This window comes from Citrobacter sp. Cf072 (assembly GCF_030334485.1).
In the GTDB taxonomy this organism is placed as follows: domain Bacteria; phylum Pseudomonadota; class Gammaproteobacteria; order Enterobacterales; family Enterobacteriaceae; genus Citrobacter; species Citrobacter freundii.
This window is the reverse complement of sequence record NZ_JAOWDX010000043.1, coordinates 1-57,671: the sequence shown is the minus strand read 5'-3', so window position 1 is coordinate 57,671 and position 57,671 is coordinate 1. Positions and strand designations below refer to the sequence as shown.

Annotated in this window: 54 protein-coding genes, 4 tRNA genes and 3 pseudogenes (1 of these 61 running past the window's edge); 26 read left to right on the top strand and 35 right to left on the bottom strand. The window is 51.8% G+C overall.

What is annotated here, in order from left to right; genetic code table 11:
- Positions 1–577: the 3' portion of an L-ascorbate 6-phosphate lactonase gene (ulaG, locus tag OGX66_RS08300; RefSeq protein WP_003025649.1), read on the top strand. It extends 488 nt beyond the left edge of the window; 577 of the gene's 1,065 nt are visible here — the last part of the coding sequence; its start codon lies off the left edge, out of view; it ends in the stop codon at positions 575–577.
- A gap of 107 nt (positions 578–684) precedes the next feature.
- A complete protein-coding gene (gene ulaR / locus OGX66_RS08295; protein ID WP_003839504.1) occupies positions 685–1,440 on the top strand; it encodes an HTH-type transcriptional regulator UlaR in 756 nt (251 codons plus the stop codon).
- Here the strand turns inward: ulaR and yjfP are convergent.
- A complete protein-coding gene (gene yjfP, locus OGX66_RS08290) occupies positions 1,437–2,186 on the bottom strand; it encodes an esterase (RefSeq protein WP_094544815.1) in 750 nt (249 codons plus the stop codon). The genes ulaR and yjfP overlap by 4 nt on opposite strands.
- A 182-nt stretch (positions 2,187–2,368) precedes the next feature.
- Here yjfP and bsmA point away from each other — a divergent pair, with 182 nt between their 5' ends.
- Both bsmA and yjfN read left to right on the top strand, forming a co-directional pair.
- Positions 2,369–2,698: a biofilm peroxide resistance protein BsmA gene (bsmA, locus tag OGX66_RS08285; RefSeq protein ID WP_003025640.1), complete on the top strand. Its 330-nt coding sequence runs from the start codon at positions 2,369–2,371 to the stop codon at positions 2,696–2,698.
- Between the two features lie 147 nt (positions 2,699–2,845).
- Positions 2,846–3,121, top strand: a complete 276-nt coding sequence (gene yjfN / locus OGX66_RS08280) for a DUF1471 family protease activator YjfN (protein ID WP_080953289.1) — start codon at positions 2,846–2,848, stop codon at positions 3,119–3,121.
- An 85-nt stretch (positions 3,122–3,206) separates the two neighbouring features.
- Here yjfN and OGX66_RS08275 read toward each other — a convergent pair whose 3' ends face one another.
- The 15 genes from OGX66_RS08275 to nnr all read right to left on the bottom strand — a co-directional run bounded on the left by OGX66_RS08275 (position 3,207) and on the right by nnr (position 21,040).
- Complete coding sequence (locus OGX66_RS08275; RefSeq protein ID WP_088902805.1) at positions 3,207–4,829, bottom strand: isovaleryl-CoA dehydrogenase; 1,623 nt, start codon at positions 4,827–4,829, stop codon at positions 3,207–3,209.
- Positions 4,830–4,958: 129 nt separating this feature from the next.
- Positions 4,959–5,690 carry a 23S rRNA (guanosine(2251)-2'-O)-methyltransferase RlmB gene (gene rlmB, locus OGX66_RS08270; RefSeq protein ID WP_003025615.1) on the bottom strand — a complete coding sequence of 244 codons (732 nt, stop codon included), beginning with the start codon at positions 5,688–5,690 and terminating at the stop codon, positions 4,959–4,961.
- A gap of 70 nt (positions 5,691–5,760) precedes the next feature.
- The gene (rnr, locus tag OGX66_RS08265; RefSeq protein ID WP_003025612.1) at positions 5,761–8,223 is read right to left on the bottom strand and encodes a ribonuclease R; all 2,463 of its coding nucleotides are present in this window, start codon (positions 8,221–8,223) and stop codon (positions 5,761–5,763) included.
- A gap of 156 nt (positions 8,224–8,379) precedes the next feature.
- Entirely contained in the window at positions 8,380–8,805 is a 426-nt protein-coding gene (gene nsrR, locus OGX66_RS08260; protein ID WP_003025609.1) for a nitric oxide-sensing transcriptional repressor NsrR, read from the bottom strand.
- Positions 8,806–9,021: 216 nt separating this feature from the next.
- Positions 9,022–10,320, bottom strand: a complete 1,299-nt coding sequence (purA, locus tag OGX66_RS08255; RefSeq protein ID WP_003025606.1) for an adenylosuccinate synthase — start codon at positions 10,318–10,320, stop codon at positions 9,022–9,024.
- Positions 10,321–10,422: 102 nt separating this feature from the next.
- Positions 10,423–10,620 (bottom strand): DUF2065 domain-containing protein, encoded by a 198-nt coding sequence (locus OGX66_RS08250; protein WP_005122170.1) that lies wholly within the window; start codon positions 10,618–10,620, stop codon positions 10,423–10,425.
- Between the two features lie 82 nt (positions 10,621–10,702).
- Positions 10,703–11,707, bottom strand: coding sequence for a protease modulator HflC (gene hflC / locus OGX66_RS08245; RefSeq protein ID WP_003025595.1), 1,005 nt, complete (start codon positions 11,705–11,707; stop codon positions 10,703–10,705).
- 2 nt (positions 11,708–11,709) lie between these two features.
- Complete coding sequence (hflK, locus tag OGX66_RS08240) at positions 11,710–12,963, bottom strand: FtsH protease activity modulator HflK (protein WP_003025593.1); 1,254 nt, start codon at positions 12,961–12,963, stop codon at positions 11,710–11,712.
- Between the two features lie 188 nt (positions 12,964–13,151).
- On the bottom strand, positions 13,152–14,432 hold the full coding sequence (gene hflX / locus OGX66_RS08235) for a ribosome rescue GTPase HflX (protein WP_049002362.1): 1,281 nt from the start codon (positions 14,430–14,432) through the stop codon (positions 13,152–13,154).
- 74 nt (positions 14,433–14,506) lie between these two features.
- Positions 14,507–14,815 (bottom strand): RNA chaperone Hfq, encoded by a 309-nt coding sequence (gene hfq / locus OGX66_RS08230; RefSeq protein WP_003025584.1) that lies wholly within the window; start codon positions 14,813–14,815, stop codon positions 14,507–14,509.
- 84 nt (positions 14,816–14,899) lie between these two features.
- Positions 14,900–15,850: a tRNA (adenosine(37)-N6)-dimethylallyltransferase MiaA gene (miaA, locus tag OGX66_RS08225; protein WP_016149447.1), complete on the bottom strand. Its 951-nt coding sequence runs from the start codon at positions 15,848–15,850 to the stop codon at positions 14,900–14,902.
- Positions 15,843–17,708, bottom strand: coding sequence for a DNA mismatch repair endonuclease MutL (gene mutL / locus OGX66_RS08220; RefSeq protein ID WP_088902807.1), 1,866 nt, complete (start codon positions 17,706–17,708; stop codon positions 15,843–15,845). The genes miaA and mutL overlap by 8 nt, the downstream gene beginning before the upstream one ends.
- 9 nt (positions 17,709–17,717) lie before the next feature.
- Positions 17,718–19,043, bottom strand: a complete 1,326-nt coding sequence (amiB, locus tag OGX66_RS08215) for an N-acetylmuramoyl-L-alanine amidase AmiB (protein ID WP_088902808.1) — start codon at positions 19,041–19,043, stop codon at positions 17,718–17,720.
- A gap of 16 nt (positions 19,044–19,059) precedes the next feature.
- Complete coding sequence (tsaE, locus tag OGX66_RS08210; RefSeq protein WP_003025570.1) at positions 19,060–19,521, bottom strand: tRNA (adenosine(37)-N6)-threonylcarbamoyltransferase complex ATPase subunit type 1 TsaE; 462 nt, start codon at positions 19,519–19,521, stop codon at positions 19,060–19,062.
- A complete protein-coding gene (gene nnr, locus OGX66_RS08205) occupies positions 19,493–21,040 on the bottom strand; it encodes a bifunctional ADP-dependent NAD(P)H-hydrate dehydratase/NAD(P)H-hydrate epimerase (protein WP_032937772.1) in 1,548 nt (515 codons plus the stop codon). The genes tsaE and nnr overlap by 29 nt, the downstream gene beginning before the upstream one ends.
- On the opposite strand from nnr, the gene queG reads away from it, so the two are divergent.
- Entirely contained in the window at positions 21,039–22,178 is a 1,140-nt protein-coding gene (queG, locus tag OGX66_RS08200) for a tRNA epoxyqueuosine(34) reductase QueG (protein ID WP_044699183.1), read from the top strand. The genes nnr and queG overlap by 2 nt on opposite strands.
- 269 nt (positions 22,179–22,447) lie before the next feature.
- Here the strand turns inward: queG and OGX66_RS08195 are convergent.
- The 4 genes from OGX66_RS08195 to orn form a co-directional block, all read right to left on the bottom strand.
- A tRNA-Gly gene (locus OGX66_RS08195) sits at positions 22,448–22,523 on the bottom strand.
- Positions 22,524–22,678: 155 nt separating this feature from the next.
- Positions 22,679–22,754 (bottom strand) — tRNA-Gly (locus tag OGX66_RS08190).
- Between the two features lie 37 nt (positions 22,755–22,791).
- Positions 22,792–22,867 (bottom strand) — tRNA-Gly (locus tag OGX66_RS08185).
- Between the two features lie 185 nt (positions 22,868–23,052).
- Positions 23,053–23,598, bottom strand: coding sequence for an oligoribonuclease (gene orn / locus OGX66_RS08180; RefSeq protein ID WP_003839477.1), 546 nt, complete (start codon positions 23,596–23,598; stop codon positions 23,053–23,055).
- 105 nt (positions 23,599–23,703) lie between these two features.
- On the opposite strand from orn, the gene rsgA reads away from it, so the two are divergent.
- The 3 genes from rsgA to mscM all read left to right on the top strand — a co-directional run bounded on the left by rsgA (position 23,704) and on the right by mscM (position 29,149).
- Positions 23,704–24,756: a small ribosomal subunit biogenesis GTPase RsgA gene (gene rsgA / locus OGX66_RS08175; protein ID WP_176690571.1), complete on the top strand. Its 1,053-nt coding sequence runs from the start codon at positions 23,704–23,706 to the stop codon at positions 24,754–24,756.
- 92 nt (positions 24,757–24,848) lie between these two features.
- Positions 24,849–25,817 carry an archaetidylserine decarboxylase gene (asd, locus tag OGX66_RS08170; protein WP_003844975.1) on the top strand — a complete coding sequence of 323 codons (969 nt, stop codon included), beginning with the start codon at positions 24,849–24,851 and terminating at the stop codon, positions 25,815–25,817.
- A 17-nt stretch (positions 25,818–25,834) separates the two neighbouring features.
- The gene (mscM, locus tag OGX66_RS08165) at positions 25,835–29,149 is read left to right on the top strand and encodes a miniconductance mechanosensitive channel MscM (protein WP_003839472.1); all 3,315 of its coding nucleotides are present in this window, start codon (positions 25,835–25,837) and stop codon (positions 29,147–29,149) included.
- 57 nt (positions 29,150–29,206) lie between these two features.
- On the opposite strand, the gene OGX66_RS08160 is transcribed toward mscM, so the two are convergent.
- The 4 genes and pseudogenes from OGX66_RS08160 to epmA form a co-directional block, all read right to left on the bottom strand.
- Positions 29,207–29,521: a YjeO family protein gene (locus tag OGX66_RS08160; protein ID WP_016149443.1), complete on the bottom strand. Its 315-nt coding sequence runs from the start codon at positions 29,519–29,521 to the stop codon at positions 29,207–29,209.
- A pseudogene (locus OGX66_RS08155) lies at positions 29,521–30,230 on the bottom strand (hypothetical protein). Before OGX66_RS08155 ends, OGX66_RS08160 begins: the two are co-directional and overlap by 1 nt.
- A gap of 213 nt (positions 30,231–30,443) precedes the next feature.
- Complete coding sequence (gene yjeM, locus OGX66_RS08150; protein WP_270923142.1) at positions 30,444–31,946, bottom strand: glutamate/gamma-aminobutyrate family transporter YjeM; 1,503 nt, start codon at positions 31,944–31,946, stop codon at positions 30,444–30,446.
- A 214-nt stretch (positions 31,947–32,160) separates the two neighbouring features.
- Positions 32,161–33,138 carry an elongation factor P--(R)-beta-lysine ligase gene (gene epmA / locus OGX66_RS08145; RefSeq protein WP_003830517.1) on the bottom strand — a complete coding sequence of 326 codons (978 nt, stop codon included), beginning with the start codon at positions 33,136–33,138 and terminating at the stop codon, positions 32,161–32,163.
- A gap of 324 nt (positions 33,139–33,462) precedes the next feature.
- On the opposite strand from epmA, the gene frdA reads away from it, so the two are divergent.
- Genes frdA through frdD form a run of 4 tightly spaced genes read left to right on the top strand, consistent with a single transcriptional unit; the run spans position 33,463 to position 36,753 of the window.
- The gene (frdA, locus tag OGX66_RS08140) at positions 33,463–35,253 is read left to right on the top strand and encodes a fumarate reductase (quinol) flavoprotein subunit (RefSeq protein ID WP_003025543.1); all 1,791 of its coding nucleotides are present in this window, start codon (positions 33,463–33,465) and stop codon (positions 35,251–35,253) included.
- Positions 35,246–35,980: a fumarate reductase iron-sulfur protein gene (gene frdB, locus OGX66_RS08135; protein WP_003025540.1), complete on the top strand. Its 735-nt coding sequence runs from the start codon at positions 35,246–35,248 to the stop codon at positions 35,978–35,980. The genes frdA and frdB overlap by 8 nt, the downstream gene beginning before the upstream one ends.
- Before the next feature lie 10 nt (positions 35,981–35,990).
- Positions 35,991–36,386 carry a fumarate reductase subunit FrdC gene (gene frdC / locus OGX66_RS08130; protein ID WP_003025537.1) on the top strand — a complete coding sequence of 132 codons (396 nt, stop codon included), beginning with the start codon at positions 35,991–35,993 and terminating at the stop codon, positions 36,384–36,386.
- 10 nt (positions 36,387–36,396) lie between these two features.
- On the top strand, positions 36,397–36,753 hold the full coding sequence (gene frdD, locus OGX66_RS08125) for a fumarate reductase subunit FrdD (protein ID WP_003025535.1): 357 nt from the start codon (positions 36,397–36,399) through the stop codon (positions 36,751–36,753).
- 42 nt (positions 36,754–36,795) lie between these two features.
- Here frdD and ampR read toward each other — a convergent pair whose 3' ends face one another.
- Entirely contained in the window at positions 36,796–37,671 is an 876-nt protein-coding gene (gene ampR, locus OGX66_RS08120; RefSeq protein ID WP_032937777.1) for a LysR family transcriptional regulator AmpR, read from the bottom strand.
- Positions 37,672–37,802: 131 nt separating this feature from the next.
- Here ampR and blaCMY point away from each other — a divergent pair, with 131 nt between their 5' ends.
- Positions 37,803–38,948, top strand: a complete 1,146-nt coding sequence (blaCMY, locus tag OGX66_RS08115; RefSeq protein ID WP_088902810.1) for a CMY-2 family class C beta-lactamase — start codon at positions 37,803–37,805, stop codon at positions 38,946–38,948.
- A 92-nt stretch (positions 38,949–39,040) separates the two neighbouring features.
- Complete coding sequence (locus tag OGX66_RS08110) at positions 39,041–39,574, top strand: lipocalin family protein (RefSeq protein ID WP_003025522.1); 534 nt, start codon at positions 39,041–39,043, stop codon at positions 39,572–39,574.
- Here OGX66_RS08110 and sugE read toward each other — a convergent pair.
- The gene (gene sugE, locus OGX66_RS08105; RefSeq protein ID WP_000118520.1) at positions 39,571–39,888 is read right to left on the bottom strand and encodes a quaternary ammonium compound efflux SMR transporter SugE; all 318 of its coding nucleotides are present in this window, start codon (positions 39,886–39,888) and stop codon (positions 39,571–39,573) included. The genes OGX66_RS08110 and sugE overlap by 4 nt on opposite strands.
- 256 nt (positions 39,889–40,144) lie before the next feature.
- On the opposite strand from sugE, the gene OGX66_RS08100 reads away from it, so the two are divergent.
- The gene (locus OGX66_RS08100; RefSeq protein ID WP_088902811.1) at positions 40,145–40,744 is read left to right on the top strand and encodes a helix-turn-helix transcriptional regulator; all 600 of its coding nucleotides are present in this window, start codon (positions 40,145–40,147) and stop codon (positions 40,742–40,744) included.
- Positions 40,745–40,774: 30 nt separating this feature from the next.
- Here OGX66_RS08100 and ecnB read toward each other — a convergent pair whose 3' ends face one another.
- The 3 genes from ecnB to efp form a co-directional block, all read right to left on the bottom strand.
- Positions 40,775–40,921, bottom strand: coding sequence for a lipoprotein toxin entericidin B (gene ecnB, locus OGX66_RS08095; protein WP_003025482.1), 147 nt, complete (start codon positions 40,919–40,921; stop codon positions 40,775–40,777).
- Positions 40,922–41,028: 107 nt separating this feature from the next.
- The gene (gene ecnA / locus OGX66_RS08090; protein ID WP_270923129.1) at positions 41,029–41,163 is read right to left on the bottom strand and encodes a lipoprotein antitoxin entericidin A; all 135 of its coding nucleotides are present in this window, start codon (positions 41,161–41,163) and stop codon (positions 41,029–41,031) included.
- A gap of 57 nt (positions 41,164–41,220) precedes the next feature.
- On the bottom strand, positions 41,221–41,787 hold the full coding sequence (gene efp / locus OGX66_RS08085) for an elongation factor P (protein WP_003025478.1): 567 nt from the start codon (positions 41,785–41,787) through the stop codon (positions 41,221–41,223).
- A 41-nt stretch (positions 41,788–41,828) separates the two neighbouring features.
- On the opposite strand from efp, the gene epmB reads away from it, so the two are divergent.
- Positions 41,829–42,857, top strand: coding sequence for an EF-P beta-lysylation protein EpmB (epmB, locus tag OGX66_RS08080; protein WP_016149436.1), 1,029 nt, complete (start codon positions 41,829–41,831; stop codon positions 42,855–42,857).
- A gap of 184 nt (positions 42,858–43,041) precedes the next feature.
- Positions 43,042–43,905, top strand: coding sequence for a YjeJ family protein (gene yjeJ / locus OGX66_RS08075; protein WP_136346138.1), 864 nt, complete (start codon positions 43,042–43,044; stop codon positions 43,903–43,905).
- Positions 43,906–44,084: 179 nt separating this feature from the next.
- On the opposite strand, the gene OGX66_RS08070 is transcribed toward yjeJ, so the two are convergent.
- The 3 genes from OGX66_RS08070 to OGX66_RS08060 all read right to left on the bottom strand — a co-directional run bounded on the left by OGX66_RS08070 (position 44,085) and on the right by OGX66_RS08060 (position 46,556).
- The gene (locus tag OGX66_RS08070; RefSeq protein WP_003025468.1) at positions 44,085–44,438 is read right to left on the bottom strand and encodes a DUF4156 domain-containing protein; all 354 of its coding nucleotides are present in this window, start codon (positions 44,436–44,438) and stop codon (positions 44,085–44,087) included.
- 134 nt (positions 44,439–44,572) lie between these two features.
- Entirely contained in the window at positions 44,573–46,219 is a 1,647-nt protein-coding gene (gene groL, locus OGX66_RS08065) for a chaperonin GroEL (protein WP_003025464.1), read from the bottom strand.
- Positions 46,220–46,262: 43 nt separating this feature from the next.
- Positions 46,263–46,556, bottom strand: coding sequence for a co-chaperone GroES (locus OGX66_RS08060; RefSeq protein WP_000027827.1), 294 nt, complete (start codon positions 46,554–46,556; stop codon positions 46,263–46,265).
- A 275-nt stretch (positions 46,557–46,831) separates the two neighbouring features.
- Here OGX66_RS08060 and yjeH point away from each other — a divergent pair, with 275 nt between their 5' ends.
- Positions 46,832–48,097, top strand: coding sequence for an L-methionine/branched-chain amino acid transporter (yjeH, locus tag OGX66_RS08055; RefSeq protein ID WP_270923118.1), 1,266 nt, complete (start codon positions 46,832–46,834; stop codon positions 48,095–48,097).
- 49 nt (positions 48,098–48,146) lie between these two features.
- Here yjeH and OGX66_RS08050 read toward each other — a convergent pair whose 3' ends face one another.
- Positions 48,147–48,623, bottom strand: coding sequence for an FxsA family protein (locus OGX66_RS08050; protein ID WP_003025457.1), 477 nt, complete (start codon positions 48,621–48,623; stop codon positions 48,147–48,149).
- Between the two features lie 338 nt (positions 48,624–48,961).
- On the opposite strand from OGX66_RS08050, the gene aspA reads away from it, so the two are divergent.
- The 8 genes and pseudogenes from aspA to OGX66_RS08010 form a co-directional block, all read left to right on the top strand.
- Positions 48,962–50,398, top strand: a complete 1,437-nt coding sequence (gene aspA / locus OGX66_RS08045; RefSeq protein ID WP_003025452.1) for an aspartate ammonia-lyase — start codon at positions 48,962–48,964, stop codon at positions 50,396–50,398.
- A 115-nt stretch (positions 50,399–50,513) separates the two neighbouring features.
- Entirely contained in the window at positions 50,514–51,815 is a 1,302-nt protein-coding gene (gene dcuA, locus OGX66_RS08040) for an anaerobic C4-dicarboxylate transporter DcuA (protein ID WP_003025449.1), read from the top strand.
- Between the two features lie 128 nt (positions 51,816–51,943).
- Positions 51,944–52,291, top strand: coding sequence for a divalent cation tolerance protein CutA (gene cutA, locus OGX66_RS08035; protein WP_003025447.1), 348 nt, complete (start codon positions 51,944–51,946; stop codon positions 52,289–52,291).
- Positions 52,267–53,976, top strand: a complete 1,710-nt coding sequence (locus tag OGX66_RS08030) for a protein-disulfide reductase DsbD (protein WP_270923117.1) — start codon at positions 52,267–52,269, stop codon at positions 53,974–53,976. Before cutA ends, OGX66_RS08030 begins: the two co-directional genes overlap by 25 nt.
- Positions 53,977–54,012: 36 nt before the next feature.
- A complete protein-coding gene (locus OGX66_RS08025; RefSeq protein WP_003844992.1) occupies positions 54,013–54,588 on the top strand; it encodes a transcriptional regulator in 576 nt (191 codons plus the stop codon).
- 152 nt (positions 54,589–54,740) lie between these two features.
- Positions 54,741–54,816: transfer RNA gene (locus tag OGX66_RS08020), tRNA-Phe, on the top strand.
- Positions 54,817–55,011: 195 nt separating this feature from the next.
- Entirely contained in the window at positions 55,012–56,277 is a 1,266-nt protein-coding gene (locus OGX66_RS08015) for a tyrosine-type recombinase/integrase (protein WP_171278910.1), read from the top strand.
- A gap of 46 nt (positions 56,278–56,323) precedes the next feature.
- A pseudogene (locus OGX66_RS08010) lies at positions 56,324–56,986 on the top strand (hypothetical protein); the annotation flags it as partial.
- On the opposite strand, the pseudogene OGX66_RS08005 reads toward OGX66_RS08010, so the two are convergent.
- A pseudogene (locus OGX66_RS08005) lies at positions 56,921–57,296 on the bottom strand (IS1 family transposase). The pseudogenes OGX66_RS08010 and OGX66_RS08005 overlap by 66 nt on opposite strands.
- A gap of 44 nt (positions 57,297–57,340) precedes the next feature.
- Positions 57,341–57,616: an IS1-like element transposase gene (locus tag OGX66_RS08000; protein WP_000179213.1), complete on the bottom strand. Its 276-nt coding sequence runs from the start codon at positions 57,614–57,616 to the stop codon at positions 57,341–57,343.
- Positions 57,617–57,671 lie beyond the last annotated feature (55 nt).

Here is a 57,671-nt window from a genome sequence, read left to right as displayed (position 1 = left end):
GGTAAAACCAGGCGATGTGGTAAAAGTGAAAGATATTGAAATTCATGCGCTTGATGCGTTCGATCGTACTGCGTTAATCACCCTGCCCGCCGATCAGAAAGCCGCTGGCGTACTGCCGGATGGTATGGATGCCCGCGCAGTAAACTATCTGTTCAAAACGCCGGGCGGTACGCTTTATCATAGCGGCGACTCACACTACTCCAACTACTATGCAAAGCATGGCAACGAGCACCAGATCGACGTCGCACTCGGATCCTACGGCGAGAACCCACGGGGTATTACGGACAAAATGACCAGTTCTGACATGCTGCGTATGGCGGAGGCCCTGAATACAAAAGTGGTGATCCCTTTCCATCATGATATCTGGTCAAACTTTCAGGCCGATCCGCAGGAGATCCGCGTACTGTGGGAGATGAAAAAAGATCGCCTTAAGTATGGCTTTAAGCCATTCATCTGGCAGGTAGGTGGCAAGTTCACCTGGCCGCTGGACAAAGATAACTTTGAATATCACTATCCGCGCGGCTTTGATGACTGCTTCACCATTGAACCGGATTTACCGTTTAAATCGTTCTTGTGATCCACACAAAATGCCGGGCCATCCCGGCATTTTTTTCCCATTTACTTTAGTATTTCCAGGCTATTTCAAATATCATCTTTTCAAATCAATTTGTATCGGAATAGCTCATGACTGAAGCACAAAGACATCAAATATTGCTGGATATGCTGGCGCAGTTGGGCTTTGTTACCGTTGAGAACGTAGTTGAGCGTCTGGGGATTTCACCCGCCACTGCGCGCCGGGACATCAACAAGCTCGACGAAAGCGGCAAACTCAAAAAAGTACGCAACGGCGCAGAAGCTATTACCCAGCAGCGGCCGCGCTGGACGCCAATGAATCTGCACCAGGCGCAGAACCACGATGAAAAAGTTCGCATTGCCAAGGCAGCATCCCAGCTTGTGAATGCGGGTGAAAGCGTAGTGATCAACTGCGGATCGACCGCTTTCCTGCTGGGTCGCGAAATGTGCGGCAAGCCGGTGCAGATCATCACCAATTATTTGCCGCTGGCGAACTATCTGATCGACCAGGAGCATGACAGCGTGATCATCATGGGAGGGCAATATAACAAAAGCCAATCCATCACGCTTAGCCCGCAAGGCAGTGAAAATAGCCTGTATGCCGGACACTGGATGTTTACCAGCGGCAAAGGGTTGACCGCGGACGGACTGTATAAAACCGATATGCTGACCGCGATGGCCGAGCAGAAGATGCTTAACGTGGTGGGTAAACTGGTGGTGCTGGTCGATAGCAGTAAAGTCGGTGAACGTGCGGGAATGCTGTTCAGTCGCGCCGATCAAATCGATATGCTCATTACCGGCAAAAATGCAAACCCTGAGATTCTGCAACAGCTTGAAGCTCAGGGCGTGAGCATTATGCGCGTTTAAAGGTGCTGGCGGAAAAACGTCACTGTTGCGGCCAACGCTTCTGGCGTGATGCGATGCCGTACGCCCGCTTCCCACAGGCAGGTCAGATTGTTGTCCAAACCTGCCTGAATCAGCGCTTGCTGTAAGCGGAAGGTTTCAACTGCCGGTACAACATCATCATCCTGTCCATGCCACAGCAACAACGGCCTGTCGGCGAGGCGTGGCAACTGATGCGTAACATCCCATTCGGCAAACGGGGCGATAACGGCATCAAACTCCGCCTGTTGCTCTGGGGTCTGAACCTGTAAAGGAGGAAAAAGCGTCTGCGCAAGCCGGGTAAAATAGCCTGAGCCCATCAGGCTGGCTACACATTTAACCTCAGGATGGCGCGCCATTATGCCCAATGCAGTCATTCCCCCCATCGATGCCCCACCGACGGCAAGCCGCTCATCTGAAAGCCAATTTTCTGCCACCAGAGCCGCACGTAACGTCGTAAACTCCTGCATGTTTTGCTGCAATATATGCCAGAAGCGGAACATTCGCTCCTGAGCATTACCTTTAAAGCGGGCGCCATGTTCGGGCGCATCTGGCATGACGACGCGAAATCCGGCCTGAGCCAGCGCAACAGCAAAATAACTGTAGACCAGACTTGAAGATGTAAACCCGTGATAAAAGAGAATACAAGGGAGTGAACATTCGCGTTTACCAGCCGGAACGGCGTGCAGGACAGGGATACCAGCTAACTGTCGTGTCTCAATTTCTATCATTTGTTGCCCCCTTTTTTTCTGGTATGCCATGCAGCAATACTTAACGCAAGCGAATGTGTTCGGCAATGATTCATAATGTTGAGAACTGGGTTACGCTTTCGCAACATTTTCATTCGAAAATCGCGTGAGAGATAACAATTCGGGAACATTCCCCTAAAGGGAAATTAATAAGGCACTACACTATGGCTATCAGGAAACGAGATAGAGTTATGCGTCGGTTTGCCTCTTTGTTGCTGGTTATGTTTTTAAGCGCCTGTAGCGTGCTACAGGGAACGCCGCAACCCGCACCGCCCGTTGCCGACCACCCGCAGGAGATCCGCCGTGACCAGAGTAATGGGTTACAGCGATTAGGGACGGTTAGCGCGCTGGTAAGAGGCTCTCCGGATGATGCGCTGGCAGAGATCCGTGCCAAAGCCGTCGCGGCTAAAGCTGATTACTACGTGGTTTTATTAGTAGATGAAACCATCGTGACAGGCCAATGGTATTCACAGGCAATTTTGTATCGTAAATAACATTGGGTTGAAATTTAGTCAGCTTTACATTGCTTTGCGCCTCTATGCGTTTACCTGTGCACAATAAACCAACAGCAGGAAGCTTGAGGTTTATTATCGCGATGGAATGCCCTGCCGTGTGTAGGGGTACGAATAATGGAGCTGACGATGAAACAATCTCTTGCCTTATCCTCACTGCTGCTTTCTGCTGGACTGGCAGACACTACGGCGCAGTCTGCCGAATTCGCCAGTGCTGACTGCGTTACTGGCCTGAACGAAATTGGCCTGATCTCTGTCAGTAACATTGCAGGGAATCCGCAGGATGTAGAACGTGTAATCGCGTTAAAAGCGGATGAACAAGGTGCCTCATGGTATCGGATCATTCAGATGTACGAAGACCAGCAGCCCGACAACTGGCGCGTACAGGCCATACTTTATGCGTAACAGATTGCCGGATGGCGTAAACTTATCTGACCTGGACTGAGCGTAGGCATGATAAGACGCACCCGCGTCGCCATCAGGCAAGTTATTACCGTAACCCCCCCGTTGCCCGCAGGAGCAAATCGTTCAGCACCTGTTCAGACAATCGTAGTCCACCCCGCGTATCAAGCATCATTTGGCACCAGGCCTGCGCCACTGGCGGAGAAGAATAACGCAACATCTGCGCCCCGCAACCGAGCAGGAAAAGCTGCTGCGTAATCTCTCGTCCCAATGCCTCACTGGGTTTACGTAAACGCTGCTGTAGCTGACGCACCATCCGATCGTAATGTCGATCCTGCCCCTTTACCTCCGCAAAGGCTTCGCTGAGCATATCGTAGATGCCGGGTTGTTTTGTCAGTACCCGCAATACATCAAGGCACATAATGTTGCCGGAGCCTTCCCAGATACTGTTTACCGGCATCTCACGATACAGGCGCGGCAGCTCACTCTCCTCGCAATAGCCAATCCCGCCCAGCACTTCCATCGCCTCAGCCACAAACGGCATACCGACCTTGCAAACGGAGAATTTCGCTGCTGGCGTGAACAACCTGGCCCACAGCGCTTCTTTGGCATCAGCACGACGGTCCCAGGCCCGCGCCAGTCGAAACAGTAGCGCCGTTTGCCCTTCCAGTTGGAGCGCCATCCGGCCTAATACCTGACGCATCATCGGCTGTTCAATCAATGGCTTGCCAAAAACCTGTCGCTGGTGCGCATGATAAATCGCGACGGAAAAAGCACGTCGCATCATGCCGTGACTGCCGAGCGCGCAGTCAAAACGCGTCATCCCGCCCATCTTCAGGATATGGCGGATACCTTCCCCTTCTTCGCCCAATAGCCAGCCAATCGCATCGTGGAATTCAACCTCGCAGCTGGCGTTGGAGCGGTTGCCTAACTTATCTTTCAGTCGTTCAAGACGGATGGCATTACGCTGCCCGTCAGGTAAAAATTGCGGTACAAAAAAGCAGGATAAGCCGCCCTTTGCCTGGGCCAGCACCAAATGGGCATCGCTTTGCGGCACGGAGAAAAACCACTTATGTCCCACCAGCCGATACGAGCCGTCGACAAGACGTTCTGCCTGAGTGGTATTGCTCAGCACATCTGAACCACCCTGTTTTTCGGTCATACCCATACCAATCAGTAGCCCGCGCTTTTGCCCTCCGGGCAGTAAATGCGAGTCATAACGGTCGCTTAGCAGCGGCGTCAGCCAGTCGTGAAAGGGGGCGGGTAACATTTGAAGTAACAGCGGTGTGGCGGCAAACGTCATGGTCACCGGACACAACGTGCCTGCTTCAACCTGCGCATGCAGCATGAAACGCGCCGCCCGGGCAACAAATGTTCCTTGCCTCGCGTCTTCTTCCCAGGCCAGATTATGTACGCGGTTGGCGCACAATCCCTGCATCAGCAAATGCCAGGCAGGATGAAAACGCACATCATCCAGCCGCTGCCCCTGCGGGTCGTAGCGCAATAGTTCAGGTGGAAAAGCATTGGCCAGACGACCCAGTTCGAGCGACTCGGCAGTCCCTAGCTGCTGACCAATACTGGCGAGAAGATCGCTATCCCAGCCAGCGCCTTCACGGATAACCGCTTCGCACAGCGCGCCGTCGGACAAATATAAGTTACTGTTATTGAGCGGTACAGGTTGGTTAAAAACGGTGTGCGTTTGCCAGTGCATTGTGTCTCCCTCCGTCAATGGCCGTCGCTTTAAGTATGGTCAGGCAGCAGAGAGAACGCATGGGACAACGGTCACAAAAAAGCCATCCCGAAAGATGGCTTGAGAGAAGAGAGAAATCAGGGAGATAGTTTAGCTGCGCTGACGGACTGCTTCAAACAGGCAGATGCCCGTCGCAACTGAAACGTTCAGCGACGAAACGCTACCTGCCATCGGGATACTGATCAGTTCGTCACAGTGTTCACGGGTCAGACGGCGCATACCTTCACCTTCTGCTCCCATCACCAGCGCCAGACGTCCGGTCATTTTGCTCTGGTAGAGAGTATGGTCGGCTTCGCCAGCGGTTCCGACGATCCAGATATTCTCTTCCTGCAGCATACGCATGGTGCGCGCCAGGTTGGTCACGCGGATCAGCGGTACGCTTTCTGCCGCACCGCAGGCCACTTTTTTCGCCGTAGCATTCAACTGAGCGGAACGATCCTTCGGTACGATTACAGCATGTACGCCAGCGGCATCGGCGCTACGCAGGCATGCCCCCAGGTTATGCGGGTCGGTGACGCCATCGAGGATCAAAAAGAACGGCTGATCGAGCGTAGCAATCAGATCCGGCAGATCGTTTTCCTGATACTGACGGCCCGGCTTCACACGAGCAATAATCCCCTGATGTACCGCACCCTCGCTTTTCTCATCCAGAAACTGACGGTTAGCCAGTTGAATGACAACACCCTGTGCTTCCAGTGCGTGGATCAGCGGCAGCAGGCGTTTATCTTCACGACCTTTGAGAATAAAGACGTCCTGGAAGCGCTCAGGCGCACGTTCCAGCAGAGCCTGCACCGCATGGATGCCGTAAATCATTTCACTCATGAATGTACTCGTTAATAGTTTATGCATAACGCGGGCAACACGAGATTGCCCGACTTACTGTTTATGGCAGTTATTGTGCGACTTTCTTTTTCGCCGCACGTTTAGCTTTGGTGGCGGCAGCAATTTTAAGCGTTTTTGCCGATGGCTTTTTCGCTTTTTTGTCGCCTTTCTTCTCAGCCGCATTCTTTTCCGCCTGAGGTTTGGCTCTGCCTTTTTTCTCACCGCGGAAAGCGCTATCCGGCTCGAAATTCACCTTTTTGCCCATCTGACGACGTTTACCGGTATTTTTACCCGCATCGCTTTTTTTGGCTTTTTCGCGCGCAGTTTTACCTTCATTACGCGGCGCACGTTCGCTGGAGATCAAGCTAAAGTCGATCTTACGCTCGTCCATGTTGACTGCTTCCACGCGAACTTCCACGCGATCGCCCAGGCGATACATCTGACCGCTGGATTCACCCGTCAGGCGCTGCCCAACCTGGTCGAAACGATAGTAGTCGTTATCCAGGGAGGAGACATGCACCAGACCGTCGATAAACAACTCATCAAGACGGACAAAGAAGCCAAATCCGGTGACGCTGGCGATCACGCCTTTGAAGACATTCCCCACCTGATCCAGCATGAAGTCGCACTTCAACCAGTCAGAGACATCGCGCGTGGCTTCGTCAGCACGGCGCTCGGCCATCGAACAGTGCTGACCCAGTTGCAGCATCTCCTCCATCGAATAATGGTAGCCACCCGTTTCAGTGGTGTTGCCTTTATGGCCCTGCTCCTGCGCCAGCAGATACTTAATCGCCCGGTGCAAGGAGAGATCCGGGTAACGACGGATCGGTGAAGTAAAGTGTGCATAAGATTGCAGCGCCAGGCCGAAGTGACCACGGTTTTCCGGATCGTAAATCGCCTGCTTCATCGAACGCAGCAGCATGGTTTGCAGCATTTCTGCGTCAGGACGGTCAGCAATCGACTCCAGCAGTTCAGCGTAATCGCGCGGCTCAGGTTTGTTGCCACCTGGCAGCTCCAGTCCCAGCTCTGCCAGGACGGAACGGAACGAGTTAATCGCTTCGGTCGTCGGCTTATCGTGAATACGGAACAGTGCTGGCTCTTTGGCTTTCTCAACGAATCGCGCCGCTGAGATGTTCGCCATGATCATGCACTCTTCAATCAGCTTGTGCGCGTCGTTACGCTGCGTCTGCTCAATACGCTCAATACGGCGTTCAGCATTGAAGATAAACTTCGCCTCTTCACTTTCAAACGAGATACCGCCGCGCTCTTCGCGGGCTTTATCCAGCACTTTGTAGAGGTTATGCAGCTCTTCAATGTGTTTGACCAGCGGTGCGTACTGCTCACGCAGCTCCTGGTCGCCCTGCAGCATGTGCCAGACCTTGGTGTAGGTCAGACGTGCATGGGAACTCATGACCGCTTCGTAGAATTTAAAGCCGGTTAAACGGCCTTTCGACGAAATGGTCATTTCACAGACCATACACAACCTGTCCACCTGCGGGTTGAGCGAACACAATCCATTAGAAAGCACTTCCGGCAGCATCGGGACAACCTGCGACGGGAAGTAAACGGATGTGCCACGGCTGCGGGCTTCCTGGTCCAGCGGAGTCGGCGGGCGAACGTAATAGCTTACGTCGGCAATCGCCACCCATAAACGCCAGCCGCCGCCGCGTTTCTTCTCGCAGTAAACCGCATCGTCGAAGTCACGCGCATCTTCGCCATCGATAGTCACCAGCGGCAGGTCGCGCAGATCGACACGTCCTATTTTCGCCTCTTCCGGCACTTCTTCTTTCAGTCCGGCGACCTGTTTCTCAACAGCCTGCGGCCAGATATATGGGATTTCATGAGTACGCAGGGCCATATCAACGGCCATGCTGGTTCCCATGTTGTCACCCAGCACTTCTACAATTTTACCCACCGCTTTGGTGCGGCGAGTCGGACGTTGGGTCAGTTCAACGACGACCACAAAGCCCATACGAGCGCCCATCACCTCTTCCGGCGGGATCAGGATATCGAAACTCAGACGGCTGTCGTCAGGGACGACAAACCCAACGCCAGCATCGGTGAAGTAGCGACCGACAATTTGGCTGGTTTTTGGCACCAGTACGCGCACAATACGCGCTTCGCGACGACCTTTACGGTCCGCGCCCAGCGGCTGCGCCAGCACCTGATCGCCATGAATGCAGGTTTTCATCTGCTCGCTGGACAGGTACAGGTCATCTTTGCGGCCTTCAACGCGCAGAAAGCCGTAGCCATCACGGTGGCCAATAACGGTACCTTTCAGCAGGTCGAGACGCTCCGGCAGCGCATAGCACTGACGACGGGTGAAGACCAGTTGTCCGTCACGCTCCATCGCGCGCAGACGGCGGCGTAGTGCTTCCTGCTGCTCTTCACCTTCAATGTTGAGTTCAGCGGCCAGCTCATCACGGTTGGCCGGTTTTTCACGTTTAGTTAAATGTTCGAGGATAAATTCCCGGCTTGGGATAGGATTCGCGTATTTTTCAGCTTCGCGTTCCTGGAAAGGATCTTGTGACATTGAGGTTCCTCCATTGTCAGCTCTGATGGAATTCCTTCGTCTTTCACGACGCCTCTTTGTTGGCTGCCTTTGCTCCCACCAGTCACTTACTTTTGTAAGCTCCTGGCGACTCGCTCAGTTGCCGCCGCGATGCGACGCGAAATACTTTGGACTTCATTACTCCACCAGCAATAATTTATAAAGCGGTTGATTCTCTTCAACCAAATCAGCAAGTGTGTAGTTGTCCAGCTCCGTGAGAAAACTTTGCACTGCCTTAGAAAGCGCCTGTTTGAGTCGACAGGCTGGGGTAATGTGGCAAAACTCGCTGCTACAATTGACCAACGATAAGGGTTCCAGCTCGCGAACCACATCACCAATACCAATATCCTTAGCGGGTTTACCCAAGCGGATACCGCCATTTTTTCCTCGAATAGCAGTAACAAAGCCCGCCCGGCTAAGTTGATTGATTATTTTGACCATATGATTACGGGACACGCCGTAGACTTCTGTCACCTCAGAAATACTGGTCATACGTCCTTCGGGAAGTGACGCCATGTAGATTAGCGCACGTAATCCGTAATCGGTGAAACTTGTTAACTGCACATCAACCTCAGGAAAAGGGATAAAACGGATAAACCTGGTGGTATTAATTATATTGATGATAAACCAGCCACCAGCCAGGTCGCTAATTTATTTCAGTTCGGGAAGGAAAAAAGCGAGGAACTTACGTGATTTTAAGCCGGATTCTGATGCAAAGCACCTTATCCGGCTTGAGATATTGCAAGCGCAGCGCCATTCGACGCCACGCTATAACCAGAATTATGCGTCGAACGGGTCGCGCAGGATCATGGTTTCAGTACGGTCTGGGCCAGTTGAGATAATATCAATCGGCACACCGGTCAGTTCTTCAATACGCTTGATGTAGTTCAGTGCAGCCTGCGGCAGACCGCTACGTTCCTTCACACCGAAGGTAGATTCAGACCAGCCCGGCATGGTTTCGTAAATCGGCTCGATACCTTTCCAGTCGTCTGCTGCCAGCGGAGTAGTCGTTACTTCACGGCCATCCGGCATACGGTAAGCGACACAGATTTTCACCTCTTTCAAACCGTCCAGTACGTCCAGTTTGGTCAGGCAGAAGCCAGACAGGGAGTTAATCTGTACTGCACGGCGTACAGCAACGGAGTCCAGCCAGCCGGTACGACGACGACGACCGGTGGTCGCGCCATACTCGTTACCTTGTTTGCACAGGAACTCGCCAACGTCATCAAACAGTTCAGTCGGGAACGGCCCCGCACCTACACGAGTAGAGTAAGCTTTGATGATACCCAGAACGTAGTCCACATAACGTGGGCCCAGGCCGGAGCCGGTTGCCACGCCACCTGCGGTGGTGTTGGAGGACGTTACGTACGGATAGGTACCGTGGTCGATATCCAGCAGCGTACCCTGCGCACCTTCAAACATGACGAAATCGCCACGCTTACGCGCCTGGTCCAGCAGATCGGAAACATCAACAACCATCGAGGTCAAGATGTCGGCGATAGCCATCACATCATCCAGCACTTTCTGGTAGTCAACTGCTTCAACTTTATAGAAATTCACCAGCTGGAAGTTGTGATATTCCATCACTTCTTTCAGTTTTTCAGCGAAGGTTGCTTTATCAAACAGATCGCCAACACGCAGACCGCGACGAGCTACTTTGTCTTCATAAGCCGGACCGATACCACGACCGGTAGTACCGATCGCTTTCTCGCCACGCGCTTTCTCACGAGCGTTATCCAACGCAACGTGATAATCAAGGATCAGCGGACAAGCTTCAGACAGCAGCAGGCGCTCGCGAACCGGGATACCACGATCTTCCAGTCCTTTCATTTCTTTCATCAGCGCGGACGGAGACAGAACAACACCGTTACCGATGATGCTGATGACATTCTCGCGAAGAATACCTGATGGAATAAGATGGAGGACGGTTTTTTCACCGTTGATTACGAGAGTATGGCCTGCGTTGTGACCACCCTGGTAGCGCACAACATATTTAGCCCGTTCAGTCAGAAGATCGACGATCTTCCCTTTACCTTCGTCACCCCATTGGGTGCCCAGTACGACGACGTTGTTACCCATTTTTCAAAATCACCGTTTGCTTAAAAATGGATTCTACCACCGCTTTTTCAGATATACAGCACTTTTTGCATGCGAAAATCCGCAAATTAGTCTACTTAATAATCAGCCAATCGTTTTCCTCAACATGTAGTAGACCACTACGCCCGCAACCACAAGACCTCCACCAAAACGACGCAAAATATTTTCGGGAAGTTGCGCCATTGCAGAGATCATTTTCTTCCATGCTCTGGGATAAAGCATCGGACCCAGCCCTTCCAGCACCAAAACCAACGCGAGCGCCAGCAAAATTGTTGAATTCATCCATCGCCCTTATATAAAAAGAAAACCACCGCATCCCTGGAGATGCCGGTGGTTTTGCTGCTTTAAAACCGCTGGAACGCGATTAGCGTGTCGCGGAACTCGGTGTCTTCATGTAGCGGAAGAAATCGCTGTCCGGACTCATGACCATCACGTCCTGGTTGCCTTCGAAGCTCTTCTCGTAAGCACGCAGGCTACGGATGAAGGCGTAGAAGTCAGGATCCTGACTAAACGCATCGGCAAACAGCTTAGCGGCTTCTGCATCGCCTTCACCGCGCATGATACGGCCCTGACGCTCAGATTCTGCCAGCGTTTTAGTGACTTCATAGTCCGCCGTTGCACGCAGTTTTTCCGCCTCTTCCTGGCCTTGTGAACGATGGCGACGTGCTACCGCTTCACGCTCAGCGCGCATACGGTTGTAGATAGCCTCGGACACTTCAGCAGGCAGGTTGATTTGCTTAATACGCACGTCAACCACTTCGATGCCCAATGCCGCCATACTGTTCGGGTTGATGACCGGTACTTTACCGTTCGTTTCAGCCTGAACACGTTCAGCCGCTTCGGCAATCGCGCTATCAGCTGCCGGAGTCGCCACTTCATCTTCCGTGCCAGCAGAACCGGAGTTCAGCGCGTCACGAACTTCCAGGGTCAGACGACCGCGGGAATCGGTAACGATGTCCTTCACGTCCAGACGACCAATTTCAGAACGCAGACGGTCAGAGAACTTACGTTTCAGCAGGACTTCCGCCTGAGAAACATCGCCACCGCCCGTTGCCAGGTAGTAACGGCTAAAGTCACTGATGCGCCACTTGATGTAGGAGTCAACAATCAGGTCTTTCTTCTCTTTGGTAACAAAGCGATCGGCCTGGTTGTCCATGGTCTGAATACGCGCATCGAGCATCTTCACAGATTCAATAAACGGAATCTTGAAGTGCAGGCCTGGTGCAACGACCAGCGGCTTGTTTTCATCGTCACGCAGAACTTTACCAAAGCGCAGAGTAATACCGCGCTCGCCTTCTTTGACCACAAAGACAGACATGAACAGAACTACCAGAACGATGATGATAATCGCAATAACTGACTTACGCATCGTTATTCCCCCTGACGCTGGTAGTCGTTACGCTGCGCATTCGCGCGGCGTTGGTCCATAATATCGCCCTGACTGGTGGACGATGTATTGCTTGCTCCAGTGCTGGAAGTCGTTGCTGGCGGCAGACGCAACAGGTTTGAACTGCTGTCAGTCTTTGCTGCTGGCGCACTACCACCTTTCAGCATTTGATCCAGCGGCAGAACCATCAGATTGCTGCCTTTATCGTTAACCAGGACTTTGCGGGTATTGCTCAGCACTTTTTCCATGGTTTCGATATACAGACGCTCGCGGGTAATTTGCGGTGCGGCTTTATATTCCGGCAGAATTTTTGCGAAGCGAGCCACTTCACCCTGTGCTTCCAGGATGGTCTGAGTCTTATACGCACGCGCTTCTTCCAGAATACGCTGAGCCTGACCGTTTGCACGCGGCTGAACTTCGTTGGTGTACGCTTCTGCTTCACGGATGTACTGCTGTTCGTTTTCACGTGCTGCGATAGCATCGTCAAACGCGGCTTTTACTTCTTCCGGCGGACGTGCTGCCTGGAAGTTGACGTCCAGCAAGGTGATACCCATGTTGTACGGACGGATCGTTTCTTCCAGTTCACGCTGGGTATCGCTACGAATAACGGTACGCCCTTCGGTCAGGATACGGTCCATGGTGTATTTACCGATAACCCCACGCAGGGCGCTGTCAGTTGCCTGACGCAGACTGTCATCCGCACTGGTTACGCTAAACAGGTAACGCTGCGGATCGGTCACGCGGTACTGTACGTTCATTTCGACGCGCACGACGTTTTCGTCAGAGGTCAGCATAACGCCGGATGCGGCAAGTTCACGCACGGCTTCAACGTTGACCGGTGTCACTTCATCGATAAAGGTCGGTTTCCAGTTCAGACCCGGTTCAACCAAATGGCTGAATTTACCGAAGCGTGTCACCACGCCACGTTCCGCTTCTTTAATGGTATAGAAACCGCTAGCCGCCCAGATAATGACGATGGCGGCCGCTGCGATAGTAAAGACTCGACCGCCCAGTTGCGGACGCGGGCCTTGAGATGAACTACCGCCGCCAGAACCAGTACCTTTACCGCCACCCAGACCACCGAGCTTTTTACTCAGTTTGCGGAAGATATCGTCCAGATCGGGAGGTCCCTGCTCGCGACCACCTTTGTTTCCATTTCCCTCAGGGTTGCCGCCAGGTTTGCTGCTTCCCCAGGGGTCGCGGTCTTGTCCGTTATTACCGGGCTGATTCCACGCCATTTTTGTGCTCCATATTTGTTATGCGATGCTATACCTGCGTCTTTTGCGCTGCCGATGCGTTGGCTGCGTCCCTCACTCCAGTCACATAGTTGACTATGCTCCTGGAGATTTCAGGACTTGCCGCCTTCCTGCCGCACAAAATCCACAAGGTATAGAGGCGAAAAAATCTTCAGGCCATATCCGTCAGATCAGACAACATAGTCTTCCAGTGCCGGTTCTTGTTTACAGAGGCGACGCCAGTCTACGATCGGCATACGAATCTGCAGACCTACGCTGCCGTCTTCCTCCATCCACTCTTTTTCTATTGCCTGAAGTTGATAAAACCGGCTTCTCAATCGCCCTTCCTGCGGCGGCAAACGCAACGTATGCTGCGCCACCTCACCGGAAAGTCGCTCAGTCAAAGCCTGAAAAAGTTGTGGTATACCAATCCCCGTTTGCGCAGATACCCAAACGCGAATGGGTTTATTCTCTTCATCTCTATCGATACGCGGCTCAAAGTCATCCAACATATCGATTTTATTCATCACCAGCAGGGTCGGGATCTCATGTGCATCGATCTCTTCGAGCACCGTGTCGACTGCTTCGATGTTTTCCTGCACACGAAAATCTGCAGCATCAATAACGTGCAGCAGCAATGTCGCCTGACGTGTTTCCTGCAAGGTGGCTTTAAATGCCGCCACCAGGTCGTGCGGCAAATGGCGGATAAACCCTACGGTATCCGCCAGCACGGTCTCACCCACGTCCGCCACGTCTATGCGGCGCAGCGTTGGGTCCAGGGTCGCAAACAGCTGGTCCGCTGCATAAACCCGGGCTTCGGTGATCTGGTTGAACAGGGTGGATTTTCCGGCGTTGGTATATCCCACCAGTGATACGGTTGGGACATCCGCTTTCTTGCGCGACTGCCGCCCCTGCTCACGTTGCTTTTCAACTTTTTCCAGGCGCGACTGTATTTGCAAAATGCGATTACGCAGCAAACGACGGTCGGTTTCGAGCTGGGTTTCACCCGGACCGCGCAAACCAATCCCGCCCTTTTGCCTTTCAAGGTGGGTCCAGCCACGGACCAGACGCGTAGCCATATGGCGCAACTGCGCCAGCTCAACCTGCAACTTACCCTCATGGGTGCGCGCACGCTGGGCAAAAATATCTAAAATAAGACCGGTCCTGTCGATTACAAGACACTGGCACAACTGTTCCAGGTTACGTTCCTGGGCGGGGCTCAGAGCATGATCAAAAATCACCACCGCAGCGCCAGTCGCTTTTACGGCTTCGGCAATTTCGATTGCCTTACCTTCACCAACAAAATACTTCGGGTGCGGTGCTTTACGGCTCCCGGTAATCACCTGCATTGCTTCGACACCGGCGGAAGAAACCAGAGATTCAAACTCCTGGAGGTCTTCCATATCTTTGTCTTGCGAAAAATAGATGTGTACCAGTACCGCCTGCTCACCGGCATCATAACGGTCAAACAAGCGTCAACCCCTTAATATAAATCAACGGGGAACGCAGGATCGCTGGCTCCCCGTATGTAAAACAGCTAATAACCTTATTCGGTTTCTTCGCTGTCCTGTTGCGCAGATGAACCTTGCGCGTTGCTACCGTGATGGTAGTTGCTGCCAGTGCCGCCGGTGGCATTATTGCTGTGATGAGAAACCGGACGAGACGGGACAACAGTAGAAATCGCGTGCTTATAAACCATCTGGCTGACCGTGTTTTTCAACAGGATCACGAACTGATCAAAAGACTCGATTTGACCTTGCAGCTTAATACCATTCACCAAATAAATAGAAACTGGAACACGTTCCCGACGCAATGCGTTCAGGAACGGATCTTGTAAAGATTGCCCCTTAGCCATTCTCTCTTTTCCTTATATGCTTATTTGTACTTTGAACCTTTCGATTCTGAAAAATTGCGCACGATACGTTTCAATTGTACACATTCAGTTCGCGATAGCACCAACAACCTGTAATACTTCGTTTCGCGCCAGGTCAGGCTTTTCACTGTCAAGCCAGTGCACCCCTTCCCAACCACGCAACCAGGTTACCTGTCGCTTCGCCAACTGCCTCGTGGCGCAAACACCTCTATAAACCATTTCATCGTATGAAATTTCACCTTCAATGTATGACCACATCTGGCGATACCCTACACAACGAATGGAAGGCAAATCCGTATGCAAATCTCCACGGGCAAAAAGCGCCCGGACTTCTGCTTCAAAACCTGAAGCTAACATCTGATGAAAACGCTGCTCAATTCGCTGATGGAGCAGTTCACGGCTCGCCGGGGCGATTGCAAACTGATGCACCTGATACGGCAAAGCATCTCCTGACGTTTGCGTCAGCTCCGTTAAAGTTTTACCCGAAATGAAAAAAACTTCCAGTGCCCGGGAAAGTCTTTGCGGATCATTTGGATGAATACGCGCCGCAGCCACCGGATCGATGTCCTGAAGCTGTCGGTGTAACGCGTCCCAACCCTGCTCTGCCGCCTGCTGCTCAATTCTGGCCCTGACTTCCGGGTCCGCCGACGGTAACGGCGACAGCCCTTCAAGCAAGGCTTTGAAATATAACATTGTGCCGCCCACCAGCAACGGGATACGCCCCGCGGCGGTGATGTCGGCCATCTCGGCTAACGCATCGCGACGAAAATCCGCAGCGGAGTACGCTTGCGACGGATCGCGAATATCCAGTAATCGGTGCGGCGCGGCCTGTAATTCATCTGCATCGGGCTTGGCTGTACCGATATCCATCCCCTTGTAAATAAGGGCGGAATCAACGCTTATCAACTCTATGGGCAAAACTTTACGCAATTCAATTGCGAGTGCCGTTTTACCGGAGGCCGTTGGCCCCATCAAAAAAATCGCCTTTGGCAGGCTCGCCTTACGGGTATCACTCATGTTTCAGGGCATTCATTACCGAATGTAAATCAACAGGTTGTAACAGACCGCCCGGCGGTGCCTTCACGAGTTGTGGGCAGAGCCGCTCAACATCCGCTAACAGCGTAATCGCCTGTGCCATACTCCACTGTGGATGCTCGCTAATCAGGTTACGTGCGATCCACTGCGCAATATTGCCCGGCTCGAATACGGATTGCTGCGCCAGGTAGCCTATCAGTTCAGGAATCAAGATTTGTAAATTTTGTTGGCGTAAGGGTAAAGGCACCGCCCGGATGGTCACATGCTGCGCATCCAGTTGAAATTCAATGCCCAGCTCAGCCAGTTGGCTCTGTCCTTTTTGCAGCGCCGCTTTTTCATCGGCGTTGACTTTTAACCGTAAAGGGATCAGCAACGGCTGGGCGCAAACGGTCCCCTGGTCCGGCGTTAATTGCGCCTGACGCAGCCAACGCTCAGCCACCGGTAATGCCAGCAACCGAATATGACCATCGCACTCGAGTAACGCGCAGTCTGCACCGACAATCGTTAGCACCCGGCCAAAGCCCTGACTGCTGCCGCTCAGAGGTGCCGATGATGTTTCAGAGACCGGCGTTTTACGTGTTGGAGCCGGCGTCTGCATCAGTTTCTGATAAATTTCGCCCTGCTGCTTTTGGTATCCGGGTTGGGCATGAGGCCAACTGGCCCCCGCCTGACGGCCTGCGCCACTACTGCCGTTTCCAGCGCCAGTTGAGTACTGCGGTGTCGCAGGTTCACGCGCGGGAGCCGGCTCGGCAAAATGGTTACGTCCGGCAGCAACGCGGTTTTCCGGGATGTGCCTTGGAGCGGGTTCGTCGTCATCAGCCAACGGCAGCGGCGTTTCAAGCTGCTGTTGCAGGACGCTCAACACGCCCTGGTAAATAAAATCGTGCACCAGGCGGGATTGATGGAAACGGACCTCATGTTTAGCTGGGTGTACGTTGACATCCACTTGATGCGGATCGATTTCCAGATACAGCACAAAAGCGGGTTGTTGATCGGCTCCCAGCTTATCTTCACAGGCCTGGCGGATAGCATGGTTGATCAGCCGATCTCGCATCATCCGACCATTCACATAACAGTACTGTATTTCTGCCAGCGCCGCCGTTGTGTGGTTAGGATCGGCCACCCAGCCGCGCAGCGTCAAATCACCATGCTGCCATTCAATCGCCAGCGCATTCTCCAGAAACGGCGTGCCGCAAATCGCGCCCAGCCGGCGCTCTTTCTGCCCATCCGCGGCCACTGCCCGGTACTGACGCACCACTTTGCCGTTGTGAGACAAATTAATCGTCACATCAAAACGCGCCAGCGCAATGCGGCGAATAATCTCGTCGATATGATTAAATTCAGTTTTCTCGGTGCGCATAAATTTGCGCCGCGCCGGGGTGTTGTAGAACAGATCTAACACCTCCAGTGTGGTTCCCACTGGATGCGCAGCAGGTTTTACCGTCACATCCATGTCGCGCCCTTCAGCATAGGCTTGCCAGGCCTCAGGCTGCTCTTGTGTGCGCGACGTCAGGGTTAAACGAGACACGGAGCTGATACTTGCCAGCGCTTCGCCACGAAATCCGAGGCTAACGATGGCCTCAAGATCGTCAAGCGAGGCTATTTTACTGGTGGCATGACGCGCCAGCGCCAGCGCCAGCTCGTCTTTTTTAATCCCGCAGCCGTTGTCACGAATACGGATAAGCTTCGCGCCGCCGCGCTCAATATCGATATCAATGCGCGTCGCACCGGCATCGATGCTGTTTTCCACCAGCTCTTTCACCACTGACGCAGGCCGTTCTACCACCTCGCCTGCGGCAATCTGGTTCGCCAGCTGTGGCGGTAGAACCTGAATCGGCATGGCTAATCCTTAATTTGTTAACGTGTTACCCGGCGATATGGCGCTGGCGGTTTGCGCCGGCGCGCCCTGCGGTCCGGTTTGCATCGGGTGCGCCTGGAAATAGTTACGCAATCCTTTGTATATCGCCTCAGCCAGTTGCTGCTGGTAATCATCGCTCGCCAACAGACGTTCTTCGCTGTTGTTACTGATAAAGCCGGTTTCAACCAGCACAGACGGGATATCAGGCGAACGCAGTACGCCAAGACTGGCGTGTTCCGGACGGCGCTTATGCATCGAACCAATACGTTCTAACTGGCCGATCATGCTGGTCGCCACATCATACCCGACGCGCTGCGAATGACCGAACTGCAGATCCAGTACGGCCTGGCTGAGATAAGGATCGGACTGGCTGTTTGCCAGCACATCGCCCGCGCCGCCCAACAGCTCTGATTGTTTTTCGTGCTGTTCCAACCAGCCGGCCATCTCACTGTTCGCCCGACGGTTCGACAGCACCCAAACGGAAGCACCTGTGGCATCACGGTTTGGCGCGGCATCCGCGTGAATAGAAACCAGGAAATTGGCGTTTTGTTTACGTGCGACGTCTGAACGCCCCATCACCGAGATAAAGTAATCGCCATCACGGGTGAGTACGCCTTTAAACATTGGGTCATCATTGAGCAAGCTGCGTAGTTTACGCGCCACGGCAATCGTGACGTTTTTCTCACGCGTGCCGCCAGGGCCAATCGCCCCCGGATCCTGCCCGCCGTGTCCGGCATCAATGGCAATAACCACTTTTTCACCGCTGCCGGTGCTGGCGCGCGCCACAGGTCGTGTGGAGGTATTACTGTTGGTCACCATCGTGGTGCGATCGTTCTCTGCTTTAAACGGGTTACGCGCAGGCTCGGCAGGACGAGGGGCGACAACCGGCGTTTCAACACGCTTAACAACCACTGGAGGTGGAGGCGGCGGCGCATCCGCTTTGATGGTAAACACAACGGTATAATTGCCGCCGTTCTGGCGTTTAACGGCTTCGGCCTTGCCGTTCTCGGTTAAATCCACCACCAGACGCAAGGACTGCGCATCTTTTGGCGTGCCGGAGCGGATAGATTTCACCAGATTATTGCCGCTAAACAGCAGCGGTAATCCCTGAATCACTCCGGTTTGTTTTATATCCAGCGCGACGGTGCGTTTCCCGTCCTGGCTCACGGCGTATTCAGGCTCGCCAATAAAGCTCAGCGTAATCCGCGCCTGTTGATTGCCATTGGAAACCTGAAGATCGGAGAGGCTGGCGGCCCCTGCCTGCGCGCACAGCAGGACCAGGGTTGCCATCAGCCAGTTTCTGATGCGATAAATCATCCCGCCACCCTTAAGGTTATTCGGCTAAACGCGCCAGCAATAATTCACCCGATGAGGAGACTGCGCTTACGCGCGCCTCTCGACCTTGCGCCTGATATTCAATGTGTATTTCGACGTCCGGGTCTGGCAGTACACCTTTACCTTGTTGCGGCCATTCCACCAGGCAGATGGCATCATTGGCAAAATAATCGCGGATCCCCATAAATTCCAGCTCCTCCGGGTCCGCAAGTCGGTATAAATCGAAGTGATATACCATCAAGTTATCGAGTGAATAGGGTTCAACCAGCGTGTAGGTGGGGCTTTTTACATTACCTTTATGACCTAACGCCTGCAGAAATCCCCGGCTGAAAGTGGTTTTACCCGCCCCCAGGTCGCCGTACAAATATATAACCGTCGCGCCGTCACAGGCTTTGGCTACCCGCAGTCCCAGGTCTAAAGTTGCCTGCTCATCAGGTAGTGGAATTACTCGATTCATCATGATAAACGTCAATCACATCAGGGTTAACAATACGCTGTAGCGTGGTAAAAAGATCTGTCGCCAGCATGCCGCGCGTACCAAAACGCGCCGCCAGCACATCCGCAGCCGCTCCGTGCGCAACACATCCCGCACATGCTGCATCATACGGGGTAAGCTTCTGTCCGAGCAATGCGCCAATAATACCGGAAAGCACATCCCCCATTCCGCCGCTGGCCATCCCTGCATTGCCTGTATCAATAATACCTAACTCAGCTTGTTCAGCAGCAACAACCGTACCCGCGCCTTTCAGCACTACCACGCCTCCGTACCGTTTTACCAGACGTTGTGCGCAAAGTAAGCGATCGTCTTCAATTTCTGCAATGGAACAGCCCAGCAGTCGCGCGGCTTCACCTGGATGCGGCGTGATCACGCGATTGTGACGTTTATCGGGGTTGATTGCCAGCAGGTTCAGCGCATCCGCATCCCAGAGCATCGGTTTGCGAAAATTCTCTACTTTTTGCAGCGCTTTTTTACCCCACTCCTGCTGACCAAGCCCAGGTCCTATCACCACAACATCCGCCCATGCCAGGCTCTCTTCCAGAGTCTGCGGCGTCAGCGCATCGACCATCAGTTCTGGTCTGGCAGTCAGAACAGGCGCAATGTTCTCCCTGCGCGTCAATACTTTGACCAGCCCGGCCCCCGCACGCAACGCCGCTTCACCGGCCATACGTATTGCACCTGCCGTGCCGTGGTCGCCGCCGATAATCACCAGCCGACCGTGAGAGCCTTTGTGTGAGGTGGGCCGACGCGGCGTTAGCCAGTGCGCAAGCTGTTGAGCATCAAAACGTTGCAGCGGCGCGTTCTGCCCCGCCAGCCAGTCGTCCAGCCCGAGTGCGTTAACATGCAGACGTCCGGTGACATCGCGTGCTTTACCGGTAAGCAGACCTGGCTTGAGCGCAATAAAGGTAACGGTATGCGCAGCGTTGATGACTGCCCCCGGCGTCGCCCCCGTCTGCGCAAGCAGGCCGGAGGGAATGTCGATTGCAATTGTAGGGGCTGGGTGGCTATTGGCACGTTCGATCAACGCCGGGAGAGGTTCACGCGGCGCGTTTTTTAAGCCAGTACCTGACAGCGCGTCGATAATGACGTCCACGCTGTCTGGCCAGTTAATATCAGCAGCATGAATAACGCCACCGGCGTTAAGCCAGGCGTCGTGCGCCTGCTGCGCTTCTTCGGGGAGCGGTTTATCACTCTCGTACGCCAGCAACGTAACATTAAAACCCTGCGCTTTGGCAAGTCTTGCCACCACGTAACCATCACCGCCGTTGTTGCCGTGACCACATAGCACCAGCCAGTGTTGGGCGTTCGGATAGGCCTCACGGGTGACCTGAAACGCCGCCTCTCCCGCCCGTTGCATCAGCTCATACAACGTCAGCCCTAAACTGTCTGCCGCCTCTCGCTCCATCCGCCTGATATCATCGGCGTGCCAGATGGAGTGTGGTATACTTGCGGGGTTTTTCTTCATTGTATGGTCCGTCATGTCAGAGCCCCTCGATCTCAATCAGTTAGCGCAAAATATTAAGCAGTGGGGGCTGGAGCTTGGCTTTCAGCAGGTCGGTATTGCCGATACCGACCTCAGCGAAGCAGAGCCCAAACTGCAGGCCTGGCTGGATAAACAATACCACGGCGAGATGGACTGGATGGCCCGTCACGGCATGATGCGCGCCCGCCCCCACGAATTGTTGCCCGGTACGCTACGTGTCATCTGCGTACGTATGAACTATCTTCCTGCCAAAGCGGCCTTTGCCAGCACGTTGAAGAACCCTTCTCTGGGTTACGTCAGCCGTTACGCGCTTGGCCGCGACTACCATAAGCTGCTACGTAACCGCTTAAAAAAGCTGGGAGAGATGATTCAACAGCACTGCGTTTCGCTGAATTTTAGACCTTTTGTCGATTCTGCGCCCATTCTTGAGCGTCCTTTGGCGGAAAAAGCCGGGCTTGGCTGGACAGGTAAGCACTCACTAATCCTCAATCGCGAAGCCGGTTCATTTTTCTTCCTCGGGGAATTACTGATCGATTTACCCTTGCCGGTCGACCAACCAGCAGAAGAAGGATGCGGGAAATGCGTCGCCTGCATGACAATCTGTCCCACCGGGGCCATCGTTGAACCCTACACCGTAGATGCGCGCCGCTGTATCTCTTATCTCACTATCGAACTGGAAGGCCCGATACCGGAAGAGTTTCGTCCATTGTTGGGGAATCGAATTTACGGCTGCGATGATTGCCAGCTCATTTGCCCGTGGAACCGCTATTCACAGTTGACGACAGAGGATGACTTCAACCCGCGCAAGCAGCTTCATGCTCCGGAGTTAATAGAGCTGTTTAGCTGGAGCGAAGCGTGGTTTTTAAAAGTCACGGAGGGGTCTGCCATTCGTCGTATTGGCCACCTGCGCTGGCTGCGAAATATCGCCGTTGCGTTGGGTAATGCTCCCTGGAATGACGCTGTTATTCTCGCGCTGGAAAGTCGCAGAGGTGAGCACCCACTTCTCGACGAACACATAGACTGGGCGGTTGCTCAGCAAATCGAGAAGCGAAATGCCTGCGTAGTTGAGGTGCAGCTACCGAAGAAACAACGTTTGGTCAGGGTCATTGAGAAGGGTCTGCCGCGCGACGCTTAAGTCATCCACAGCTTGTGTATAAAAATAAAAACACATTGATATTCAAGAAGGAAAAAATCGTCAAGTGATCGCATTAACAATTTGAAATGATAATTAAGTCAATAATTTCAATTAGTTAAAATGATACTATTTACCCGGCGAAGCTTTTTGCATTCCAGGAATAATACCCGAACCTGTGGATAAGTCTGTTTACAAGAGTATGTCAATGACGAAACAAAACGTCCCCAACGCGATTATTCGTTGTGGATATTTTTATTGAGGTAAGAATTTGGAGCGGGAAACGAGACTCGAACTCGCGACCCCGACCTTGGCAAGGTCGTGCTCTACCAACTGAGCTATTCCCGCATAATCTTCGTCTTTCGAACCGCTACTGCGTTGGCTGCCTTCATTCGCCTGAGTCACTTACTTCAGTAAGCTCCTAAGGACTCATTCAGTTGCCGCCTTGTCGCAATTCGAAATCCTGCGATTGGTGGTCTGTGCTTATAAGCACTTTCAAATTTTGGAGCGGGAAACGAGACTCGAACTCGCGACCCCGACCTTGGCAAGGTCGTGCTCTACCAACTGAGCTATTCCCGCTTGGGTGCGTCTGTGCTTAATAAGCACTTTCAAATTTTGGAGCGGGAAACGAGACTCGAACTCGCGACCCCGACCTTGGCAAGGTCGTGCTCTACCAACTGAGCTATTCCCGCAAATTTGTTGCTGTCGTAATTCGCATTTCTGCGTCGTTACGGGAGGCGCATTATACGAGAAATCCGTTTAGCTGCAACCCCCTTGAATACGTTTTTTTCGAAAATTCGTTCAAGTGATTACTTTGCAATCAAGCTGAACAATTTAGCGTCAAAAAGCCGGTGACGCAAGCCACCGGAGAACAAAATCAAAGCTTAATAAAATGTTCGCGATAGTAAGCAAGCTCAGCAACAGATTCACGAATGTCGTCCATCGCCTGATGCGTTCCCTGCTTGGTGAAGCCAGCCAGGATCTCCGGCTTCCAACGACGCGCCAGTTCTTTGAGCGTACTAACGTCAAGATAGCGATAATGGAAATACGCCTCCAGCTCCGGCATGTATTTAAACAGGAAACGACGATCCTGGCCGATGCTGTTGCCACAGATAGGTGATTTCCCTTCCGGAACCCACTCTTTCAAAAAAGCCAGCGTGGCCAGTTCTGCTTCACGATCGCCCATGGTGCTCGCCTTCACGCGTTCCACCAGCCCGCTACCGGTGTGCGTACGTACGTTCCAGTCATCCATTAATGCCAGTTGTTCGTCGGACTGGTGCACCGCAATTGTCGGTCCTTCTGCCAGAATATTCAGGTTGGCATCCGTCACCAGCGTGGCGATCTCAATAATGCGATCGCGCTCGGGATCCAGACCTGTCATCTCCAGATCGATCCAAATCAGGTTGTTTTCATTGGCACTCATGCTATTTTCCACCCTTCAGCGTCACATTCAGTGTGACTACATTGTTCTAAAATTGTGTGTATCATAAATGTTTTGCCCATCATGGGCGACCAGGAGCCAGTCCGATTGAGTAAGAATAAACTCTCCAAAGGCCAACAGCGCCGTGTGAACGCCAATCACCAGCGTCGTCTCAAAACGTCCACGGAGAAGCCCGACTACGACGACAACCTGTTTGGCGAAACCGCTGAAGGCATCGTTATCAGCCGTTTTGGCATGCATGCCGACGTAGAGTCTGCTGACGGTGAAATTCACCGCTGCAACATCCGCCGTACAATTCGCTCGCTGGTTACTGGCGATCGCGTAGTCTGGCGCCCAGGTAAAGCGGCGGCTGAAGGCGTGAATGTCAAAGGTATCGTTGAAGCGGTACACGATCGTACCTCGGTACTGACACGTCCCGACTTTTACGACGGGGTAAAACCTATTGCCGCCAACATCGACCAGATCGTTATTGTCTCAGCCATCTTACCCGAGCTGTCACTCAATATTATCGACCGATATCTGGTAGCCTGCGAAACGCTACATGTTGAACCAATTATCGTACTGAATAAGATCGATCTGCTGGATGATGAAGGCATGGCCTTCGTTAACGAACAGATGGATAACTATCGCGACATTGGCTATCGGGTGTTGATGGTATCCAGCCGTACTAAAGACGGCCTGAAACCGCTTGAAGAAGCATTAACCGATCGCATCAGCATTTTTGCCGGTCAGTCGGGCGTAGGTAAATCCAGCCTGCTCAATAATCTTCTCGGCCTGCAGGAAGAGATCCTGACCAACGATGTCTCCGACAACTCCGGTCTTGGACAGCACACTACCACGGCCTCTCGCCTGTATCACTTCCCGCACGGCGGCGACGTTATCGACTCCCCTGGCGTACGTGAGTTCGGACTGTGGCATCTGGAGCCGGAACAAATCACGCATGGCTTTGTCGAATTTCATGACTACCTGGGCCATTGCAAATACCGCGACTGCAAGCATGATACCGATCCAGGCTGCGCTATCCGTGAGGCTGTAGAAAAAGGGGCCATAGCCGAAACCCGGTTTGAAAATTATCACCGCATCCTGGAAAGCATGGCGCAGGTAAAAACGCGTAAAAACTTTTCTGATACAGACAACTGACAACTAAGCTAAGCATCGCTAGAATCGTCCCCCTTTTTTCAGGATCCGGTCCACATGCCGGATCGGGAACAAATTATGGCCTGGAGGCTACCTTGTTAAACTCATTTAAGCTTTCGCTACAATACATTCTGCCGAAACTATGGCTCACTCGCCTGGCGGGTTGGGGTGCGAGCAAACGAGCGGGATGGCTGACCAAATTGGTTATCGATCTGTTCGTGAAATATTACAAGGTCGATATGAAAGAGGCGCAAAAGCCGGACACCGCCAGCTATCGCACCTTTAACGACTTCTTTGTTCGCCCGCTGCGCGACGATGCTCGCCCGATTAATACCGATCCAAACGTACTGGTCATGCCCGCTGACGGCGTGATCAACCAGTTAGGCAACATCGAAGAAGACAAATTGCTGCAGGCTAAAGGGCACAGCTATACCCTTGAAGCGCTGCTGGCTGGCAACTACCAGATGGCGGACAAATTCCGCAACGGTACGTTTGTAACCACTTACTTGTCTCCACGCGATTACCACCGTGTACACATGCCGTGTAACGGTATCCTGCGTGAAATGATGTATGTACCGGGCGATCTCTTCTCTGTAAACATCCTGACTGCGCAAAACGTACCGAACCTGTTTGCCCGCAACGAACGCGTAATCTGTTTGTTTGATACCGAATTTGGTCCGATGGTGCAGATTCTGGTCGGCGCGACTATCGTCGGCAGCATTGAAACCACATGGGCTGGCACCATTACCCCACCGCGTGAAGGCGTCATCAAGCGCTGGACCTGGCCGGAAGGCGAAAGCGAAGGGTCGGTGGCGCTGTTGAAAGGTCAGGAAATGGGCCGCTTTAAGCTCGGTTCCACCGTCATCAACCTGTTCGCACCTGGCAAAGTTAACCTGGTTGAGCAGTTGCAGGATCTTTCCGTGACCAAAATCGGCCAACCAATGGCCATCTCGACCGAGACTTTCGTGACGCCAGAGACAGAACCGGCCCCGCTGGCGAAAGAAGAGATCGAAGCAGAACACGACGCCAGCCCGCTGGTTGACGACAAAAAAGACGAAAGTTAAACATAGGAATCGCTGCTGTGCGCCTGATTATCACTTTTCTGATGGCCTGGTGCCTCAGCCTGGGGGCGTACGCTGCGACGGCCCCCGATGCCAAACAACTCACACAGGAACTGGAGCAGGCAAAAGCGGCAAAACCCGCTCAGCCAGAAACCGTCGAGGCGCTCCAGTCCGCGCTGAATGCCCTTGAGGAGCGGAAAGGCTCTCTCGAGCGCGCACAGCAATATCAGCAGGTTATTGATAACTTCCCCAAGCTGTCCGCAACGTTACGCGCACAGCTTAGTAACCTGCGCGATGAACCGCGCAATGTGCCAACCGGACTCTCTACCGATGCATTAAACCAGGAGATCCTCCAGGTTAGCAGCCAACTGCTGGAAAAGAGTCGTCAGGCCCAGCAGGAGCAGGATCGCGCCCGGGAAATCGCCGACTCGTTAAGCCAGCTTCCTCAACAGCAAACCGATGCCCGCCGCCAGCTCAATGAGCTTGAGCGGCGCATTGGTACCGCCAACGGCAATTCCGCGCAGAATCAGGCGATGCAAGCTGAATCCGCCAAACTTAAAGCCCTGGTCGATGAACTGGAGCTGGCACAGCTTTCCGCCAATAACCGTCAGGAACTGGCGCGTATGCGCTCCGAACTGGCGGAAAAGCAGAGTCAACAACTCGACACTTACCTGCAGGCTTTGCGCAATCAACTCAACAGTCAGCGCCAGCGTGAAGCAGAGCGAGCGCTGGAAAGTACCGAACTGCTGGCGGAAAACAGCGCGGGACTGCCGGAAGGTATTGTCGATCAGTTCAAGGTTAACCGCGAGCTGTCTCAGGCCTTGAACCAACAGGCGCAACGTATGGACCTGGTCGCCTCGCAGCAGCGTCAGGCTGCCAGCCAAACGCTGCAGGTCCGCCAGGCCTTGAATACGCTGCGAGAGCAGTCTCAGTGGCTTGGGGTTTCAAATATGCTGGGAGAAGCGCTGCGCGCGCAGGTATCCCGTCTGCCGGAAATGCCCAAGCCCCAGCAGTTGGATACCGAAATGGCGCAGCTTCGCGTGCACCGTATGCGCTATGAGGATCTCCTCAACAAACAGCCGCAGCTGCGTCAAATTCATCAGGCCGATGGACAACCGCTGACCGCTGAACAGAGCAGTATTCTCAACGCCCAGCTACGCACCCAGCGCGAGCTGCTGAACTCATTGTTACAGGGCGGCGATACGCTGATCCTTGAGCTGACCAAGCTCAAAGTCTCCAACAGCCAACTGGAAGATGCGCTAAAAGAGGTCAACGAAGCAACGCACCGCTATCTGTTCTGGACGTCAGACGTCAGTCCCATCTCGCTCTCCTGGCCTGTCGACATCGTTCAGGATCTGCGGCGTTTGATCTCATTAGATACGTTTAATCAGTTGGGTAAAGCCAGCGTCATGATGCTGACCAGCAAAGAAACACTATTGCCGCTGTTCGCGGCGTTGGTGCTGGTTGGCTTTAGCCTCTCTTCGCGCAAGCACTTCACCCGTTTCCTTGAACGCTCGTCCGCGCGAGTCGGGAAAGTCACCCAGGACCATTTCTGGCTGACAATACGCACGGTATTCTGGTCAATACTCGTCGCTTCTCCGTTGCCGGTGTTATGGGCAACGCTCGGTTACGGGTTGCAGGAAGCCTGGCCTTACCCGCTGGCTGTTGCTATCGGCGATGGCGTTACCGCCACGGTGCCTATGCTATGGGCGGTAATGATTTGCGCCACCTTTGCGCGTCCCAACGGTCTGTTCATTGCCCACTTTGGCTGGCCACGTAACCGCGTCGCGAAAGCCATGCACTACTACCTGATGAGCATCGGACTGATTGTCCCGCTGATCATGGCGGTGATTATGTTTGATAATCTCAATGACAGGGAATTCTCCGCCTCACTGGGACGTCTGTGCTTTATTCTGATTTGCGGTGCGCTGGCGGTCGTGACCCTGAGCCTGAAACGCGCCGGGATACCGCTGTACCTCGATAAAGAGGGCAACAGCGATAACATGGTCAATAGTATGCTGTGGAATATGCTGATGGGCGCGCCGCTGATTGCCATTCTCGCTGCGGCAGTGGGTTATCTCGCCACATCGCAAGCCCTGCTGGCACGTCTGGAAACATCCGTGGCGATTTGGTTCTTATTACTGGTGGTGTATCACGTCATCCGCCGCTGGATGCTAATTCAGCGCCGCCGCCTTGCGTTTGACCGCGCCAAACATCGACGCGCCGAAATGCTGGCGCAACGTGCGCGGGGCGAAGAAGAACCACCTCATTCCACCAGCCTTGAAGGTACGATTGATGTAGATGAAAGCGAAGTGGATCTGGATGCAATCAGCGCGCAATCGCTGCGCCTGGTACGTTCTATCCTGATGCTTATCGCCCTGCTCTCGGTCATTGTGCTGTGGTCTGAAATTCATTCCGCTTTCGGCTTCCTGGAAAACATCTCGTTGTGGGATGTCACCTCCACGGTGCAGGGCGTGGAAAGCTTAGAACCGATAACGCTGGGCGCGGTGCTCATTGCTATTCTGGTGTTTATCATCACCACCCAGCTAGTGCGCAACCTACCCGCGTTGCTGGAGCTGGCGCTACTGCAACATCTGGATTTAACCCCCGGCACCGGTTACGCCATCACCACTATCACTAAGTATCTTCTGATGCTGATTGGCGGCCTGGTGGGCTTCTCGATGATCGGTATTGAGTGGTCCAAACTGCAATGGCTGGTGGCGGCTCTCGGTGTCGGTCTGGGCTTTGGTTTGCAGGAGATCTTCGCCAACTTTATTTCCGGCCTGATTATCCTGTTTGAAAAGCCAATCCGCATTGGCGACACGGTTACAATTCGCGATCTCACCGGTAGCGTGACGAAAATTAATACCCGTGCCACCACTATCAGCGACTGGGACCGCAAAGAGATCATCGTACCCAACAAAGCCTTTATCACCGAACAGTTTATCAACTGGTCGCTATCCGATTCGGTTACCCGTGTGGTGTTAACCATCCCGGCACCGTCGGAGGCTAACAGCGAGGAGGTTACGCAGATCCTGCTGACTGCCGCACATCGTTGCTCGCTGGTTATCGATAACCCGGCGCCAGAAGTCTTCCTGGTTGACCTGCAACAAGGAATTCAAATCTTCGAACTGCGTATTTATGCCGCTGAAATGGGGCATCGCATGCCGCTGCGCCATGAAATCCACCAGCTGATTCTGGCAGGCTTCCGCGAGCATGGTATTGATATGCCATTCCCACCGTTCCAGATGCGTCTGGAGAGCCTCGGCGGTAAGCAAACAGGGAGAACATTAAGTTCTGCAGGAAGAGGCAGCCGCCCGGCGGGAAGCCTATAAACCGGAAAGTGCATTCTACATCGGCCACTTTTTGTGGCTGATTTCTTCCCGAAACTATCAGAAGCAAATCTGATATCGGATAAAAAAACGCCATAGCCAGTAGAAGACCATTGTAGCAATAACAGAATATTGCCAAAGAGAGCGCTGCCTCTTCCGAATAACAGCATAAATATATGGAATGAATAATGGTAAGGTCATTATAACACCAACTGGGCGAATATCATCATTTTCAAGGTATGTCATCACATCACAAATATTATTAATTCCTCTACCATCGATAAACCACTCTTTGTCTTGAACAGATAACATATCTATCCAAAATATGCTTATAACAAACCAGATAAAGTTAAGAACAAATGATTTCCAGCTCATCATAGACCTTTCATTATTTTCATTAAGGCGATTTTCTTTTCAAGAATACGCCGACCATATTCACTGTATTCTCTCTGATGAGATCCAATAGGTGCTGTAATGGAATCAATGATGTCTTGCTTATTTCTTTCGGTGCCGCGGTTGTATCTGGATCCTACAACAATTATCTGCTCATCGGTTAAGTTTGTGGTATCACCTATGTCAGGATAATCATAATGTATAAGGTCTCGTAAATGAAAGGCTACCACTCTAACGTTGAAACGGTCGTTTAGTAAGCACTGGGAAAGTTGGAACTGCTCAAAGGATGATAAAAGATCTGGTCGGATTCCCATAGTTCTGGCGGCAACCCCTAATTGTATAGCGACAGAACCTACTGAAGTAGAGTTTGAGTAGGTATTGCCTCCTCTCTTTGAAACAGCCTCCAGGATTTTTTTAATTTGTAGCACCACTGGTTTAAATCTTTCTGGCATTCCGCCAACCTCAGCAGCCGCAACACCGGCAAGTAACAATAAAGGTATTTGAGCCTCTCTGGCATATTGCCGAAGCATATCGCGATGGTAAATCAACCAAGATTTTTATATAACCATAAATGTGCCGTCCCCGTACTGAACGTCCAGTTAGAAGGAAGATAATGCCATCTAAAATAATCAACACCATTCCATTTAGGAAAACCTAATTCATCAACCTGGCAAAATATAAGGTTACTCATTCTCCCCTCACTTAAATCAGCGCTTGAATCTAGACACAATACTATCAGCAAATAAAACAATTTGTGATGGAGCAAACAAAAAAAATAATCACCAAAGAACACAATAATTTTATATAAAAATACAAAGCATACAAAACATAAATGCTTATTATAAATAAAAATGTTAATCCGGCTTACAGAGTAGACTGAGAGCCGGATTAAATATAAATTTGATTACTCCGTCGCCAACTGCGGCAGTTTCGCCATACGACGGCTGTAGTTCTGATAAATCGCCATCGCCAGCAGCGAGAAGAAGATCGGGCCGCCGGTCATCCACAAGGCACTGTTCCAGTCCCCGGCTTCAATTACCGGCTGGATGATGGTGAACACGTTGGCAAACGTCACCACCAGAACGACCACACCCGTTGCCAGCAGCGTCGCCGCTCGGGTTTTAAAGACAACAAACGGTCTTTCCAGACCCGGACGGGCTTTAAAGAACGGAAACGCCAGCGCCAGGAACAGATACGGCAGCGTCATGGATACGTTCGCCATCAGCGTCAGTTTGTTATAGAACGCTGAAGCCGTATCGCCACCAAATGAAACCAACAGGATAAACAGGCTCACCAGCAGGCACTGTAACCACATTGCCGTCGTCGGCATCCCTACGGCATTCAGTTTGGTCATCGGCGCGGGCCACAACGCTTTCGGCGTGCCCTGAATAATCGCTTTCAGCGGTGAGTAGCTGAGGGTGAAAAAAGCGCCGGTATAGGCAAGGAACATGGAAAGCCCGGTAATACGTGCAAACCATACGCCCATCACCATCGCGGTCTCAGGGGAAAGATGCAGCGCATTACCCAACGTCATCCCGAGGCTCTTCATCAGGATATAAGTAATATTGCCGAGGTTGACCGAGCTATTGCTTAATACCTGCTGCCAGTTGGTGCTAACGCCCCATAAAAAGATGGCCAGTGAATAACCAACAGAAATGACAATAGCGGCAAAAATAATGCCTTTAGCAAAGTTCTTTTCTGGTTTTTCTGTTTTATCAACCAGTCCCCCTACAGCTTCAATTCCGCCATAAGCAAAAATGGCAAACACAACAAATGACAACATTGCCAGCCCGGACTGATATCCGGGATTAGGTGAGGAGATAAAATTAATATCCTGTGCAAAGTGGCCACCAGTTAATAACAAAATAGCGACACTCACTAACAACAGAACTAAATTAAGACACATTACGGCAATTCCGCCTACTGCCGTAATACGCGCAATCTTATTAATACCCCGGGATGCCACGCAGGTCACCAGAATCATCCAGCCGACGGCGAGCAGCCCGACAACCTGCGTAGGCTCAAGCCCTGCAATACGCCAGTGCTGCGTCATGTCTGCGCCAAACAAGAAGGTTGAAAAAGGTACCCAGACTTTCGCCGCAGTACTTACCATCCATATCACATAAGAAGAAAACCACATAAACGTGCCGATAAAGGCATAGCGCGGTCCAACGCTATTATTCATCCACGAATAGATTCCCCCCTCTTCTTTCCGATAGGCAGACCCCATTTCCGCCATCATTAAAGCAAATGGAATAAAGAATAATAATGCAGAAAATATATACCACGGTATTGCACTATACCCCATTAAATAGAATGCGGAGGGGCTATTAGCAAAACCGAAAACTGACGTAAATATCATGAGAATGAGACCTGGCAGGCTCATCTTTTTTATTGTTTGGGTCATTAAACCATCCCTTACTCTGGCAAGCGTTTAGCAAACGCCGCTCACCGGTTGGCACTGCTCTCTTTGCAGAGTTCAGCGATAAAAAAATCAACACAGAATTGATACCTAAACGATATCAAATATCCAGGTGCAAATTGTGGCTATTAGAGGGGAAATGAAAAAATATGCTACAAAGTGGCGATTAAGCCGCCACTTTGTATTGCGGAAGAGTAAGTTATGCGCGATCGACGGTAAATGCGATAACCTCGGCCAGGCTCTCTGCGCCCAGCGCCAGCATCACCAGACGGTCAACACCCAGCGCCACGCCTGAGCAATCCGGCATGCCTACTTTCAGCGCTTCCAGCAGGTTGGTATCGATAGGTTGCTGCGGTAAGCCTCGTGCGGCGCGTTTGCGGTTATCCTGTTCAAACCGCTGCTGTTGTTCACGCGCGTCGGTCAATTCATGGAAACCATTTGCCAGCTCAATACCTTTGTAATAAACCTCGAAACGTTCAGCCACGCGGTGATCTTCGGTACTGATTTGCGCCAGTGATGCCTGGCTGGCCGGGAAATGATACACAAACGTCGGTTTGTCTTTACCAATATGTGGCTCAACGCCCATCGTAAACAGCAGCTGCAGTAAGGTGTCCCGGTCTTCTTCGGTATCGGCGATATTGCTGAGATCCAATTTCGCCGCCACTTCCCGCAGTTGGGTTTTATCCGCAGACAGCGGGTCTATCTCCAGATGACGCTGGAAGGCTTGCTGGTAAGAGAGGCTTTCCGCAGGCGAACAGTCCAGCACCTGCTGGAGCAAATCATCTACCTCATTCATCAGCCGATACATATCGTAGTGCGGACGATACCACTCAAGCATGGTGAATTCAGGGTTATGATGGCGCCCCATCTCTTCATTACGGAAGCTGCGGCACAGTTGATACACCGGGCCGCACCCTGCCACCAGCAGGCGCTTCATATGGTATTCAGGGCTGGTCATTAAATAGAGATTCATCCCCTGAGAGTGTCCAGGGCCAACGAAACGTGTTTCGAACGGGAACAGATGGATGTCCGTTACCGTTGCCTGACTCATACAAGGGGTCTCAACCTCCAGCACGCCACGATCGGCAAAAAAGCGGCGAATCTCCGCTATAATTGCTGCACGTTTTAACAGATTGGGGATGGACGCGCTCGGCTGCCAGGTTGCCGTTTCGCTCATGGTTGTTTCTCCGATTTAAGACAAGGGCACGAAGTCTACTCGTATCGCGCTAACGAGACAAATTTCAGGCAGCAGTAATCAGCACCGGCAATTGGATAAAAAAAGCGACATAGGGTGGTTTAGTAATTAAATTAATCAAATTCAATGATAATTCCCCCCTGTGACACGCTAAAAAAATCGAACACGTCAAATTTCCCGCACATCCCTAAGACTATACTATTGTACCTATAAAGGAGCAGTGGAAACGCGTTCATAACCTGTTTGAAGCCGATGAAGCATCTGATTTCAGGCGGGGATGAAATAACAACAATCTGGAGGAATGTCGTGCAAACCTTTCAAGCCGATCTTGCCATTATAGGCGCCGGTGGCGCGGGATTACGTGCTGCAATTGCTGCCGCACAAGCAAATCCCAACGCTAAAATCGCACTGATCTCAAAAGTGTACCCAATGCGCAGCCATACCGTTGCTGCCGAAGGCGGCTCTGCTGCTGTCGCGCAGGATCATGACAGCTTTGACTACCATTTTCACGATACGGTAGCAGGCGGAGACTGGCTATGTGAGCAGGATGTCGTGGATTACTTTGTCCACCACTGCCCAACTGAAATGACGCAACTGGAACAATGGGGCTGCCCATGGAGCCGTCGTGAAGACGGTAGCGTCAACGTACGTCGCTTCGGCGGCATGAAAATCGAGCGTACCTGGTTTGCCGCAGATAAAACCGGCTTCCACATGTTGCATACGCTGTTCCAAACATCTTTGCAGTTCCCGCAGATTCAGCGCTTTGACGAACACTTCGTTCTGGATATCCTGGTGGACGAGGGTCATGCCCGCGGCCTGGTTGCCATGAACATGATGGAAGGCACGCTGGTGCAGATCCGTGCTAACGCAGTCGTAATGGCAACGGGCGGCGCTGGTCGTGTTTACCGTTACAATACCAACGGCGGCATCGTAACCGGCGACGGTATGGGCATGGCGCTGAGCCACGGCGTTCCGCTGCGTGATATGGAATTCGTTCAATATCACCCGACGGGTCTGCCAGGCTCCGGTATCCTGATGACAGAAGGTTGCCGTGGTGAAGGCGGTATCCTGGTCAACAAAAACGGCTACCGTTATCTGCAAGACTACGGCATGGGTCCGGAAACCCCGCTGGGCGAGCCGAAAAACAAATACATGGAACTCGGTCCGCGCGACAAAGTTTCTCAGGCTTTCTGGCACGAATGGCGCAAAGGCAACACCATTTCCACTCCGCGTGGCGATGTGGTTCACCTGGACCTGCGTCACCTCGGCGAGAAAAAACTGCTCGAACGTTTACCGTTCATCTGCGAACTGGCGAAAGCCTATGTGGGTGTCGATCCGGTTAAAGAACCGATCCCGGTACGTCCGACAGCACACTACACCATGGGCGGTATCGAAACCGATCAGCACTGTGAAACCCGCATTAAAGGTCTGTTCGCTGTCGGCGAATGTTCCTCTGTTGGTCTGCATGGCGCTAACCGTCTGGGCTCCAACTCTCTGGCGGAACTGGTGGTCTTCGGTCGTATGGCCGGTGAACAAGCTGCGGAACGCGCTGCAACGGCTGGCGCTGCAAACAGTGCTGCTCTGGATGCACAGGTTGCTGGCGTTGAAAAACGCTTGAAAGATCTGGTTAACCAGGAAGGTAACGAAAACTGGTCTAAGATCCGTGACGAAATGGGTATTTCCATGGAAGAAGGTTGCGGTATCTACCGTACGCCGGAACTCATGCAGAAAACCGTTGATAAGCTGGCGGAACTGCAGGAGCGCTTCAAGCGCGTACGTATCACTGATACTTCCAGCGTCTTCAACACCGACCTGCTGTACACCATCGAACTGGGTCACGGTCTGAACGTTGCTGAATGTATGGCGCACTCCGCTCTGGCACGTAAAGAATCCCGCGGCGCGCACCAGCGTCTGGATGAAGGCTGCACCGAGCGTGACGACGTGAACTTCCTCAAACACACCCTCGCCTTCCGCGATGCTGACGGGACGACTCGCCTGGAATACAGCGACGTGAAAATCACCACTCTGCCACCGGCTAAACGTGTTTACGGTGGCGAAGCGGAAGCAGCCGATAAGAAGGAGAAGGCGAATGGCTGAGATGAAAAACCTGAAAGTTGAGGTGGTGCGCTATAACCCGGAAACCGATACCGCGCCGCACAGTGCTTTCTACGAAGTTCCTTATGATGAAACCACGTCACTGCTGGATGCGCTGGGCTACATCAAGGATAACCTGGCACCGGACCTGAGCTACCGCTGGTCCTGCCGTATGGCAATCTGCGGCTCCTGCGGCATGATGGTCAACAATGTACCGAAACTGGCGTGCAAAACCTTCCTGCGTGATTACACAAACGGCATGAAGGTTGAAGCGCTGGGTAACTTCCCGATTGAGCGCGATCTGGTCGTCGACATGACGCACTTTATCGAAAGCCTGGAAGCGATCAAACCGTACATCATCGGTAACCCGCGTACACCGGATCAGGGGCCAAACACCCAGACTCCGGCGCAGATGGCGAAGTATCATCAGTTCTCTGGTTGCATCAACTGTGGTCTGTGCTACGCCGCGTGCCCGCAGTTCGGCCTGAACCCTGAGTTCATTGGACCGGCTGCGATTACGCTGGCGCATCGTTACAACGAAGATAGCCGCGACCACGGTAAGAAGGAGCGTATGGCTCAATTGAACAGCCCGAACGGCGTCTGGACCTGTACTTTCGTGGGCTACTGCTCCGAAGTCTGCCCGAAACACGTCGATCCGGCTGCGGCCATTCAGCAGGGTAAAGTTGAAAGTTCAAAAGACTTTCTTATCGCTACCCTGAAACCACGCTAAGGAGTGCACGATGACGACTAAACGTAAAGCCTATGTGCGGCCAATGACGTCCACTTGGTGGAAAAAGCTGCCATTTTATCGTTTTTACATGCTGCGTGAAGGCACGGCAGTCCCGGCAGTCTGGTTCAGCATTGAACTGATTATCGGCCTGTTTGCACTCAAGCATGGTGCAGAGTCCTGGATGGGCTTTGTCGCCTTTTTACAAAACCCGGTGGTGGTAATCCTTAACATTATCGCCCTGGCAGCAGCTCTGCTGCATACCAAAACCTGGTTTGAGCTGGCACCAAAAGCAGCCAACATCATCGTAAAAGACGAAAAAATGGGGCCAGAGCCGATCATCAAAGGTCTCTGGGCAGTCACTGTGGTTGCTACAGTAGTCATACTGTTTGTTGCCCTGTTCTGGTAAGGAGTCCGGAATGATTAATCCAAATCCAAAACGCTCTGACGAACCCGTATTCTGGGGCCTGTTTGGTGCAGGCGGTATGTGGAGCGCAATCATTGCGCCGGTAATGATCCTGCTGGTAGGCATTATGCTGCCGCTGGGCTTTGTTCCTGATGCTTTCAGCTATGAACGCGTACTGGCATTCGCTCAGAGCTTCATCGGACGTGCGTTTCTGTTCCTGATGATCGTTCTGCCGCTGTGGTGTGGTTTACACCGTATGCACCACGCGATGCATGACCTGAAAATCCACGTGCCGGCTGGCAAATGGGTATTCTACGGACTGGCAGCTATCCTGACCGTTGTAACGGCGATTGGTATTCTGACCATCTAAGTACATGCGTTAATTATCAGGCCCGCCATTGGCGGGCCTTTTTTATTTGTGCAGCACCCCGGTCAACCAACGGGAAAATTCACGCATCGCGGGCGTCTCCGGGCGAGATTGCAAACGCGTTATCCAGTAGCTTCCCAAATCAATCTGCGTTAAAAAAGGCTGAACGATACGTTCACTGCTGAGCAAATGCGTGAACATTCTGACTGGCGCAATTGCCACACCGCTCCCCGCCTGAGCGGCTTCCAGCATGGTGACTGACGAATCAAACACCATCACATTGTGCGTCGGTGACGGAGGCGCCTCTCCGGCCGCCTGCATCCAAAGCGCCCATTCATCCCGCCGATACGATCGTAATAACGGAAATTTCAGGATATCCGCAGGCGTTTGAATCTGCGAAGCCAATGTTGGCGAACACAGTGGAGACATCAGCGCGCTACATAAATATTGCGCATCGGTATCGTGCCAGGCTCCCCCACCGTAGCGAATGGTATAATCCAGCCCTTCGGCGGCGGGATCCACGCGATTGTTATGGGTAGAAATATGCAAATCAATATGTGGGTAACTGCGCTTAAAATCGCTCAACAGCGGGAAAAGACAGCCGATAGCAAAGGTTCCCACTACGCCAATTTTAAGTTTTTCCTGGGTCTGTTTAGTGGCAAAACGATCCAACATCCCCGCCATACGATCGAAGGAGTCATTAAGTACAGGTAACAGACTTTCCCCTTCAGTCGTCAACATTAATCCACGAGAACCGCGCACAAAAAGCTGACAATTCAGCTGCTGCTCCAGCGATTTTACATGCTGGCTGATGGCAGAATGCGTCACGTTGAGCTCAATCGCAGCGCGGGTAAAGCTGAGATGTCTAGCCGCGGCTTCAAAAGCCCGCAGCGAGTTAAGAGGGATATAGCTACGCGTCATCATTAAGCCTGTTAGAAAAACTTATATCTGCTGCTAAATTTAACCGTTTGTCAACACGGTGCAAATCAAACACACTGATTGCGTCTGACGGGCCCGGACACCCTTTTGCTTTTAATTACGGAACTGATTTCATGATGAAAAAATCGATATGCTGCGCGCTGCTGCTGACAGCCTCTTTCTCCACGTTTGCTGCCGCAAAAACAGAACAACAAATTGCCGATATCGTTAACCGCACCATCACACCACTGATGCAGGAGCAGGCTATTCCGGGCATGGCCGTGGCAATTATCTACGAGGGGAAACCTTATTACTTTACCTGGGGTAAAGCCGATATCGCCAATAACCACCCAGTCACGCAGCAAACGCTGTTTGAGTTAGGGTCGGTCAGTAAGACGTTTAACGGCGTGTTGGGCGGCGACGCTATCGCCCGCGGCGAAATTAAGCTCAGCGACCCGGTCACGAAATACTGGCCAGAACTGACAGGCAAACAGTGGCGGGGTATCAGCCTGCTACACTTAGCCACCTATACAGCGGGTGGCCTGCCGCTGCAGATCCCCGATGACGTTACGGATAAAGCCGCATTACTGCGCTTTTATCAAAACTGGCAACCACAATGGACTCCGGGCGCTAAGCGTCTTTACGCTAACTCCAGCATTGGTCTGTTTGGTGCGCTGGCGGTGCAACCTTCAGGTATGAGCTACGAAGAGGCAATGACCAGACGCGTCCTGCAACCATTAAAACTGGCGCATACCTGGATTACGGTTCCGCAAAGCGAACAAAAAAATTATGCCTGGGGCTATCGCGAAGGGAAGCCTGTACACGTTTCTCCGGGACAACTTGACGCCGAAGCCTATGGCGTGAAATCCAGCGTTATCGATATGGCCCGCTGGGTTCAGGCCAACATGGACGCCAGCCACGTTCAGGAGAAAACGCTCCAGCAGGGCATTGAGCTTGCGCAGTCTCGCTACTGGCGTATTGGTGATATGTACCAGGGATTAGGCTGGGAGATGCTGAACTGGCCGCTGAAAGCTGATTCGATCATCAACGGCAGCGACAGCAAAGTGGCATTGGCAGCGCTTCCCGCCGTTGAGGTAAACCCGCCAGCACCTGCCGTGAAAGCCTCATGGGTGCATAAAACGGGATCCACAGGTGGATTTGGCAGCTACGTTGCCTTCGTTCCAGAAAAAAACCTTGGCATAGTGATGCTGGCAAACAAAAGCTATCCTAACCCGGCTCGCGTAGAGGCGGCCTGGCGCATTCTTGAAAAACTGCAATAACTGACAGAGGGGTCCGGTAAATCGGACCTCCTTTCTTGCTCTTTTTTTCCTGCTGTCATCTACACTTAACAAAAAACAGTAAGGAAAACACTATGCGCATTCTGCCCGTCGTTGCTGCAGTTACGGCTGCATTCCTGGTTGTCGCTTGCAGCTCCCCAACACCGCCGAAAGGCGTTACCGTGGTGAATAACTTTGATGCCAAACGCTATCTGGGAACATGGTATGAAATTGCGCGCTTCGACCATCGTTTCGAGCGCGGGTTGGATAAAGTGACCGCAACGTACAGCTTGCGCGACGACGGCGGCATCAACGTTATTAACAAGGGCTATAACCCTGACAGGGAGATGTGGCAGAAAACGGAAGGGAAAGCCTATTTCACCGGCGACCCAAGCACGGCCGCGCTTAAAGTATCATTCTTCGGCCCCTTCTATGGTGGGTATAACGTAATTGCACTCGACCGGGAATATCGTCACGCGCTGGTTTGCGGTCCGGATCGCGACTACCTGTGGATCCTTTCACGGACCCCAACTATTTCAGATGAAATGAAACAGCAAATGTTAGCCATCGCGACCCGGGAAGGGTTTGAGGTGAATAAGCTGATTTGGGTGAAACAGCCTGGCGCTTAGTGAGTGCTCAGCTTCAGACCAATAATGCCAGCAACGATCAGCCCAAGGCTCAGCAAACGCGCCGGGCTGGCAGATTCACCCAGCAGCAAAATCCCTGTAATGGCCGCCCCGACGGCGCCAATGCCGGTCCAGACCGCATAAGCGGTTCCTACAGGTAATGTGCGCATTGCCCAGGAGAGCATGGCAATACTGACGATCATCGCCGCAATAGTGATAATGCTTGGCGTAAGACGCGTAAAACCGTGGGTATATTTCAGGCCAATCGCCCAGACGACTTCGAGCAAACCTGCAATTAATAAAACGATCCAGGACATATCAGGCTCCAGAACAATGGGGCCGTCCCCGGTGAAAGAAGCGTTTGCAGGTCGTCCTACAAAGCTGATGTGTGAAATGGCATTTTTGCCCGGAAGAAAATGAATTTCAACCTTTTTATTCACTGCCTGCTAAAAGCAAGAATTAAGCATAATTAGCGGCGTAGTTCCCGCATTTGGCACTCATCGGAGTTCTCTATGATGAAGGGCTTTCTGAAACCGGAAAGTCGATTGCCCCTCTTCTGAATGCGAAACGTTTATGCTTAAAATTTTAGTGATTGACCGGTGCCACTTTACCCGCACAGGGATAGAGGCCTTGCTTAATCATTCTGGCAGGTTCAGCTCTTCATTTCTGGTATCAGGAATCAATAATCTCCTGTTAGCAAAAGAGCATATTTTGCAATGGAAACCGCATCTGGTGATCGCGGATTTAAACAGTTTTATTAGCGAGACGCACTCCAGTCCGCCAATTAACCCTTTTTTTATGAGTTGTGGCGTCATCCCATTGATTTTACTGCAATCAGCAGATAGACAGCATGCCCCCATCGCCCCCTCTCAATCCGTCGCACATTCGGTCTTGACCAAGCACACCACGCTGAACACACTCTCCCACACAATTCAGGAAGCACTTCAGGTTCGCCCCGCATTAGAAATACCCAAAAACGCCACGCCTTTGCTTACGCCGCAGGAGGAGAAAGTATTATCAATGTGGATGGATGGTGTGAGTAACAATGCCATTGCCGCCGCACTCGGCATACATGGCAAAACGGTCTACACCTATAAGCGGAATATCCGTATGAAACTGCACCTGGGGAACCGCTTCTCGCCGTTTCTGTCAATCCCAGGGAAGGGAGATTAACGGTACGACACGACGTCGTACCGTTCTTCATTATTGCTGAGCTTTTGTCGCTGCACCAGAAATGGCGCTACCGCCTTCAGAAATATCCTGTCCTACGCCTCGTGTGGTATTACACGCGGTTAAAACGGAAGAAAGTACCAACACAGAAAAGATCGCAGCAATTGTCTTCTTAACCATAACGTCTTCCTTTTCTAGCCAATATTGTTTGTGTATAGCTACTTAATAATAGACAAGATCTGGGAGTGTGATGGATAAACAACCGTTTTTAAGACTATATGAAATGATTAGCTGGCAGCGTGAGAGATTGAATTGCCAAGATGTTTGATGTCTTCACCGAAGCCGCGCGCGGTATTGCATCCCGTCAGGAGGGTGCTGGTGAAAAAGAGTAGCATTACAAGACCGAGAAGACGTTTCATCATTCCTGCCCTGGAAAAAGTATGGCGCAGCAACCTGCGCCATAAGATCAAATGGAAGACTTATTTTACGCGAGAAACGTATTCGCCGGAGCGGGTATCCACTTTGATCACTTCGCCGATCTGTACGAACAGCGGAACTTTAACGACTGCGCCGGTAGACAGGGTAGCCGGTTTGCCGCCAGTACCAGCGGTATCGCCTTTCAGACCTGGGTCGGTTTCAACAACTTCCAGCTCAACGAAGTTCGGCGGAGTTACAGAGATCGGCTGACCGTTCCACAGGGTCACGATGCATTCAGCCTGGTCCAGCAGCCATTTAGCGTTATCGCCTACCGCTTTCTCGTCAGCAGCCAGCTGTTCGAAAGTGGTGTTATTCATAAAGTGCCAGAACTCACCGTCGCTATACAGGAAAGTCAGGTTCATGTCGGCTACGTCTGCGCCTTCAGCGGAGTCAGTAGACTTGAAGGTTTTCTCTACGCGAGTACCGGTCAGCAGGCGACGCAGCTTAACGCGCGCAAACGCCTGGCCTTTACCTGGTTTAACGAATTCGCTGGCTTCAACCGCATAAGGTTCGCCGTCCAACATGATTTTAAGACCAGCACGAAAATCGTTGCTATAGTACGTTGCCATAAGGCCCTCTGAAAATTGTTAACTGGTAGCTAAGCCACAAAATGGCGCATATTGTAACCCTAAATACCCCATCCAGAGAAGATTGGTTATCGCAACTTGCCGATGTTGTGACCGATCCCGATGAACTTCTGCATCTTTTGAATATAGACGCAGATGAAAAACTATTGGCCGGACGCGATGCGAGACGGCTTTTCGCCCTGCGCGTGCCGCGCGCGTTTATTGCCCGCATGGAGAAAGGTAACCCGGACGATCCGCTTTTGCGTCAGGTACTTACCTCCCAGGAAGAGTTTGTTGCCGCGCCAGGCTACTCAACCGATCCGCTGGAAGAACAGCACAGTGTGGTTCCCGGTCTGCTGCATAAATATCGCAATCGGGCACTGTTGCTGGTCAAAGGCGGTTGTGCGGTGAATTGTCGCTATTGCTTCCGTCGACACTTCCCATATGCCGAAAACCAAGGCAATAAACGCAACTGGCAGGTCGCTCTCGACTACATTACCGCGCATCCTGAGCTGGATGAAATCATCTTCTCTGGTGGCGATCCGTTAATGGCCAAAGACCACGAACTGGACTGGTTGCTCACGCAACTGGAAGCCATTCCGCACATTAAACGCCTGCGTATTCACAGCCGTTTGCCGATAGTGATCCCTGCGCGCATTACCGAAGGACTGGTCGAACGTTTTGCGCGCTCCACGCTGCAGATTCTGCTGGTCAATCACATTAACCATGCCAATGAAGTTGATGAGACGTTTCGCCAGGCGATGAGTAGTCTGCGCGCCGCGGGCGTTACGCTACTCAACCAAAGCGTATTGCTGCGTGGCGTGAACGATAACGCACAAACCCTGGCTAACCTTAGCAACGCACTATTTGATGCCGGTGTGATGCCCTATTACCTGCACGTGCTGGATAAAGTACAGGGTGCCGCCCACTTTATGGTCAGCGATGATGAAGCGCGTCACATTATGCGTGAACTCCTGACACTGGTTTCCGGTTACATGGTCCCCAAACTGGCGCGTGAAATTGGCGGAGAGCCAAGTAAAACGCCGTTGGACCTGCAGTTACGCCAACAATAACCATTATTGAGTGTCCGATTCCGGACACTCGCTATCGATCACGATTATTTAATATCCCTGCAGGTGGAGCCGCACTTTTAATATGTGCTATTTTAATTAGCGCTGTAAAATCATTCATTCGTAAATTTTATCAATAGTTTCAAATGTAGAGCATTTATAAATATATGGTTAGGGAGAACCTTTTATGGCTATAAGTATTAAGGGCGTTAATACCGGCATTATTCGTCAGAAGAATGAATTTGTTGCTTTGGCATTAAAGATAAAAGAGCCAAGAAATAAGGAGTCGTTGTTTTTTCTTTCTCCGCTTGGGCTAAGAGACTTGCTTATTGCTCTGGAAAGCAGGCTATCCACCAAACATCAACTAAGCGAAGACAAGCGTGTACAGTATGAGAAAGAATGCGAGAAAGCCAGCAAAAAGATGCACGAAAACATTCCGTTAATTCAGGAAGATGAGCTAAAAAATGCGGATATTAACCGTCGCATAGATTCACTGACGTTAGTGGATGATAAAGGGGAAAACTTAGCATTTTCTCTGACGCTACATGACGGGAAAACAGATGAATTACTGGTTAATGAATTACAGATTCAGGTGTTGGCGCATGCAATTATTCATGCAATAAATAATGCTGGCATGCGGGATTTAGCGCTACGAATTACATCGCTGCTGGATTTCCTGCCGCTGTACGATGTGGATTGCCAGCAAAACGACAATCTGGAATATGACTCTTATACACAACCCGAATGGAAACATAACCTGTTTAATCATTATCTGGCGATTATTTACCGCTATACGGATGATAAAGGAAAAGCCCATTTCTGTGGTTCGGTAGTAAAAACTCGCGCCGCTTCCGGCAGCAAAGAGGCCGAAGCCATTACTCGCCGTCTGCTCGATTTCAGCCCACGGCTGAAAAAACTTGCCGGTGTACCGTGCCAGGTGTTTATCAGAACGTTGACGGGTGATAAGACGCAAAAGCTCAATCAGGATCAGTGCCTGCGCGCACTGCATCATTTACGCGTTCAGTCTGCACATAAGACTCAGAATGCCTGATGGCGCTACGCTTATCAGGCCTACGATTGCATGAGTCTGTCCAGGCCACTTTATTACACAAAATCATTCAATCTGCATCGCGGCGGCAAACGAAGAAAATCCCCAGGAGCATAGATAACTATGTGACTGGGGTTTCACAGCGCAGCCAACAAAGAGGCTGGTTGAAGGATGAAGTGTAATCAGTTAGGGCACTTATAAACCTGTCCAATCATCTCACTGGCGGTAGGAACAAAGCTGGACAGCATTCCCTGCGATGGGCTGCTGACGCCATAAATCACGTTACCGCCCATTGCCGCAGCCTGGTTACGCAGATCGTTTGCTGCGCCACGCATTGAGCCGCCCTCTTCGCCGTGCTGGCCAGAAAGCCAGTTGCTTTGCTTACCGGTTGCCGTGCCTATCAGTTGGCACTCTGCGCCAGGCTTATCTTCGACAAAGCGTACGCTTTGCCCGGCTGAACTCAGTTCGTTGCTGGAGCTACAACCCGCCATCAGTAGCGCGGCACCAACGATCCCTGCTAAATATTTCACGTGCATGTCATTCCCCATGATCAATTAGTTGGACGTTATGTCCGTAGCTGAATCATATACTAAAAAGATGACCAAAAGAAAAACCCCCGGACATTTCTGCCCAGGGGTTTCTCAATTCTGAGAGGTTCAGAACAACATGATTACATCATGCCGCCCATTCCACCCATGCCGCCCATACCACCAGCAGCACCTAAGTCAGGAGCATCGCCTTTCGGCAGGTCGGTAACCATGCACTCGGTGGTGATCATCAGACCCGCAACAGAAGCCGCGTACTGCAGAGCAGAACGAGTTACTTTGGTTGGATCCAGGATACCCATGTCGATCATGTTGCCGTATTCTTCAGTTGCAGCGTTGTAACCGTAGTTACCGTCACCGGCTTTCACGGTGTTAGCCACTACAGACGGCTCTTCGCCGCAGTTCAGTACGATTTGACGCAGTGGAGATTCCATTGCGCGCAGCGCAACTTTGATACCTACGTTCTGGTCTTCGTTCTGACCTTTCAGGCCGGCAATTTTAGACGCTACGCGAATCAGCGCAACGCCACCACCAGCAACCACGCCTTCTTCTACCGCAGCACGGGTAGCGTGCAGGGCATCTTCAACGCGGGCTTTCTTCTCTTTCATTTCAACTTCAGTCGCAGCACCAACTTTGATAACCGCAACGCCGCCTGCCAGTTTCGCTACGCGCTCCTGCAGTTTTTCACGGTCATAGTCGGAAGTTGCTTCTTCGATCTGCTGACGAATCTGAGTCACGCGACCCTGGATTGCAGCTTCGTCGCCCACGCCATCGATGATGGTGGTGGTATCTTTGTTGATAACAACGCGTTTCGCCTGGCCCAGATCTTCCAGAGTTGCTTTTTCCAGCTCCATACCGATCTCTTCAGAGATAACGGTACCACCGGTCAGGGTAGCGATATCCTGCAGCATTGCTTTACGACGATCGCCGAAGCCAGGTGCTTTAACCGCAGCGACTTTCACGATACCGCGCATGGTGTTAACAACCAGAGTTGCCAGCGCTTCGCCTTCAACATCTTCAGCGATGATCAGCAGCGGTTTGCCTGCTTTCGCTACAGCTTCCAGAACCGGCAGCATTTCGCGGATGTTGGAGATTTTCTTGTCAGCCAGCAGGATGAACGGGCTTTCCAGTTCTACTGCGCCAGTTTCCGGCTTGTTGATGAAGTAAGGAGACAGGTAGCCACGGTCGAACTGCATACCTTCAACCACATCCAGTTCGTCCTGCAGACCGGTACCGTCTTCAACGGTGATCACGCCTTCTTTACCGACTTTGTCCATCGCTTCAGCGATCAGTTTACCTACGGTTTCGTCGGAGTTAGCGGAGATGGTACCAACCTGAGCAATAGCTTTAGAGTCGGAGCACGGTACGGACAGTGCTTTCAGTTCTTCAACAGCAGCAGCGACAGCTTTGTCGATACCACGTTTCAGATCCATCGGGTTCATGCCCGCAGCAACGGCTTTCAGGCCTTCAGTGATGATGGACTGAGCCAGTACGGTTGCGGTGGTGGTACCGTCACCTGCAGCGTCGTTCGCTTTAGAGGCAACTTCTTTCACCATCTGCGCACCCATGTTTTCGAACTTGTCTTCCAGTTCGATTTCACGTGCTACGGAAACACCATCTTTAGTGATGGTCGGTGCACCGAAAGATTTATCCAGAACTACGTTACGGCCTTTTGGGCCGAGGGTAACTTTCACTGCATCTGCCAGTACGTTTACGCCGCGCAGCATTTTCACACGAGCGTCGTTACCGAATTTTACGTCTTTAGCTGCCATTTTCTCTTTCCCTTAAATTCGTATGTTCAGTGTCGTTCGCGGATTAGGCTTCAACAATTGCCAGGATGTCGCTTTCAGACATGATCAACACTTCTTCATTGTCGATCTTCTCAGATTTAACACCGTAGCCATCGTTGAAAATAACGATATCGCCGACTTTCACGTCCAGCGGCTGTACGGTACCGTTGTCCAGGATGCGACCCTTACCGACAGCGATGATTTCGCCACGAGTTGATTTACCTGCTGCAGAACCAGTCAGTACGATGCCGCCAGCAGATTTGGATTCAACTTCTTTACGTTTGACGATCACACGATCATGTAACGGACGAATACTCATTGATAGCTCTCCTTTGAGAAAGTCTTTATCAGTTATGGGTGACGCCGGCCCGTAAACGGTTTCCCGGCTAGTGACCAGAGAGATGGGGATGGGGTTTTGTGCCTTCAAGGGGGCAAGCGAAAAAAATTTTTTATCAGCAGAAAATCCCGTCAAAACGCCGACACACCTCACATTTCATAACGATTTCAGTCACGTCGTCATAAGCAAATCTGATTGTGATACCATCAAAAATCTGCGCTATAGCCCGGTCAACGGGCATAAACGGATAACAACTTATGAGTGGACTGAAACAAGAGCTGGGACTGGCTCAGGGCATTGGCCTGTTGTCGACATCATTGTTAGGTACAGGCGTTTTTGCCGTCCCCGCGCTGGCCGCACTGGTTGCGGGCAACAACAGCCTGTGGGCATGGCCGGTGCTGATTGTTTTGGTCTTTCCGGTGGCGATTGTCTTCGCCGTACTGGGTCGTCATTTCCCCAGCGCAGGCGGTGTGGCGCATTTTGTCGGCATGGCCTTTGGTTCACGACTGGAGCGCGTCACCGGATGGCTATTTTTGTCGGTGATTCCTGTCGGCTTGCCTGCGGCATTGCACATCGCCGCCGGATTCGGTCAGGCGATGTTTGGCTGGCATGACGAGCAGCTTCTGCTGGCTGAGCTGGGTACGCTGGCATTGGTTTGGTACATCGGCTCCCGCGGCGCAAGCTCAAGCGCTAATCTGCAAACGGTCATTGCCGGACTGATTGTTGCCCTCGTTGTTGCTATCTGGTGGGCGGGCGATCTGAAACCAGGCGAAATACCCTTCCCTGCAATTAGCGATATTGAACTCCCCGGTCTGTTCGCCGCGCTGTCGGTGATGTTCTGGTGTTTTGTTGGCCTCGAAGCGTTTGCTCACCTGGCGTCTGAATTCAAAAATCCGGAACGAGACTTCCCACGCGCGCTGATGATTGGCCTGCTGCTGGCTGGATCTGTTTATTGGTCATGCACCGTCGTCGTTCTCCATTTTGGTGCCTACGGCGAGCAAATGGCCGCCGCAGCATCGCTGCCAGAAATCGTCGTGCAACTGTTTGGTGTACAGGCACTGTGGGTCGCCTGCATCATTGGTTATTTGGCCTGTTTTGCCAGCCTCAACATTTATATTCAAAGTTTCGCTCGACTGGTCTGGTCGCAAGCGCAGTATAAGCCTGAGAGTTATCTGGCTCGTCTGTCCCCCCGCCACCTTCCGCGCAATGCGCTAAACGCCGTATTGGGCTGCTGCGTAGTCAGTACTCTGTGCATCTATATGCTGCAAATCAATCTCGATGCGTTAATCGTCTACGCCAACGGCATCTTTATTATGATTTATTTGCTGTGCATGTTGGCGGGTTGTCGATTACTGAAAGGGCATTACCGCGCACTGGCGGTCATTGGTGGTCTGCTGTGCCTACTACTACTGGCAATGGTCGGCTGGAAGAGTTTGTACGCGTTGATTATGCTGGCAGGGCTGTGGCTGTTTTTACCCCGCAGGCCGGATAAAGCAACGTTGACGCCATCATCCGGCCTATAAACACTTTTGCCGGATGGCGCTAACGCTTATCCGGCCTACATACTGAGCCTTAATCCCGACGATCGTCTTTATGTTCGATGCTGTCGCGCTTGTCATCCTTGCGCTGAAATTCACCATCAAAAGTCTCACCGCCACCGGTTCCGGCGCTAAAACCACCGCCAGGCATACGCGAAAAACGTAAATGTGGCAGCAGTTTCATCGTCAGATGTTTTTGCACCGGGGGTAATAAAAGAAGAAGACCGAGGAAATCGGTGAAAAAACCAGGCAGTACCAACAGCAGACCGGCGATAATCAGCGATACACTTTTGATCATTTCTGCAGCCGGACTTTCACCAGCCGCCATTTTTTGTTGCATCAGTAAAAAGTTCTTAAATCCCTGATTACGAACCAGAGACATACCGATAACCGACGTAAAAATAACCAAAATCAGCGTCATCAGGACGCCCATCACATGGGCAACCTGAATAAAAATAGATATCTCTATGTAAACATAGAGAAAAATGGCAAGTAATGGTATCCAGCGCAAAGGGATCTCCTGTTAATAACAGCCGTTTTGTTCAACTTCTGTTCGAAAAATTATGTTAATCGCATCGATTTGATATTGTGGTGGTTAGCAAAATTTCAAGTGGCTTGTACACTAATATTTAGGGTTAATCACAAAGGGGTGATCCATTTCACAGAATAATAAATAAGGGGTAAATTCCACGCTTTAAGTGATCCAGATTACGGTAGAAATCCTTAACCAGCATATGATCTCGGGTATCAGACCGATGCAGGGGATAATCGTCGGTCGAGAAACAATCGAAATCACATATATCCTGTGTGTTTAGTCAAATCATTGGCAGCTTGAAAAAGAAGGTTCACATGTTAAACAACATTCGTATCGAAGAAGACTTGTTGGGTACCAGGGAAGTTCCAGCGGACGCCTACTACGGTGTCCACACTCTGAGAGCGATTGAAAACTTCTACATTAGCAACAGCAAAATCAGCGATATTCCTGAATTTGTTCGCGGTATGGTAATGGTTAAAAAGGCAGCGGCAATGGCCAACAAAGAGCTGCAAACCATTCCTAAGAGTGTGGCAAATGCCATCATCGCGGCGTGTGATGAAGTCCTGAATAACGGAAAATGCATGGATCAGTTCCCGGTAGACGTTTACCAGGGTGGTGCGGGTACCTCCGTCAACATGAACACCAACGAAGTTCTGGCCAATATCGGTCTGGAACTGATGGGTCACCAGAAAGGTGAATATCAGTACCTGAACCCGAACGACCACGTTAACAAATGTCAGTCTACCAACGATGCATACCCAACTGGCTTCCGTATCGCTGTATACGCATCCATCATCAAACTGATTGATGCACTGAACCAGCTGCGTGAAGGCTTTGAGAAAAAAGCCGATGAATTCCAGGACATCCTGAAAATGGGTCGTACCCAGCTGCAGGATGCTGTACCGATGACTCTCGGTCAGGAATTCCGTGCTTTCAGCGTACTGCTGAAAGAAGAAGTGAAAAACATTGGGCGTACCGCTGAGCTGCTGCTGGAAGTTAACCTCGGCGCAACAGCAATCGGTACTGGTCTGAACACGCCGAAAGAGTACTCTCCGCTGGCAGTACAGAAACTGGCTGAAGTCACTGGCTTCGCCTGTGTTCCGGCAGAAGACCTGATTGAAGCAACTTCTGACTGTGGCGCATACGTTATGGTGCACGGCGCACTGAAACGTCTGGCTGTGAAGATGTCCAAAATCTGTAACGACCTGCGTTTGCTCTCCTCTGGTCCGCGTGCGGGTCTGAACGAGATCAACCTGCCGGAACTGCAGGCTGGGTCTTCTATCATGCCAGCTAAAGTGAACCCGGTTGTTCCGGAAGTCGTAAACCAGGTGTGCTTCAAAGTCATCGGTAACGACATCACTGTCACCATGGCATCTGAAGCTGGTCAGCTGCAGCTGAACGTAATGGAGCCGGTCATTGGTCAGGCAATGTTTGAATCCATTCACATTCTGAGCAACGCTTGCTACAACCTGCTGGAAAAATGCGTTAGTGGTATCACTGCTAACAAAGAAGTCTGTGAAGCGTTTGTATTCAACTCCATCGGCATCGTTACTTACCTCAACCCGTTCATCGGTCACCACAACGGCGACATCGTCGGTAAAATTTGTGCCGAAACTGGTAAGAGCGTACGTGAAGTTGTCCTGGAACGCGGTCTGTTGACCGAGTCTGAACTGGACGATATCTTCTCTGCACAGAACCTGATGCACCCTGCTTATAAAGCAAAACGTTATACTGATGAAAGCGAACAGTAATCGTGTAGGGTAGTACCGGAGAAGGCACGTCATGATGACGTGCCTTTTTTCTTACTCGAAGTTACTTAAAAACAACAATTTAATATCAACTTGTTAAACAACAAGGAAGGCTAATATGATAGTTTTAGAACTTATCATCGTTTTGCTGGCAATCTTTTTAGGTGCCAGACTTGGGGGTATCGGTATTGGATTTGCAGGTGGGCTGGGTGTTCTGGTTCTTGCCGCTATCGGCGTAAAACCCGGTAATATCCCGTTCGATGTTATTTCCATCATCATGGCGGTTATCGCTGCCATTTCAGCTATGCAGATTGCAGGTGGTCTGGACTATCTGGTTCATCAAACTGAAAAACTGCTGCGTAAGAACCCGAAATACATCACGATCCTTGCACCTATCGTGACCTATTTCCTGACTATCTTTGCCGGTACTGGCAACATCTCTCTGGCAACGCTGCCGGTTATCGCTGAAGTTGCGAAGGAACAAGGTATCAAGCCTTGCCGTCCGCTCTCTACCGCAGTGGTTTCTGCACAGATTGCGATTACGGCTTCTCCAATCTCCGCAGCCGTGGTTTACATGTCTTCCGTCATGGAAGGTCATGGCATCAGCTACATTCACCTGCTGTCCGTGGTCATTCCGTCCACCCTGCTGGCCGTTCTGGTGATGTCCTTCCTGATCACCGCACTGTTCAACTCCAAACTGTCTGACGACCCGATTTATCGTAAGCGTCTGGAAGAAGGCCTGGTTGAACTGCGCGGTGAAAGACAAGTTGAAATCAAAGCTGGCGCGAAAACCTCCGTTTGGTTGTTCCTGCTGGGCGTGGTTTGCGTAGTTGTATACGCCATCATCAACAGCCCAAGCCTTGGCCTGGTGGCTAAACCGCTGATGAACACCACCAACGCAATCCTGATCATCATGCTGAGCGTCGCGACGCTGACCACGATCGTCTGCCGCGTTGAAACTGACTCCATCCTGAACTCCAGCACCTTCAAAGCCGGTATGAGCGCCTGTATTTGTATCCTTGGTGTTGCATGGCTGGGTGATACCTTCGTATCTCACAACATTGACTGGATCAAAGATACTGCAGGTAGCGTAATTCAGGGTCATCCGTGGCTGCTGGCGGTCATCTTCTTCTTTGCTTCCGCGCTGCTGTACTCTCAGGCTGCAACCGCTAAAGCACTGATGCCGATGGCTCTGGCTCTGAACGTTTCCCCACTGACTGCTGTTGCATCTTTCGCCGCGGTTTCTGGTCTGTTCATTCTGCCAACCTACCCAACTCTGGTTGCGGCGGTTCAAATGGATGACACCGGTACAACTCGCATCGGTAAATTCGTCTTTAACCATCCGTTCTTCATCCCAGGTACTCTGGGTGTGGTTCTGGCTGTCTGCTTCGGCTTCTTGCTGGGCAGCTTCATGCTGTAAGACTTTACTGCAGGGTGCCTTCGCGCCCTGCAGTTCCTCCTCCCCACCCCGCTTTAGCTAACATCCTTCCCTCGTCCGTTGTATAGTGACCATTCTTTTGCTGGTTACTCTGTTCTTTCGAGGTGTTTATGCTTGATGTAAAGAGTCAGGATATTTCCATCCCCGATACCGTTGTGGTGCTCTGTACCGCCCCGGATGAAGCAACCGCCCAGGATCTCGCCGCCAAAGTGCTGGCGGAAAAGCTGGCTGCCTGCGTGACCCTGCTACCCGGTGCGACCTCCCTCTACTATTGGGAAGGCAAACTGGAACAGGAATATGAAGTGCAGATGATTTTAAAAACCACCGTCACACACCAGCAAGCCCTTCTCGATTGCCTGAAGTCACATCATCCATATCAAACGCCTGAACTTCTGGTTTTACCCGTCACTCACGGAGACTTTGATTACCGCTCATGGCTCAACGCATCCTTACGCTGATCCTGCTGCTGTGCAGCACATCTACCTTTGCTGGATTATTTGACGCGCCTGGCCGCTCGCAGTTTGTACCTGCCGATCGGGCGTTTGTTTTTGATTTTCAGCAAAACCAACACGATCTGAACCTCACATGGCAGGTTAAAGATGGCTATTATCTGTATCGCAAACAGATAAGCATTACGCCATCTCAGGCCGATATTGCCGAGATAAAACTGCCGCCAGGCGTCTGGCATGAAGATGAGTTTTACGGCAAAAGTGAGATTTACCGTAAACAACTGACTATCCCGATCACGGTCAATCAGGCTAAGTCTGGCGCAACATTAACGATCACATACCAGGGCTGCGCCGACGCCGGATTTTGCTATCCACCAGAAACAAAAACGGTGCCATTAAGTGAAGTGTCTGCCGATATCCAGGCGACACCTGCGCCGGTGCCAGCCACTGTCGATCCGCAAGAGAAACCGCAGCCCGCGGCTCAACTTCCCTTTACCGCTCTGTGGGCATTGCTGATTGGAATTGGTATCGCGTTTACGCCTTGCGTACTGCCGATGTATCCGCTGATTTCCGGGATCGTACTGGGCGGCAAGCAACGCTTATCAACCGGACGGGCACTGCTGCTGACGTTTATCTACGTTCAAGGGATGGCGCTCACCTATACCGCGCTGGGTCTGGTTGTTGCTGCCGCCGGATTGCAGTTCCAGGCCGCGCTACAACATCCTTACGTCCTGATTGGCCTTGCCGTCATCTTTACGCTGCTCGCGTTGTCGATGTTTGGCCTGTTCACACTGCAACTGCCTTCTTCGCTGCAAACGCGCCTCACGCTAATGAGTAACCGCCAGCAAGGCGGAGCTCCCGGCAGCGTCTTTGCGATGGGGGCGATTGCTGGCCTCATCTGTTCTCCTTGCACAACGGCCCCGCTAAGCGCGATTTTGCTGTATATCGCTCAGAGCGGGAACATGTGGCTGGGAGGCGGCACGCTGTATCTGTATGCGTTGGGGATGGGATTACCTCTGATGCTGATTACCGTATTTGGCAACCGCCTGCTGCCTAAAAGTGGCCCATGGATGGAACATGTCAAAACCGCTTTTGGCTTTGTCATTCTGGCGCTTCCCGTCTTCTTACTCGAACGTATCGTTGGCGACGAGTGGGGCGTTCGCTTATGGTCACTGTTAGGCGTCGCGTTCTTTGGCTGGGCGTTCATTACCAGCCTGCAGGCAAAGCACACCTGGATGCGTATCGTGCAGATTGTCCTGTTAGCCGCAGCACTGGTATGCGTGCGTCCACTGCAAGACTGGGCGTTCGGCGCGCCGCATACTCAAACCCAGGCACACCTTAACTTCACGCCGGTGGCATCGGTAGATGCGTTAAATCAAGCGCTGGAGCAAGCTAAAGGCAGGCCAGTCATGCTGGATCTGTATGCCGACTGGTGTGTAGCCTGTAAGGAATTTGAAAAGTACACGTTCAGTAATCCGCAGGTTCAGCAAGCGCTAGGCAACACTGTGCTGTTGCAAGCGGATGTGACAGCAAACAATGCCCAGGATGTCGCTCTGCTGAAACATCTACAGGTTTTAGGTTTGCCGACTATCTTGTTCTTTGATGCCGAGGGAAAAGAGCATCCGGAGGCCCGGGTAACGGGTTTTATGGATGCCGCTAGCTTCAGCGCACATTTGCGCGATCGCCAACCGTGAGCGACACTTGCAACAGGAAATACGGAGGAGAATACCGTGCAACGTGAAGATGTCCTGGGAGAAGCCCTGAAATTACTTGAGGTGCAAGGGATAGCCAATACCACGCTGGAAATGGTGGCCGAACGTATCGATTATCCTCTGGATGAACTGCAGCGCTTTTGGCCCGATAAAGAGGCCATTCTGTACGATGCGCTACGTTACCTCAGCCAGCGGGTGGATGTCTGGCGGCGTCAGCTTTTGCTGGATGACACCCTGAGCGCTGAGCAGAAATTGCTGGCGCGCTACACCGCACTGTCCGAATGCGTGAGCAATAATCGCTATCCCGGCTGTCTGTTCATCGCCGCCTGTACGTTTTACCCTGATCCCGGGCATCCGATCCATCAGTTAGCCGATCAGCAAAAAAAGGCAGCACATGACTTCACCCATGAACTGCTCACGACGCTGGAAGTTGACGACCCGGCAATGGTCGCCAAACAGATGGAACTGGTGCTGGAAGGCTGCCTGAGCCGCATGCTGGTTAATCGTAGTCATGCTGATGTCGAAACGGCACACCACCTGGCTGAAGATATCTTACGCTTTGCCCAGTGCCGAATGGGCGGTGCGCTGACCTAAGCGAGCATTATCTGTTTTAGCCGCATCTGTCGGGAAAATTTGTGCAAACTTCAGGCATAACCATGCAGATTGCCGCAATATTAAGCGGTTGAACAATGTTTCCAGAAATTTGATTGACTGACAGACGTGAATACGGTTTAATGCGCCCCGTTGCCCGGATAGCTCAGTCGGTAGAGCAGGGGATTGAAAATCCCCGTGTCCTTGGTTCGATTCCGAGTCCGGGCACCAAATTCATATCAACGGACCTCCACGGAGGTCCGTTTTTGCATTCTGAGCCCGCAAAAATCAACACTTCTACAATTCCTTAACTCCACCCAATTCAATCAACTTCAACCCGCATCAAGTCCCTTGCGAGGGTACAACTGAGGGTATAGTCTGATTCGATAAAATTTATACCCCTTTTACTATCAGGAGACCCCGCCAATGGCGCTCACTGACGCGAAAATCCGAGCAGCAAAGCCGGATGAAAAACCTTATAAACTTGCCGACAGCGGCAACATGTTTTTACTCGTTCACCCTAACGGCTCGCGCTACTGGCGGCTCCGCTACCGGTTTCTGGGCAAAGAGAAAACGCTCGCTCTGGGTGTCTATCCTGAAGTCTCGTTATCAGAAGCAAGGGAAAAACGCGATACGGCGAGGAAGCTGATAGCTGAGGGAACTGACCCGTGCGAACAGAAACGGATCAAAAAGTCAGTACCCGAAGCAGCTCAGACATTTGAAGGCATCGCAAGGCAGTGGCATAAGAGTAACAAAAAATGGTCAGCCTCACATAGTGAGAAGATACTGAAAAGCCTCGAAACTCATGCGTTTCCCTTTATTGGCTCACGTGATATTACCACCCTCAGGACTCCCGATTTACTTGTTCCAGTAAAGGCTGCCGAAGCCAAAGAGATCTATGAAATTGCAGCGCGCCTTCAGCAGCGTATCACTGCAATCATGCGCTATGCTGCCCAGTCAGGCATTATCACCTATAACCCTGCCGTGGATATGGCTGGCGCGTTAACCACGGTGAAACGCCAGCACCGCCCTGCCCTCGCCTTAAATCGCATTTCAGAGCTTCTTGAACGACTGGATGGATACAGAGGACAACCTCTCACCCGACTGGCAACTAAACTCACTCTGCTTATCTTCATCCGTTCCAGTGAACTACGCTTTGCCAGGTGGTCTGAGATCGACTTTAAGAAAGCCATGTGGACCATTCCTCCTGAGCGGAAACCTATTGAAGGGGTCAAGTATTCCCATCGTGGCTCAAAAATGCGAACAGAGCATCTTGTGCCACTATCTACTCAGGCGGTGAATATACTGAAGCAGATCCACACTATCAGCGGAGAACATGAACTGATTTTCACCGGCGATCACAATCCATGGAAACCCATGAGTGAGAACACTGTAAATAACGCACTGCGTCTGATGGGCTATGATACAAAGGTCGATGTCTGTGGTCACGGCTTCCGGGCAATGGCCTGTAGTTCGTTGATTGAGTCAGGTCTTTGGTCCAGGGATGCGGTCGAACGTCAGATGAGCCATATGGAACGTAACACAGTGCGGGCTGCGTATATCCATAAAGCGGAACATCTGGATGAGCGAAAGCTGATGTTGCAGTGGTGGGCTGATTTTCTGGATGCTAACAGGGAACAGAGTGTCAGCCCTTTTGACTATGCAAAAATTAATAATCCTTTGAGAAGGTGACAGAACTCCATACACACACATGCTCTTCCCTCACAGGGGAAGAGCACTCATTGATAAAATACTGGCGTACAACCCCGAAGATAATCAGGGAGCACGCTGATTGATAGGACCGGAATTGTTACGCTCATGGCGACCATGAGGGGCAGTCCATGTACTGATGGTGCATGTAGTTGAATTTTCACCTTACTGGTATGAACTTAGTCTTCTGTATTTTCTGAATGGAGAATACATTAAAGGTGCGATAGCTTTTCGCCACGGTTTTACCACAAAATCTTACACCGCGGAAATTTACATCCCTTTCCACTTGCTGTGCGGCATAATCTTTCTGGCGGACCCGATACCGCTGAAGATTATTATGTAACATACAACTCGTTATGGGGACAATATCCAGAAACATTGATGTTTGTAAACTGACTGTATAATCACTCATCTGTAATGCGTGAACTGGAAGAAATAATTAAATGTGTCGAAATGCTGATGCAGAAAGATGTTTTTGAATATGCGAAAGTATTTTAAGACAGAAGAAGAATCGACGAGCGACTTTCTGAGAAAATTGTACAGAAATATAGAAGAAATGAAGGGGGAATATGTTTTGCCTTGGATATTTCCGTTTTCAGTAGAGATGAAGGGTAATGACTCCAACTTATTGATAGTGTTTTATGTTCAGATAATGCCCGATGACTTTGTCATGCAGCTCCACCGATTTTGAGAGCGACAGCGACTTCCGTCCCAGCCGTGCCAGGTGCTGCCTCAGATTCAGGTTATGCCGCTCAATTCGCTGCGTATATCGCTTGCTGATTACGTGCAGCTTTCCCTTCAGGCGGGATTCATACAGCGGCCAGCCATCCGTCATCCATATCACCACGTCAAAGGGTGACAGCAGGCTCATAAGACGCCCCAGCGTCGCCATAGTGCGTTCACCGAATACGTGCGCAAACCGTCTTCCGGAGCCTGTCATACGCGTAAAACAGCCAGCGCTGGCGCGATTTAGCCCCGACATAGCCCCACTGTTCGTCCATTTCCGCGCAGACGATGACGTCACTGCCCGGCTGTATGCGCGAGGTTACCGACTGCGGCCTGAGTTTTTTAAGTGACGTAAAATCGTGTTGAGGCCAACGCCCATAATGCGGGCGGTTGCCCGGCATCCAACACCATTCATGGCCATATCAATGATTTTCTGGTGCGTACCGGGTTGAGAAGCGGTGTAAGTGAACTGCAGTTGCCATGTTTTACGGCAGTGAGAGCAGAGATAGCGCTGATGTCCGGCAGTGCTTTTGCCGTTACGCACCACCCCGTCAGTAGCTGAACAGGAGGGACAGCTGATAGAAACAGAAGCCACTGGAGCACCTCAAAAACACCATCATACACTAAATCAGTAAGTTGGCAGCATCACC

Bases quoted from the DNA above. Each gene is read 5' to 3' on its own strand.
- ulaR (WP_003839504.1), top strand. From the start codon at position 685: ATGACTGAAGCACAAAGACATCAAATATTGCTGGATATGCTGGCGCAG.
- yjfP (WP_094544815.1), bottom strand. From the start codon at position 2,186: ATGATAGAAATTGAGACACGACAGTTAGCTGGTATCCCTGTCCTGCAC.
- bsmA (WP_003025640.1), top strand. From the start codon at position 2,369: ATGGCTATCAGGAAACGAGATAGAGTTATGCGTCGGTTTGCCTCTTTG.
- yjfN (WP_080953289.1), top strand. From the start codon at position 2,846: ATGAAACAATCTCTTGCCTTATCCTCACTGCTGCTTTCTGCTGGACTG.
- OGX66_RS08275 (WP_088902805.1), bottom strand. From the start codon at position 4,829: ATGCACTGGCAAACGCACACCGTTTTTAACCAACCTGTACCGCTCAAT.
- rlmB (WP_003025615.1), bottom strand. From the start codon at position 5,690: ATGAGTGAAATGATTTACGGCATCCATGCGGTGCAGGCTCTGCTGGAA.
- rnr (WP_003025612.1), bottom strand. From the start codon at position 8,223: ATGTCACAAGATCCTTTCCAGGAACGCGAAGCTGAAAAATACGCGAAT.
- purA (WP_003025606.1), bottom strand. From the start codon at position 10,320: ATGGGTAACAACGTCGTCGTACTGGGCACCCAATGGGGTGACGAAGGT.
- OGX66_RS08250 (WP_005122170.1), bottom strand. From the start codon at position 10,620: ATGAATTCAACAATTTTGCTGGCGCTCGCGTTGGTTTTGGTGCTGGAA.
- hflC (WP_003025595.1), bottom strand. From the start codon at position 11,707: ATGCGTAAGTCAGTTATTGCGATTATCATCATCGTTCTGGTAGTTCTG.
- hflK (WP_003025593.1), bottom strand. From the start codon at position 12,963: ATGGCGTGGAATCAGCCCGGTAATAACGGACAAGACCGCGACCCCTGG.
- hfq (WP_003025584.1), bottom strand. From the start codon at position 14,815: ATGGCTAAGGGGCAATCTTTACAAGATCCGTTCCTGAACGCATTGCGT.
- miaA (WP_016149447.1), bottom strand. From the start codon at position 15,850: ATGAGTGATACCCGTAAGGCGAGCCTGCCAAAGGCGATTTTTTTGATG.
- mutL (WP_088902807.1), bottom strand. From the start codon at position 17,708: ATGCCGATTCAGGTTCTACCGCCACAGCTGGCGAACCAGATTGCCGCA.
- amiB (WP_088902808.1), bottom strand. From the start codon at position 19,043: ATGATTTATCGCATCAGAAACTGGCTGATGGCAACCCTGGTCCTGCTG.
- tsaE (WP_003025570.1), bottom strand. From the start codon at position 19,521: ATGATGAATCGAGTAATTCCACTACCTGATGAGCAGGCAACTTTAGAC.
- queG (WP_044699183.1), top strand. From the start codon at position 21,039: ATGTCAGAGCCCCTCGATCTCAATCAGTTAGCGCAAAATATTAAGCAG.
- nnr (WP_032937772.1), bottom strand. From the start codon at position 21,040: ATGACGGACCATACAATGAAGAAAAACCCCGCAAGTATACCACACTCC.
- orn (WP_003839477.1), bottom strand. From the start codon at position 23,598: ATGAGTGCCAATGAAAACAACCTGATTTGGATCGATCTGGAGATGACA.
- OGX66_RS08160 (WP_016149443.1), bottom strand. From the start codon at position 29,521: ATGAGCTGGAAATCATTTGTTCTTAACTTTATCTGGTTTGTTATAAGC.
- yjeM (WP_270923142.1), bottom strand. From the start codon at position 31,946: ATGACCCAAACAATAAAAAAGATGAGCCTGCCAGGTCTCATTCTCATG.
- epmA (WP_003830517.1), bottom strand. From the start codon at position 33,138: ATGAGCGAAACGGCAACCTGGCAGCCGAGCGCGTCCATCCCCAATCTG.
- frdB (WP_003025540.1), top strand. From the start codon at position 35,246: ATGGCTGAGATGAAAAACCTGAAAGTTGAGGTGGTGCGCTATAACCCG.
- frdC (WP_003025537.1), top strand. From the start codon at position 35,991: ATGACGACTAAACGTAAAGCCTATGTGCGGCCAATGACGTCCACTTGG.
- frdD (WP_003025535.1), top strand. From the start codon at position 36,397: ATGATTAATCCAAATCCAAAACGCTCTGACGAACCCGTATTCTGGGGC.
- ampR (WP_032937777.1), bottom strand. From the start codon at position 37,671: ATGACGCGTAGCTATATCCCTCTTAACTCGCTGCGGGCTTTTGAAGCC.
- blaCMY (WP_088902810.1), top strand. From the start codon at position 37,803: ATGATGAAAAAATCGATATGCTGCGCGCTGCTGCTGACAGCCTCTTTC.
- OGX66_RS08110 (WP_003025522.1), top strand. From the start codon at position 39,041: ATGCGCATTCTGCCCGTCGTTGCTGCAGTTACGGCTGCATTCCTGGTT.
- sugE (WP_000118520.1), bottom strand. From the start codon at position 39,888: ATGTCCTGGATCGTTTTATTAATTGCAGGTTTGCTCGAAGTCGTCTGG.
- OGX66_RS08100 (WP_088902811.1), top strand. From the start codon at position 40,145: ATGCTTAAAATTTTAGTGATTGACCGGTGCCACTTTACCCGCACAGGG.
- ecnB (WP_003025482.1), bottom strand. From the start codon at position 40,921: ATGGTTAAGAAGACAATTGCTGCGATCTTTTCTGTGTTGGTACTTTCT.
- ecnA (WP_270923129.1), bottom strand. From the start codon at position 41,163: ATGATGAAACGTCTTCTCGGTCTTGTAATGCTACTCTTTTTCACCAGC.
- efp (WP_003025478.1), bottom strand. From the start codon at position 41,787: ATGGCAACGTACTATAGCAACGATTTTCGTGCTGGTCTTAAAATCATG.
- epmB (WP_016149436.1), top strand. From the start codon at position 41,829: ATGGCGCATATTGTAACCCTAAATACCCCATCCAGAGAAGATTGGTTA.
- yjeJ (WP_136346138.1), top strand. From the start codon at position 43,042: ATGGCTATAAGTATTAAGGGCGTTAATACCGGCATTATTCGTCAGAAG.
- OGX66_RS08070 (WP_003025468.1), bottom strand. From the start codon at position 44,438: ATGCACGTGAAATATTTAGCAGGGATCGTTGGTGCCGCGCTACTGATG.
- groL (WP_003025464.1), bottom strand. From the start codon at position 46,219: ATGGCAGCTAAAGACGTAAAATTCGGTAACGACGCTCGTGTGAAAATG.
- OGX66_RS08060 (WP_000027827.1), bottom strand. From the start codon at position 46,556: ATGAGTATTCGTCCGTTACATGATCGTGTGATCGTCAAACGTAAAGAA.
- yjeH (WP_270923118.1), top strand. From the start codon at position 46,832: ATGAGTGGACTGAAACAAGAGCTGGGACTGGCTCAGGGCATTGGCCTG.
- aspA (WP_003025452.1), top strand. From the start codon at position 48,962: ATGTTAAACAACATTCGTATCGAAGAAGACTTGTTGGGTACCAGGGAA.
- dcuA (WP_003025449.1), top strand. From the start codon at position 50,514: ATGATAGTTTTAGAACTTATCATCGTTTTGCTGGCAATCTTTTTAGGT.
- cutA (WP_003025447.1), top strand. From the start codon at position 51,944: ATGCTTGATGTAAAGAGTCAGGATATTTCCATCCCCGATACCGTTGTG.
- OGX66_RS08030 (WP_270923117.1), top strand. From the start codon at position 52,267: ATGGCTCAACGCATCCTTACGCTGATCCTGCTGCTGTGCAGCACATCT.
- OGX66_RS08015 (WP_171278910.1), top strand. From the start codon at position 55,012: ATGGCGCTCACTGACGCGAAAATCCGAGCAGCAAAGCCGGATGAAAAA.